Source organism: Shinella sp., assembly GCF_035998705.1.
GTDB lineage: Bacteria > Pseudomonadota > Alphaproteobacteria > Rhizobiales > Rhizobiaceae > Shinella.
In genome coordinates, this window is sequence record NZ_DASYHH010000030.1 from 1 (window position 1) to 44,331 (window position 44,331).

49 protein-coding genes, 1 tRNA gene, 2 pseudogenes and 1 riboswitch are annotated in these 44,331 nt (G+C 63.4%); of the genes and pseudogenes, 27 read left to right on the plus strand and 25 right to left on the minus strand.

All coding sequences use genetic code 11. The features are described 5' to 3' along the window. Positions 1–143 precede the first annotated feature (143 nt). Both VGN93_RS27705 and VGN93_RS27710 read right to left on the minus strand, forming a co-directional pair. Complete coding sequence (locus VGN93_RS27705) at positions 144–752, minus strand: flavin reductase family protein (protein WP_327510202.1); 609 nt, start codon at positions 750–752, stop codon at positions 144–146. Between the two features lie 4 nt (positions 753–756). Further along, the gene (locus tag VGN93_RS27710; RefSeq protein ID WP_327510172.1) at positions 757–1,341 is read right to left on the minus strand and encodes a nitroreductase; all 585 of its coding nucleotides are present in this window, start codon (positions 1,339–1,341) and stop codon (positions 757–759) included. A gap of 101 nt (positions 1,342–1,442) precedes the next feature. On the opposite strand from VGN93_RS27710, the gene VGN93_RS27715 reads away from it, so the two are divergent. Next, on the plus strand, positions 1,443–2,447 hold the full coding sequence (locus VGN93_RS27715) for a hypothetical protein (RefSeq protein WP_319324833.1): 1,005 nt from the start codon (positions 1,443–1,445) through the stop codon (positions 2,445–2,447). Here the strand turns inward: VGN93_RS27715 and VGN93_RS27720 are convergent. The 6 genes from VGN93_RS27720 to VGN93_RS27745 form a co-directional block, all read right to left on the minus strand. Then, complete coding sequence (locus VGN93_RS27720) at positions 2,444–3,280, minus strand: lysophospholipid acyltransferase family protein (RefSeq protein WP_327510173.1); 837 nt, start codon at positions 3,278–3,280, stop codon at positions 2,444–2,446. The genes VGN93_RS27715 and VGN93_RS27720 overlap by 4 nt on opposite strands. Before the next feature lie 185 nt (positions 3,281–3,465). Continuing rightward, positions 3,466–5,436, minus strand: a complete 1,971-nt coding sequence (gene thrS / locus VGN93_RS27725) for a threonine--tRNA ligase (RefSeq protein WP_327510174.1) — start codon at positions 5,434–5,436, stop codon at positions 3,466–3,468. 200 nt (positions 5,437–5,636) lie between these two features. Continuing rightward, positions 5,637–6,551, minus strand: a complete 915-nt coding sequence (locus VGN93_RS27730; protein ID WP_327510175.1) for a hypothetical protein — start codon at positions 6,549–6,551, stop codon at positions 5,637–5,639. Positions 6,552–6,932: 381 nt separating this feature from the next. Next, positions 6,933–7,460: a DUF1697 domain-containing protein gene (locus VGN93_RS27735; protein ID WP_327510176.1), complete on the minus strand. Its 528-nt coding sequence runs from the start codon at positions 7,458–7,460 to the stop codon at positions 6,933–6,935. A 3-nt stretch (positions 7,461–7,463) separates the two neighbouring features. Next, positions 7,464–7,832, minus strand: a complete 369-nt coding sequence (gene yidD / locus VGN93_RS27740) for a membrane protein insertion efficiency factor YidD (RefSeq protein WP_327510177.1) — start codon at positions 7,830–7,832, stop codon at positions 7,464–7,466. A gap of 6 nt (positions 7,833–7,838) precedes the next feature. Beyond that, positions 7,839–8,285 (minus strand): iron-sulfur cluster assembly scaffold protein, encoded by a 447-nt coding sequence (locus tag VGN93_RS27745; protein WP_256115819.1) that lies wholly within the window; start codon positions 8,283–8,285, stop codon positions 7,839–7,841. Positions 8,286–8,617: 332 nt separating this feature from the next. Between VGN93_RS27745 and folE the strand changes: the two genes are divergently transcribed. The 3 genes from folE (at position 8,618) to VGN93_RS27760 (ending at position 11,007) form a co-directional block, all read left to right on the plus strand. Then, complete coding sequence (gene folE / locus VGN93_RS27750; RefSeq protein ID WP_319321388.1) at positions 8,618–9,229, plus strand: GTP cyclohydrolase I FolE; 612 nt, start codon at positions 8,618–8,620, stop codon at positions 9,227–9,229. Between the two features lie 4 nt (positions 9,230–9,233). Then, positions 9,234–9,680 (plus strand): phosphoribosyl-AMP cyclohydrolase, encoded by a 447-nt coding sequence (gene hisI, locus VGN93_RS27755; RefSeq protein ID WP_327510203.1) that lies wholly within the window; start codon positions 9,234–9,236, stop codon positions 9,678–9,680. 364 nt (positions 9,681–10,044) lie between these two features. Further along, on the plus strand, positions 10,045–11,007 hold the full coding sequence (locus tag VGN93_RS27760) for a patatin-like phospholipase family protein (protein ID WP_319321389.1): 963 nt from the start codon (positions 10,045–10,047) through the stop codon (positions 11,005–11,007). Between the two features lie 71 nt (positions 11,008–11,078). On the opposite strand, the gene VGN93_RS27765 is transcribed toward VGN93_RS27760, so the two are convergent. Beyond that, a complete protein-coding gene (locus VGN93_RS27765; RefSeq protein ID WP_319321391.1) occupies positions 11,079–11,507 on the minus strand; it encodes a CBS domain-containing protein in 429 nt (142 codons plus the stop codon). A gap of 191 nt (positions 11,508–11,698) precedes the next feature. After that, positions 11,699–12,439 (minus strand): rhomboid family intramembrane serine protease, encoded by a 741-nt coding sequence (locus VGN93_RS27770; protein ID WP_327510178.1) that lies wholly within the window; start codon positions 12,437–12,439, stop codon positions 11,699–11,701. Between the two features lie 292 nt (positions 12,440–12,731). Here VGN93_RS27770 and VGN93_RS27775 point away from each other — a divergent pair, with 292 nt between their 5' ends. From VGN93_RS27775 to VGN93_RS27800, 6 genes are all read left to right on the plus strand, one after another. Continuing rightward, positions 12,732–13,367, plus strand: coding sequence for a PAS domain-containing protein (locus VGN93_RS27775; RefSeq protein WP_327510179.1), 636 nt, complete (start codon positions 12,732–12,734; stop codon positions 13,365–13,367). A 145-nt stretch (positions 13,368–13,512) separates the two neighbouring features. Beyond that, positions 13,513–14,124, plus strand: coding sequence for a PilZ domain-containing protein (locus VGN93_RS27780; RefSeq protein ID WP_319321401.1), 612 nt, complete (start codon positions 13,513–13,515; stop codon positions 14,122–14,124). Positions 14,125–14,610: 486 nt separating this feature from the next. Continuing rightward, positions 14,611–15,210: a transglutaminase-like cysteine peptidase gene (locus VGN93_RS27785; RefSeq protein ID WP_327510180.1), complete on the plus strand. Its 600-nt coding sequence runs from the start codon at positions 14,611–14,613 to the stop codon at positions 15,208–15,210. Between the two features lie 261 nt (positions 15,211–15,471). Then, positions 15,472–16,233: a hypothetical protein gene (locus tag VGN93_RS27790; RefSeq protein ID WP_327510181.1), complete on the plus strand. Its 762-nt coding sequence runs from the start codon at positions 15,472–15,474 to the stop codon at positions 16,231–16,233. 132 nt (positions 16,234–16,365) lie between these two features. Next, entirely contained in the window at positions 16,366–17,832 is a 1,467-nt protein-coding gene (locus tag VGN93_RS27795) for a D-alanyl-D-alanine carboxypeptidase (RefSeq protein ID WP_327510182.1), read from the plus strand. Positions 17,833–18,004: 172 nt separating this feature from the next. Next, complete coding sequence (locus tag VGN93_RS27800) at positions 18,005–18,277, plus strand: hypothetical protein (protein WP_319321412.1); 273 nt, start codon at positions 18,005–18,007, stop codon at positions 18,275–18,277. Positions 18,278–18,290: 13 nt separating this feature from the next. Here VGN93_RS27800 and VGN93_RS27805 read toward each other — a convergent pair whose 3' ends face one another. Next, positions 18,291–18,728 (minus strand): DUF1489 family protein, encoded by a 438-nt coding sequence (locus VGN93_RS27805; RefSeq protein ID WP_319321415.1) that lies wholly within the window; start codon positions 18,726–18,728, stop codon positions 18,291–18,293. A 76-nt stretch (positions 18,729–18,804) separates the two neighbouring features. Beyond that, complete coding sequence (locus VGN93_RS27810; protein ID WP_319321418.1) at positions 18,805–20,205, minus strand: L-serine ammonia-lyase; 1,401 nt, start codon at positions 20,203–20,205, stop codon at positions 18,805–18,807. A 553-nt stretch (positions 20,206–20,758) separates the two neighbouring features. On the opposite strand from VGN93_RS27810, the gene VGN93_RS27815 reads away from it, so the two are divergent. The 3 genes from VGN93_RS27815 (at position 20,759) to VGN93_RS27825 (ending at position 23,042) form a co-directional block, all read left to right on the plus strand. Continuing rightward, the gene (locus tag VGN93_RS27815) at positions 20,759–21,448 is read left to right on the plus strand and encodes a DUF599 domain-containing protein (protein ID WP_327510183.1); all 690 of its coding nucleotides are present in this window, start codon (positions 20,759–20,761) and stop codon (positions 21,446–21,448) included. Positions 21,449–21,526: 78 nt separating this feature from the next. Next, positions 21,527–22,564 carry a DUF1624 domain-containing protein gene (locus VGN93_RS27820; protein ID WP_414714197.1) on the plus strand — a complete coding sequence of 346 codons (1,038 nt, stop codon included), beginning with the start codon at positions 21,527–21,529 and terminating at the stop codon, positions 22,562–22,564. A gap of 4 nt (positions 22,565–22,568) precedes the next feature. Next, positions 22,569–23,042, plus strand: coding sequence for an isoprenylcysteine carboxylmethyltransferase family protein (locus VGN93_RS27825; RefSeq protein WP_319321424.1), 474 nt, complete (start codon positions 22,569–22,571; stop codon positions 23,040–23,042). A 7-nt stretch (positions 23,043–23,049) separates the two neighbouring features. Here VGN93_RS27825 and VGN93_RS27830 read toward each other — a convergent pair whose 3' ends face one another. Together VGN93_RS27830 and mgtE are read right to left on the minus strand one after the other, a co-directional pair. Further along, a complete protein-coding gene (locus tag VGN93_RS27830; RefSeq protein WP_256115801.1) occupies positions 23,050–23,436 on the minus strand; it encodes a MerR family transcriptional regulator in 387 nt (128 codons plus the stop codon). A gap of 63 nt (positions 23,437–23,499) precedes the next feature. Further along, complete coding sequence (gene mgtE / locus VGN93_RS27835; protein WP_327510184.1) at positions 23,500–24,930, minus strand: magnesium transporter; 1,431 nt, start codon at positions 24,928–24,930, stop codon at positions 23,500–23,502. Positions 24,931–25,231: 301 nt separating this feature from the next. On the opposite strand from mgtE, the gene VGN93_RS27840 reads away from it, so the two are divergent. Further along, entirely contained in the window at positions 25,232–25,726 is a 495-nt protein-coding gene (locus VGN93_RS27840) for a peptide deformylase (RefSeq protein ID WP_327510185.1), read from the plus strand. An 85-nt stretch (positions 25,727–25,811) separates the two neighbouring features. Here VGN93_RS27840 and VGN93_RS27845 read toward each other — a convergent pair. After that, positions 25,812–25,896: transfer RNA gene (locus tag VGN93_RS27845), tRNA-Leu, on the minus strand. 195 nt (positions 25,897–26,091) lie between these two features. On the opposite strand from VGN93_RS27845, the gene lipB reads away from it, so the two are divergent. Further along, positions 26,092–26,838, plus strand: coding sequence for a lipoyl(octanoyl) transferase LipB (gene lipB / locus VGN93_RS27850; RefSeq protein WP_327510186.1), 747 nt, complete (start codon positions 26,092–26,094; stop codon positions 26,836–26,838). A 1,298-nt stretch (positions 26,839–28,136) separates the two neighbouring features. On the opposite strand, the pseudogene VGN93_RS27855 reads toward lipB, so the two are convergent. From VGN93_RS27855 to VGN93_RS27860, 3 genes and pseudogenes are all read right to left on the minus strand, one after another. Then, positions 28,137–28,571 (minus strand): annotated as a pseudogene (locus VGN93_RS27855) (acetyl/propionyl-CoA carboxylase subunit alpha); the annotation flags it as partial. Further along, positions 28,541–28,738, minus strand: a complete 198-nt coding sequence (locus tag VGN93_RS31375; RefSeq protein ID WP_414714199.1) for a biotin carboxylase N-terminal domain-containing protein — start codon at positions 28,736–28,738, stop codon at positions 28,541–28,543. The pseudogene VGN93_RS27855 and the gene VGN93_RS31375, both read right to left, overlap by 31 nt. A 62-nt stretch (positions 28,739–28,800) precedes the next feature. After that, a complete protein-coding gene (locus tag VGN93_RS27860) occupies positions 28,801–29,751 on the minus strand; it encodes a DMT family transporter (RefSeq protein ID WP_327510187.1) in 951 nt (316 codons plus the stop codon). A gap of 267 nt (positions 29,752–30,018) precedes the next feature. On the opposite strand from VGN93_RS27860, the gene VGN93_RS27865 reads away from it, so the two are divergent. From VGN93_RS27865 to VGN93_RS27900, 8 genes are all read left to right on the plus strand, one after another. Continuing rightward, positions 30,019–30,423: a helix-turn-helix domain-containing protein gene (locus VGN93_RS27865; protein ID WP_327510188.1), complete on the plus strand. Its 405-nt coding sequence runs from the start codon at positions 30,019–30,021 to the stop codon at positions 30,421–30,423. Positions 30,424–30,507: 84 nt separating this feature from the next. Continuing rightward, positions 30,508–31,635, plus strand: a complete 1,128-nt coding sequence (locus VGN93_RS27870; RefSeq protein WP_327510189.1) for an S-(hydroxymethyl)glutathione dehydrogenase/class III alcohol dehydrogenase — start codon at positions 30,508–30,510, stop codon at positions 31,633–31,635. A gap of 75 nt (positions 31,636–31,710) precedes the next feature. Then, positions 31,711–31,965: a ribbon-helix-helix domain-containing protein gene (locus tag VGN93_RS27875; RefSeq protein ID WP_327510190.1), complete on the plus strand. Its 255-nt coding sequence runs from the start codon at positions 31,711–31,713 to the stop codon at positions 31,963–31,965. A gap of 6 nt (positions 31,966–31,971) precedes the next feature. After that, positions 31,972–32,271, plus strand: coding sequence for a type II toxin-antitoxin system RelE/ParE family toxin (locus tag VGN93_RS27880; RefSeq protein WP_327510191.1), 300 nt, complete (start codon positions 31,972–31,974; stop codon positions 32,269–32,271). Then, positions 32,264–32,743: a YaiI/YqxD family protein gene (locus VGN93_RS27885; protein ID WP_327510192.1), complete on the plus strand. Its 480-nt coding sequence runs from the start codon at positions 32,264–32,266 to the stop codon at positions 32,741–32,743. Before VGN93_RS27880 ends, VGN93_RS27885 begins: the two co-directional genes overlap by 8 nt. Continuing rightward, the gene (locus VGN93_RS27890; protein WP_327510193.1) at positions 32,740–33,396 is read left to right on the plus strand and encodes a DUF1345 domain-containing protein; all 657 of its coding nucleotides are present in this window, start codon (positions 32,740–32,742) and stop codon (positions 33,394–33,396) included. The genes VGN93_RS27885 and VGN93_RS27890 overlap by 4 nt, the downstream gene beginning before the upstream one ends. 18 nt (positions 33,397–33,414) lie before the next feature. Then, positions 33,415–34,248, plus strand: a complete 834-nt coding sequence (fghA, locus tag VGN93_RS27895) for an S-formylglutathione hydrolase (RefSeq protein WP_327510194.1) — start codon at positions 33,415–33,417, stop codon at positions 34,246–34,248. A 161-nt stretch (positions 34,249–34,409) separates the two neighbouring features. Next, positions 34,410–34,724, plus strand: a complete 315-nt coding sequence (locus tag VGN93_RS27900; RefSeq protein ID WP_327510195.1) for a multidrug efflux SMR transporter — start codon at positions 34,410–34,412, stop codon at positions 34,722–34,724. Here VGN93_RS27900 and VGN93_RS27905 read toward each other — a convergent pair. The 7 genes and pseudogenes from VGN93_RS27905 to VGN93_RS27935 all read right to left on the minus strand — a co-directional run bounded on the left by VGN93_RS27905 (position 34,721) and on the right by VGN93_RS27935 (position 38,740). Continuing rightward, on the minus strand, positions 34,721–35,104 hold the full coding sequence (locus tag VGN93_RS27905; RefSeq protein ID WP_319321468.1) for a DoxX family protein: 384 nt from the start codon (positions 35,102–35,104) through the stop codon (positions 34,721–34,723). The two genes, VGN93_RS27900 and VGN93_RS27905, sit on opposite strands and share 4 nt — an antisense overlap. Before the next feature lie 24 nt (positions 35,105–35,128). Further along, positions 35,129–35,287 (minus strand): annotated as a pseudogene (locus VGN93_RS27910) (carboxyl transferase domain-containing protein); the annotation flags it as partial. After that, a complete protein-coding gene (locus VGN93_RS27915) occupies positions 35,286–35,933 on the minus strand; it encodes a hypothetical protein (protein ID WP_327510196.1) in 648 nt (215 codons plus the stop codon). The pseudogene VGN93_RS27910 and the gene VGN93_RS27915, both read right to left, overlap by 2 nt. Positions 35,934–36,008: 75 nt before the next feature. Beyond that, on the minus strand, positions 36,009–36,794 hold the full coding sequence (locus VGN93_RS27920; RefSeq protein WP_327510197.1) for an ATP12 family chaperone protein: 786 nt from the start codon (positions 36,792–36,794) through the stop codon (positions 36,009–36,011). Beyond that, positions 36,787–37,452, minus strand: coding sequence for an HAD-IA family hydrolase (locus VGN93_RS27925; protein ID WP_327510198.1), 666 nt, complete (start codon positions 37,450–37,452; stop codon positions 36,787–36,789). Before VGN93_RS27925 ends, VGN93_RS27920 begins: the two co-directional genes overlap by 8 nt. Further along, positions 37,452–38,447: an RluA family pseudouridine synthase gene (locus VGN93_RS27930; RefSeq protein WP_319321479.1), complete on the minus strand. Its 996-nt coding sequence runs from the start codon at positions 38,445–38,447 to the stop codon at positions 37,452–37,454. The genes VGN93_RS27925 and VGN93_RS27930 overlap by 1 nt, the downstream gene beginning before the upstream one ends. A gap of 56 nt (positions 38,448–38,503) precedes the next feature. Further along, positions 38,504–38,740 (minus strand): Lrp/AsnC ligand binding domain-containing protein, encoded by a 237-nt coding sequence (locus tag VGN93_RS27935; RefSeq protein ID WP_024271053.1) that lies wholly within the window; start codon positions 38,738–38,740, stop codon positions 38,504–38,506. A gap of 267 nt (positions 38,741–39,007) precedes the next feature. Between VGN93_RS27935 and VGN93_RS27940 the strand changes: the two genes are divergently transcribed. The 4 genes from VGN93_RS27940 (at position 39,008) to gcvP (ending at position 44,156) form a co-directional block, all read left to right on the plus strand. Beyond that, positions 39,008–39,295 carry a hypothetical protein gene (locus tag VGN93_RS27940; RefSeq protein WP_319321494.1) on the plus strand — a complete coding sequence of 96 codons (288 nt, stop codon included), beginning with the start codon at positions 39,008–39,010 and terminating at the stop codon, positions 39,293–39,295. A 146-nt stretch (positions 39,296–39,441) separates the two neighbouring features. Next, positions 39,442–39,543: riboswitch (glycine riboswitch) on the plus strand. Positions 39,544–39,699: 156 nt separating this feature from the next. Next, positions 39,700–40,839, plus strand: coding sequence for a glycine cleavage system aminomethyltransferase GcvT (gcvT, locus tag VGN93_RS27945; protein WP_327510200.1), 1,140 nt, complete (start codon positions 39,700–39,702; stop codon positions 40,837–40,839). Between the two features lie 84 nt (positions 40,840–40,923). Beyond that, a complete protein-coding gene (gene gcvH / locus VGN93_RS27950) occupies positions 40,924–41,286 on the plus strand; it encodes a glycine cleavage system protein GcvH (protein ID WP_327510201.1) in 363 nt (120 codons plus the stop codon). Then, positions 41,286–44,156, plus strand: coding sequence for an aminomethyl-transferring glycine dehydrogenase (gene gcvP, locus VGN93_RS27955; RefSeq protein ID WP_319321505.1), 2,871 nt, complete (start codon positions 41,286–41,288; stop codon positions 44,154–44,156). Before gcvH ends, gcvP begins: the two co-directional genes overlap by 1 nt. The last annotated feature ends 175 nt before the right edge of the window (positions 44,157–44,331 follow it).

A 44,331-nucleotide genomic window follows, 5' to 3' on the forward strand; every position in this document is an offset into this window, starting at 1 on the left:
AAGGGCAAACCAGCCAAGCTCGTCATCATCGCCATCGCAAGACGCCTCCTCGTCGCCCTCAATGCAGCCGTGAGGGACAACAGAGCGTTCCTGTCTTGACATCTCACAACACAGTTGCTCGGGCTTGACCCGAGGATCCACCCTCACCCGACCTTCGGCCGCCCCATGGCGAAGACATCCGTCCCGCCATCGCAATAGTCCATATAGCCCATGCGGCCGAGCGGACGGGCGACCGCCATGTCGATCCTGCCGTCGCGCAGGACTTCCGGGCTGATGTGGATGCCGACCACCTGGCCGAACACCACCCAGTTGTCCGATTCCCGGCCGTCGAGATCGACCGGCCGCAGGGTCTGCGTCGCGCGGCATTCGAGCGCGGCGTAGGCCTCGCCGACATAGGGCGCATCGACGAGGCGGCCGGTGACCGGCGTAAGCTTGGCGATGTCGAATTCATCGACGCCATAAGGAACGGCGACCGAACTCGCATTCATCTCCTCGGCCAGATGCCGGCTTGCCAGCGAGCAGGTGAAGACGCCGGTCTCCTCGATATTCGTCACGCTGTCCTTGTGGCCGCTCGACGAGAACATCACGAGCTTCGGCCGGTCGCTCACCGCGTTGAAGAACGAATAGGGCGAGAGGTTCAGCCGCCCGTCCGCCGCCTTGGTGCCGATCCAGCCGATCGGCCGCGGCGCGACGATCGCCTTGAAGGGATCGTGCTTCAGGCCGTGGGCGTTGTCCGTCGTGTCGTAGAACAGCGCGTCAAGTCTCATCGCCCACCCATGTGACGATCTCGGCCAGTTCCGGCCGTGGCCGCTCGGTCGGCGGCACGGTGGGCGTGCCGATATGGATGAAGCCGGCGATCTTCTCGCCCTCGTTGACACCGAGGATCGCATAGGCGCGCGGGTCGTAGGCATACCACTCTGTCAGCCAGTTCGACGAGAAACCATGCGCATTGGCCGCCATCACCAGGTTGAGGCAGACGGCGCCGGCCGACATGAGCTGCTCCCATTCCGGGATCTTGACATGCGGCGCGACGCGGCTGACGACGGCAACGACGACCGGCGCGCGGGTGAGCCGCGTGTTTTCCACCTTCACCATCTCGTCGGAAAGCTCCGGCTTGTCGCCGATCGCGATTTTCGCAAGTGCCTCGCTGATGCGGCGGCGCTCCTCGCCGCGATAGACGATGAAGCGCCAGGGCGCGAGCTTGCCGTGGTCCGGCACGCGCGAGGCGAGTGTCAGCATTGCCTCGACTTCGCCCTTCGAGGGACCGGGTTCGCCCATCTGGAAGGCAGGGATCGACCGGCGGGTCGAAAGATAATCGATCAGCTTGATTTCGGTTTTCATCGGGGAGGAGTTCCAATAACTTGGCCCGCGGACGCGGCCTTGAAAATGCCATTAGCCGGGTCTTCAAGTGGAGCCTTACAGTCAGGAAGTCAACCGTCCCCATGCGCATGCCGCCCCGTCCCGCCCCCCATTTCGGCATTGCCGTGAGCGTCGCGATCGTGACCCTCGTCTCGTCCTTCGTACCGGCGCGCGCGCAGGAATCGCTGGACAGTTTCTCCCAGATCGGCACGCCGCTGAAGAGCGGCAAGCTCACCTCGTTCAACCCGATCGTCACCGGCGAGGCAACGCCGGCAAACCTGCGCGACGTGACCTGCGAGGCGCTGCTGACGAAGGACGGCAGCCCCATGCAGCACGGCCTCACCTGGCGCGTCTTCTCGCCGATCCCGGGTGCCGACGGCAAGCTGCCGCTGCTCGCCACCTCCGAGGGCGGCTCGGCCGCCTTCCAGCTCGTGCCCGGCGAATATTTCGTCAACGTCGCCTTCGGCCGCGCCGGCGCCACGAAGAAGCTGCTGGTGCCCGCGGATGGCGATGTCGACAAGCAGGTCATGGTGCTCGATGCCGGCGGCATCATGCTGAACGCCGTTTCCGGCTCCGACGTGCGCATTCCGCCGAAGGAACTGAGCTTTTCGATCTTCGCCGCCGAAGTGCGTGAGGATGGCGAGCGCAACCTCGTCGTGCCCGAGGTGAAGCCGAATTCCGTGGTACGGCTGAACGCCGGCACCTACCACGTCGTCTCCGACTACGGCACGGTCAACGCCGTCATCCGCGCCGACATCCAGGTCGAGGCGGGAAAACTGACGCGCGCGACCATCCAGCATCGCGCAGCGAAACTGACGCTGAAACTCGTCTCCGAAGCCGGCGGCGAGGCGATCGCCGACACGGCCTGGTCGATCCTCACCTCGTCTGGCGACACGGTCAGCGAAAGCGTGGGGGCCTTCCCGACGCTGGTTCTGGCCGAAGGCAGCTACATCGCCGTCGCCCGCAACAAGAACCGCATCTACCAGCGCGATTTCGCGGTGAAGGCCGGCGTCAATACCGATGTCGAAGTGCTGCTCGACGAAAACGCCAACGAGCAGAAGGCCGCCGCCGAGGACGTCGTCGACTAACCGGCCCGCCGCAAAAACGGCTTCGGCCGCGGCGCCATGGCGAAGACGGCCTCGTAGAGCCGCGCCATGACGGTCTTGCGGTCGCCCGCATCGAGCTCCGCCCAGGGAATGACGCCGCCGATGCGCGCGGCGATCGTCGAACCGGAAAGTTTCTGGAACTCGCGGATCAGGAGCGACAGCCTGAGCGTCATCGAGACCTTGCTCGCCAGATGGAAGAGCCGGCCGTTCTGCCCCTCGAAGAAGACGGGAATGACGTTGGCCTGCGCCGACTGGATGAGCTTTGCCGGAAACATCTTCCACGGCAGGTCTTCCGCGCGCCCGAACACCTTCTTCGCCGTCGCAACGCCGCCCGCCGGAAACACGATCACCGTCGTGCCCTCCTTGAGCAGCCGCACGGCTTCCGCCCGCGTCTTCATGTTGAGCGCAAGCGCCTCCTTGGTGTCCTCGAAGGAGACCGGCAGCGCATAGGGCTGCATTTCCGGCACTTTCAACAGATCGTTGTGGATCATCACCTTGAACGGCCGGCCGAGCTGTTCGGCGAGCGCCAGCACCGCGATGCCGTCGCCGATGCCGAACGGGTGGTTGGCGACGATGACGACCGGCCCCTCAGGCAGCTCCAGCGGCGGCCAGGAGCCCTGCACGCGCAGCCGCACATTGATGAGGTCCAGCATGTCGCCGAAGACCCGCGTGCTGCTGCCGACGATGGATTGGCGCCATATGTCGTAGAGTCGGGCGTAGCGGTTACGACCGGCGAGACCTTCCATGGAGCGGATGAACCATCGTTTGAGGCGCGGATCGTTTTCGTTGGCGTAGGAGAGTTCCTTGAACCGCACGGTGTTCCCCAAAAACCCCGTCCTCTCCTCCGTCATGCTCGGGCTTGACCCGAGCATCCATGCCTCTCGGCCGCTTGTGGATCCTCGGGTCAAGCCCGAGGATGACGTGGGTGGGTGGGCAAAAAGATAATCCCGCACTGGCTAGCACGGGATCATGACAGTTTTCCGACACTCGGCGTGGAGGCTCACGCCTTGCCGAGCTTGCGCTTCAGGTCCGGGGCCATGGCTTCCAGCGTCAGCGCGGCGATCGCCTCGTCCAGCGACATCGCCGTCTGGTTCTGCGAACCGAGGCGGCGGATGTTGACGGAGCGTTCCTCCGCCTCCCGTTTGCCGCAGACGACGATGACCGGAACCTTGGTCACCGAATGTTCGCGGACCTTGTAGTTGATCTTCTCGTTGCGGAAGTCGGTCTCGACGACCAGGCCGGCATCGCGCAGCTTCTCCGCCACCTCGCGGCCATAGTCGTCCGCCTCCGAGGTGATGGTCGCCACCACCACCTGCATCGGCGCGATCCACAGCGGCATGTGGCCGGCAAAGTTCTCGATGAGAATGCCGAGGAAACGCTCCATCGAGCCGCAGATGGCGCGGTGGATCATCACCGGCTGCTTCTTGTCGGAGTTCTGGTCGATGTAGAAGGCGCCGAACCGTTCCGGCAGGTTGAAGTCGACCTGCGTCGTGCCGCACTGCCATTCGCGGCCGATGGCGTCCTTCAGCGTATATTCGAACTTCGGCCCGTAGAACGCGCCCTCGCCCGGCAGGATGCCGGTCTTGATGTTGTTCGACTGCTGCTGGATCGTCTCCAGCACCTGCATCATCACGCCCTCGGCCCGATCCCACAATTCGTCGGAGCCGACGCGCTTTTCCGGACGCGTGGAGAGCTTGATGGTGACCTCGTCGAACCCGAAATCCTTGTAGACCGAGAGGATGAGGTCGTTGATGCGCAGGCACTCCGCCGCCATCTGCTCGTCGGTGCAGAAGACATGCGCATCGTCCTGCGTGAAGCCGCGCACGCGCATAAGCCCGTGCAGCGCGCCGGAAGGCTCGTAGCGATGCACATTGCCGAATTCCGCAAGGCGAACAGGCAGTTCTCGATAGGACTTCAAGCCATGCTTGAAGATCTGCACATGCCCCGGGCAGTTCATCGGCTTCAGCGCGAAGACGCGCTCGTCGTCGGTCTCGTCGCCGGCAACGGTCACCTTGAACATGTTGTCGCGATACCAGCCCCAGTGGCCGGAGGTTTCCCACAGCGACTTGTCGAGCACCTGCGGCGCATTCACCTCCTCATAAGTGCCGGCGAGACGACGGCGCATGTAGGCGACGAGCGTCTGGAACATGCGCCAGCCCTTGCCGTGCCAGAAAACGACGCCCGGCCCTTCCTCCTGGAAGTGGAACAGGTCCATTTCGCGGCCGAGCTTGCGATGGTCGCGCTTCTCGGCTTCTGCGAGGATGTGCAGATAGCTGTCGAGCTCCTCCTGCGTGCGCCAGGCGGTGCCGTAGATGCGCGTCAGCATCGGGTTGTTGCTGTCGCCGCGCCAATAGGCGCCCGCGACCTTCATCAGCTTGAAGGCCGTGCCGATCTGGCCGGTCGCGGCCATGTGCGGACCGCGACACAGGTCGAACCAGTCGCCCTGGTAATAAATCTTCAGGTCCTGCCCCTCGGGGATCGCATCGACCAGTTCGACCTTGTACTTCTCGCCCTTGGCGGCAAAGACGTCCTTGGCCTTGTCGCGCGACCACACTTCCCGGGTGAACGGCTTGTTGCGCTGGATGATCTCCTTCATGCGCTTTTCGATCTTCGGCAGATCGTCCGGCGTGAAGGGCTCGTCCTTGGCAAAGTCGTAATAGAAGCCGTTGTCGATGACCGGACCGATGGTCACCTGCGTGCCCGGCCAAAGCTCCTGCACCGCCTCGGCCATCACATGGGCGGCGTCGTGCCGGATCAGCTCCAGCGCACGATCGTCCTCGCGGGTGACGATCTCGATCCGGCCGTTCGAAACGGTCTCGGAGAGATCGCGCAGCTCGCCATCGAGCGCAATCGCAATCGCCTTCTTGGCGAGCGACTTGGAAATCGCCTCGGCAACATCACGCCCGGTCGAGCCCGCGGGATAGTCGCGGACGGAGCCATCGGGAAAAATGAGGGAAACGGGTGCAGACATGAAAAAATCTCCTATCCAGTCCCGCCAACGAATGCGGGTGGTATGCGAGGGTAAAGCCGGAATGCCGGCCCGTGCGTCGCGCGGTATAAGGGGAAAATGGGGGGATTGGAAGGGGTGACAAGAGAGTAATTCGGCGCAGCATCAAAGCTGCAAATACGGCATGCGTCGCAAATCTGCACCGCATAAGTAACTCGAACTTTTTAGCGCATTAAAAGCTCGTTGAGCAGATCATCTGCGGATGGAAGAGCTTCACGTTGCAAGATTGCCTGACATGTGATGCGTAGGAGACCCCATGCACGCATCCATTGGACCGTGTCCACGGATAAATTTGACCCATGGGCAATTTTACTACGGTCGCCGTAGCTCTTCTTTGCAATGGCGTAGGTTGAAGCCCGAGGCACAATCGGCGCGCACAACTCCGCCAACAAGATCGACGTGCGATATGTAATTTCGGACTCGATCCGGAAGAGGCTCTCAAGCGCCTGCCAAATGTGCAGAATTGAAGAAGACAGGTCGGGCATTAAAGGTGCTTTTGCGAGTGCTGAACATATATTCCGCACGGCAGGGTATTTATCTTCGATACTTTGCCAGATAGGCACGGCGCTTGCCGCCTCCACGAACGCATCACATGTCAAGTTGTTGGTTAAGTGCTCCAAATCGCCGCGAAGACACATTAGAGAAAGCTCGTTTGGCCATCCCTCAATCTTTGCCTCAGTGATGGTTATCCCGTGACGTAAACCTTCATGTAGCCTATCCACACTTGAGCCGGATGACCGTGCATTTATTCCAGCATATGAGTTTAAAGAATAATTCGTAGCAAACGGGGCGAGGGTTGGAGAAATCCCTTGGCTATAGAGGATGGCGCGCAGCACATTTAACTTCCTGCATGCCTTTTCATAATCGTCGGCGTCCACCAAGATTTCGAGATTAACTTGGGCTAAAAAAATCTGCATCAACTCGACAGGCAGTCTAATAGGGTGCTTTTCAGCCACTAATGAGTATAGGTCAAAAATTGATACGCCCCATTTTCGGCAAACTAAAGAAAAATCACCACGATTAGCGTCCTCAACAGCTGATGGCGTCCAAAACAATATGGGAAAATAATACGGCGCCATGTTCACACCCTGCAAGAATAACTGTCGATAACAATCGGATATACAAAATCTACCGATTAGCAGTGGAGAATATCAAATCCCAGTTTCCTCTCTATCAAATTCTATGATGGCGGAAAACGACAGATGCCGTAAGAGCGAATCTTTACAGTTTTCCCCACCCCCAAAACCTCGCATATCCTAAAAATCCTTCCACCGCCGGACGGATCGCGTGACGTGTCGATGCGGGTGGGAGGAGGCGCTTTCGTTTTCTGCCGGGACGTGCGGCAGGGGCGGAAGAGGTGCGAAACGCTGCGGGAATGTGAATTTCCGTTGTGACAGGCTTCCCGCTTCCCCGCGTACGCGAGGTCGGTTTAGAGCCGCCATGCAAGCCGCTCTGCCCCGTCAGCCGAGCATCGCCGCGAGGCCGTTGACGGTGTTGGCGTTGCGCAGCGTGCCGATGCCGAGCTTTTTGGTCGTCAGGTGCGAGAGCAGTTTCGTCTCGCTCGGCTTGCCGCGAAAGTCGATCCAGAGATCGCCGTCGACGAAGGCGAGGCGCAGTTCCGGCGCGGCGAGTGTTTCGAGTTTTTCGAGCGCCGCGGGGCCGAGCGGTTCGCGCATCACGCGCACGCAGACATTGGCGCCGTCATCGCCGGGAAAGGGATTGCCCGCGGCGAGCCGTTTCCAGGCGTCGGCGCGGCGCAGGATGATATCGACAGGCTTGCCGAATGTCTGGCGGAACGCCGCTTCCAGCCGGTTTTCGAGCGTCGAGAGGGCCGCCTCCTCCGCATCGAAGACGAGGTTGCCGGTCGCGACCAGCGTGCGGGCATTGGCAAAACCGAGCCTCTCGGCCATAGCCTTCAGCTCCGTCATCACGACGCGGCGGCCGGGACCGAGCACGATCGAGTGCAGGAGGGCGACATGGGTGCCCATGAACTAGTCCTTGCCCCTTTTTGCAACGCGCCACAGCCGCCACGGCGCCCACCAGCGAAAGCGGTTCTCCAGCGCCTCCGGCACGGGATCGAAGCCATGCGTGCCGCCGGGGCCGCAGCGGGCGACGCGGAACAGCGCCAGAAACCCGCCCTGCCACACGCCGTGGCGGGCGATCGCCTCGTAACCGTATTCCGAGCAGGTCGGCAGATGCCGGCAGCCATGGCCGATGAAGCCGGAGAGCGTCAGCTGGTAGAGCCGGATGAAGCCCATGCCGGCAAGGCGGCCCGGCGTGCGGCGGAACGGACCCGGCCAGTTGCGGCCCCTATAGGCGAGCCGTGCCTCGGCGTGCCGGCAATCCGGGGCGTCGCACACCGCGCCTCACCCCGCCTTTTCCAGCCGCTTCGCCTCGATCTGGCCGATGGCATCCACCACGGCATCGAAGGTCAGCATGGTGGAGGCATGGCGGGCCTTGTAGTCCTTGACGGGCTTCAGGAAGCGCATGTCCTCGAAGCGGCCGTCCGGCCCCTCGCCGTCCGCCTTCAGCATGGCGAGCATTTTTTCGCGCGCGTCGCGGATTTCGGCGGTCGTCGCGCCGATGACGTGGCGCGCCATGATCGAGGAGGAGGCCTGGCCGAGCGCGCAGGCCTTCACCTCATGGGCGAAATCGGTGACGCGGTCGCCGTCGAGCTTCAGGTAGATTTTCACCCGCGAGCCGCACAGCTTGGAATGCGCGCCGGCCTCGGCATCCGCATCGGCGAGCGTGCCGATGCGCGGGATATTGCCGGCGAATTCCAGGATGCGGCTGTTATAGATATCGTCCATCATGGCCCTGTTTTTCGCATTTTTTGCGGAATCTTCAATGATCCGAGGAGATTATTCCGATGTCGTCGGTAAAAAAGCATACCGCGTCGCATCACGCCTCTTTCGCAGTCATCGTTCGATACTATATGATAACTCGTATTGGGGTGAGCGTTTTGCAAGGAGCAAAACATCACCTGTTGATTGGGAAACCGTGCCGGACGGTCTAGTGCACTGAGAAGCCGAGACCCGAAAGCCCCGGAGCCCGCCGACGGAACCCAAGCCTGCAGGGTTAGGCGAATGGCCAGTGGCGAGTCCGATATACAGGTCAGGTAGCCTGCAGAAAGGTCGATGGGTCCATGGACGCCATAGTCACCAATTTTCCGCGTGTCGACGATCCGTCGGGCCGCCCTTCGCAGAAAGAGGCGGAGGATGCCGTTCGCGTCCTGCTTCGCTGGGCGGGCGACGATCCGGAGCGTGAGGGGCTGCTCGACACGCCCAAGCGTGTTGCGAAAGCCTATCGCGAGCTTTTTTCCGGTTATGACCTCGCCGCCGAGGACGTGCTGGGCCGCACCTTCGAAGAGGTCGCCGGCTATGACGACATGGTGCTGGTGAAGGACATTCCGTTCTTCTCGCATTGTGAACACCATATGGTGCCGATCATCGGCAAGGCGCATGTCGCCTACCTGCCGAACGGCCGTGTGCTGGGCCTGTCGAAAATCGCCCGCGTCGTGGAAATCTTCGGCCGCCGTTTGCAGACGCAGGAAACCATGACGGCGCAGATCGCGCGCTCGATCGACGAGACGCTGAACCCGCGTGGCGTCGCGGTGATGATCGAGGCCGAGCATATGTGCATGGCGATGCGTGGCGTCCAGAAACAGGGCTCGACAACGCTCACCACCACCTTTACCGGTGCCTTCAAGACCGAACCGACCGAGCAGGTGCGGTTCATGACGATGATCCGGAGCTAGTCCTATCACCTTCAAATCCCCCTCCAACGACAAGGCCGAGCTCGAAACCGGCCCGGCCTTCACGCCCCGTTTCGACGAACACGGCCTGGTGACGGCCGTGGTGACGGACGTCAAGGACGGCGAGTTGCTGATGGTCGCCCACATGAACGCGCAATCGCTGGCGCTGACCATCGAGACCGGCGTCGCGCATTACTGGAGCCGCTCGCGCAAGTCGCTCTGGAAGAAGGGGGAAACCTCCGGCAACCTCCAGACGGTCGTGGAACTGCGCACCGATTGCGACCAGGATGCCGTATGGCTGAAGGTCTCCGTCGCCGGCCACGACGCGACCTGCCACACCGGGCGCCGTTCGTGTTTCTATCGCACGGTCGCCAACGGCCCGGATGGCGCTGTGCTGACGATCACCGGCGGCGAACCGCAGTTCGATCCGGCGGCGATCTACGGTAAAAATTAAGCATCTGCGCGGATTCCGTGCGGTTTCGGCACGGATTCACCAATTGGCAACCGGTCGGGACGCCTAATGCACGCATGGCGGCTTCTAACCCCGCCATGCGGATCAGGACCATGGAACCCAATCGCTGTCGTGCGTCACAACCGGTTTCCAACGCCGCCCCGAAGGGGACGACGATCCGACGGGCAAGCGCCCGCCTTCCGTTTCGACAGGACGCTCGCGGGAAGCCCCACAGACAGATTTTTCTCGCAAAAGTTCCCCGCGTCACAGTCTGCATCTATCCTGTCATCTATTGTGTAGCGGATAGGCCCGCGGCCCTGGAACTGATCGCCTCGGCGCGAATTCCTCTTCGTAACGGAGGTCCGGAATGCTGAACTGGAGTTTCAATCGTAGTCTCGTAACGGCGGATGCATCAGATCCGGGCGGCCCTTCCATGAACGACATGTCTCACATTCCCGCGCCGGCTCCGCCGCGCAAACCCAAGATCGCGCTGGCGCTGGGCGGCGGTGCGGCCCGCGGCTGGGCCCATATCGGCGTGCTGCGGGCACTCGACGAGGAAGGCATCCCCGTCGGCATGATCGCCGGCACCTCGATCGGTGCGCTCGTCGGCGGCTGCTACCTCGCCGGCAAGCTCGATGAGCTCGAGGCCTTCGCCCGCTCGCTCACCATGCGGCGCATCGCGAGCCTGCTCGATTTCACCATTCGCGGTTCCGGCCTGTTCGGCGGCATGCGGCTGACGAAGCGCATGCAGGAGCATCTGGAGAACCTGTCGATCGAGGATCTCGACCGGCCCTTCGTGGCGGTCGCGACCGAAGTCAACAGCGGCCACGAGGTCTGGATCAACAGCGGCTCGCTGATCACCGCGATCCGCGCCTCCTACGCCCTGCCCGGCATTTTCGAGCCGATCAAGTGCAACAACCGCACGCTGGTCGATGGCGCGCTGGTCAATCCCGTGCCGGTTTCGGTCTGTCGGGCGCATGAGGAGCCGCTGGTCGTCGCCGTCAACCTCAACTACGACCTCTACGGCCGCTCGGCTGTCATCAAGCACAGCGCCAGCCAGCAGAAGATCGACGATCACAAGCAGGAAGACAGTGCTGCGCGCCTCGGGCTGACGAGCGTCATGGTGCAGTCCTTCAACATCATCCAGGACCGCATTTCACGCGCACGGCTTGCCGGCGACCCGCCGGATCTGTCGCTGCATCCCAAACTGTCGGATATCGGCCTTTCGGAATTCCACCGCGCCGGCGAAGCGATCGACCGCGGCTATCTGGAAGCCAAGGCGCGGATTTTCGAGATCAAGCGCATGCAGGAAGCCGTGCTGATGCGCTGAGCGCTTTCAGCAGGCAAAGACACGTGCGGGCGGAGCGATTGATCGGTCCGCCCGGGTTCCGGGTCTTGCAATCAGCCTGAGATATAGGCCTTGATGGCGTCCGCTTCGTGCTTGATCGCCCTGATATGGGACTTCACCACGTCGCCGATCGAGATGATGCCGACAAGCCGCCCTTCCTTTTCCACCGGGATATGGCGGGCGCGCAGCTTGCTCATCATTTCCATGAGACCTTCGACGGTCTGGGTCTCGTCGCAGCGATGGACATTGCCCCACATGATGGAGGAAATGGGTTTGTCCAGGCATTCCGCGCCGTTGCGGGCGACGGCGGCAACGATGTCGCGCTCGGTCACAATGCCGGCAATGCGGTCGTTGCGATCGACGATGACGATGGCGCCGATGTGGTTTTCATGCAGATAGACGGCAGCCTGCTTGACTGTGAGCTGCGGGCCGCCGGTTACGACGTTGCGGCCTTTTTCGTCCAGTATCGTCTTTACATACATGCGTACCTCCCGTGTGCATCATAACGCAGAGAGGCGGGACACCCGCGCAGGGATGCCCTGCCAGCAACCGGCGCGACATCCGCGTTCCTCCCGCGCTATGTCGCTCCCGTCCCGGTGTGCATGTGCGAACCGGAACGACGTCCATGGTGCGCCACGATAGAGGCGATTGCAAGACCGCTAATGGACTATCGTTAATCGCGACGGCTTTCGGCGATCGCGACGTCGAACAGCGGGAAACACAGGAAGCCGAACAGGAAGCCGCCGATATGCGCCTCCCAGGCGATCGCGCCGCTGGCGACCGAGCCGAAAATCTGGCCGAAGCCGATCAAGAAGTTCGTCAGGAACCAGATGCCGGAAAAGACCAGCACGGAGCGGTTGGAAAGCGCTTCGGGGATGGTCAGGCGGCGGTTGAGATGGGCGAACTGCCGGCTGATGCGACCGCTCGGCGAGAAGACGAAGCGGGCCGCCGCCCCCATCAGGCCGGAGACCACGCCGGACGCGCCGACGACGAGGATCATCGTGCCCCAATGCAGCGCCGCGTGAAAGGCGACGGCGGCAATGGCGGAGAGGCACCAGAAGAGAAAGAAGCGCCGAAGGCCGATGCGCCGCACGACCGGAGCGCCGAAGGCGACCATCCAGAAGGCGTTGAAGATCAGGTGTTCCCAGCTGCCATGCAGCAGCGAATAGGTGACCGGGCTCCACAACCAGCCAAGATCCTGCTCGGACAAGGGGATGGAGTAGCGGGCGGGAATGAAGGCGAAGTGCAGGAGCACGGATTCGTCGGCTTGAGCGGAGAGGACATAGGTGCGCACGACATGGATGAGCGTCAGCAGCGCCAAAATTGCGACGAGACTGCCCGGCAGGTTGAATGCCGGTTCTCGCCTTTGGACATGCGTCCCGCCGCCCTGCTCTTCAATGCCGTCATGACTCATGGCCGTTCCACCAAATTCATAAAATACGAGTCGCGCTTATACAGAGAAAAGAAAGGCCGTGCAGCTTTCGCTGACGGCCGGTGCCCCCAATCCCCGGGGCTGAATTGATGTGCAGTAAACCATTCCCTCGTGGAGGGATGACCGGATGTTCCTCCAGGCCGGCCGGCGATGCAATCGAAAGCATTCGTTAACCTTAACGGCGCTGTGGCACGAAACTCGCTCCTCTGTTCGAAAAACCACCGTACGCACGGCCTTTCGTGCCGGAACGGAACAGAATCGATTGGAAGCGCGCATGCAGACGAAGGCCGTCACGGCACTTTATGACTACTGGACACGGCAGCGCGGCGACCGCGCCGTGCCGCTGCGCAGCGCCATAGAGCCTGCCGACATTGCGCCCATTCTGCCCGACGTCTTCATTCTGGAACACAACAGGCTCGACGATCCGCGCTTCCGCCTCGCCGGCACGCGGCTCTGCGCGCAGTTCGGGCGCGAGCTCAAGGGCGCCGGCTTCGACAAGCTTTTCGCGCCGGACCTGCGCCTGCGCGTCGCCCGGATCACGGAAAACGTGATGGCGCATGCGGCGCCCGCCGTCATGCAGATCGCGCTGGTCGACGGCAGTCTCGATACGACGGAGGCGGAAATCGTGCTTCTGCCGCTCGCCACCAAGGGAAAGGCGGCAGACCGCATCATCGGCGCCTTCGCGCCCCTGCCCGGCCAGCGGCAGCCGCTTTCCGCCTTTCGCTATGCGACGCTGGGCGCGCTCTCGGTCATCGATCCGAGCCGTGCCAACAGCTTTGGCGGCAACCGGCCGGCCGTGCCCATGCCCACCTCGATCATGGCGGTCCGACCGGCCGGTCTCGGGCAGACGATGAGCCGCGTGCTGCATCTGAGAATCTTCGAGGGCGGCCGCCAGGGTGACGATAGGTGAGGCTGAAGACCGAAACACAACCAGAAACGCCTCTAAGTTGTCGGAATACACGCCGGTGGCGATTTTTCAACGTGGCGGAAAACCTTCTGTTAACCCCGAAAGATTAAGAGTTGGAAAGAGATAAGATCATCAGGCACGCGCGCACATGTATTCTTTCCAGCAAGCATCGCCCGCCGTCCGGAAACCGCAGCCCGACCAGCGCAGCTTCCAGCGCGTCTCGGTGAACCTGCCCGGCCGCCTGATGCTGGCCAATCACGATGAATATGAATGCACGGTGCTCGACATGTCGCCGGGCGATGCGAGTTTCATCTGCCTGGGGCGTCCGCGCATAGGCGAACGGATCATCTCCTATGTCGATCATCTCGGCCGGATCGAGGGGACGGTCGCCACGCTCAGCGACGCCGGCTTCGCCATCCTCCTCAACGCGACGGACCGCAAGCGCGAGAAGCTCGCAGCACAGCTCACCTGGATCGCCAACAAACACGAACTGGGCCTGCCGGAAGACCGCCGCCACAACCGCCTGACGCCGCGCAACACCAGCACCGACCTGACGCTCGATGACGGCCGACGCTATCCCTGCCGCATCATCGACCTTTCGATGTCCGGCGCGGCCGTCGATATCGACGTGCGGCCGGCGCTCGGCACGCCCGTGCAGCTCGGCCATATGAAGGGCCGCGTCGTGCGCCATTTCCAGGAAGGCGTCGCCATCGAGTTTTCGTCCGTGCAGTCGAAGGACGCGCTGACCGCATTCCTGTAGCATTTCGGGACGACCGAAGGTCGTATTGTACCATGAGGGCCCTGCGGGGCCCTTTGCTGTTTCAAGGCGGGACAGCGCGCCCTTGTCAAAAATAATCGCAAAAATATTTTTGTCCGCCAAAAGGCCCTTCGGCTCCCTCCGCACGACGCAAGCGCCATCGCGGCCCCGTTGCCGGTAGCGACGCCGGACGTCGTTAGACGCTTCCCATAGGCTTCGCTCCTTGGCCTTGCTACCAAATGCTCCGCCGATACCGGAGGAAAATTTCTTTGGAATCAAACGATTGAGCGAAATCCGCCCGCATCGACCCGGGGGAAAATCCATTCAAATTTTAATCAAATACGCATCAAGTACAATTCAAATTCGTCTCCAATTTTATTCTTGTTTTATTCTTATACCGTCTTGATTTGAGCTAAGTTATACTTCCGTTTTTCGCGCAAGCTCAAAACATCCCTGTCATTGTGATCTCATCGAACGGGGACAGACACAATGAAAAAAACGATCAGGACAGGGACGTTTGCTTTTCTCTTCTCGCTGGCTGCCGCAGGTGCCGCAATGGCGCTGCCGGCCAACATTCCGCTGGCGGGCGGCACCAACCAGCCCATCGGCCACTACGAATTCTGCAAGCAGTACAGCGACGAATGCGGCTCGACCGGCAAGGACAAGGGACCTTTGGCGCTGACGCAGGAAAACTGGAAGACGATCCTCAACGTCAACTACACGATCAACACGGACGTGCAGCCGTTGACCGACATGGAGATTTACGGCGTCGAGGAACGCTGGGCCTATCCCGACGCCGTCGGCGACTGCGAAGACTATGTGCTCCTGAAGCGCAAGCGCCTGATCGAGGCCGGCATCTCGCCGTCGAACCTCTTGATCACCGTCGTGCTCCAGCCGAACGGCGAAGGCCATGCGGTGCTCACCGTGCGCACCGATCGCGGCGACTTCGTGCTCGACAACATGCGCAACAAGGTCCTGCTCTGGTCGCAGACCGAATACCGCTTCCTGAAGCGCCAGTCCTCGGCGAATGCCGGCAAGTGGGTGAAACTGCAAGACGGTCGTGCCGACGCCGTCGGTAGCGTCAAGTAGTCCCGGTCGCCAGAACGGCGCCGCATGAAGAGATTGCCCGGCGGGAATGCCGCCGGGCGCGAAAAAGGGCCCGGTCAGTCCCCCAATCCCCGTCCCGACCATGGCCCTGCGGCCGGTTCTGCTGTCCCGGAACCGGCCGCTTTCTTTTGAGCACCCACCCATGCCCGATCTCAACCGAAAATTAACCCTGTTGGCAGACGCTCCGGCAAAGGTCGCCGTCCCTTGAAACCGGTCCCGACCAGGCACAGCGAGGGATGTGAGATGACAGCGGCAGCGACCGGCAATGAAGACCATGCCCCCCTCTTCTCCAATCGCCTGCTGACACGCCTGACCGTCTCCGTCACGGTTCTCGCCGGCCTGACCGTCGCCATCAGCCTTGCCGGCCGCATGCTTGGCGAACGCATCGCGCTTGCCGGCCACACGGAAAGTGCGCAGCCGGTGGATGTCGTCATCGGCCAGGACCAGATCCGGCTTCCCGCCAACACGATCCGCTTCGAGGAACAGCGCCAGACCGGCCGCGCCGAACGGGTCGATCTCTACCTGACCTGGCCCGAGATGAAGGGTTATTCCAACGCCGAGCGTGGCCGTTTCAACGATGCCAGCCGTCCTGAGAGCCTGATTTTCCTCAATCTTTCGCAAAGCACCATGTCGAAGGACATGTCCGGTCGGCTGGGGCCGATCTACAGCCATCTCTTCGATGACCGGCCCGAACCCGGCCCGGCCGGCCTCACCTTGCAGCCGCTGAAGGAAACCTCCGGCTATGGCGGCGAGGTCTTCTTCACCGGGGAACTGCCGGACGGCTCCGATTATGCGGTGCGCTGCATGATGCCCGCCGACCCTTCGCAATCGACGAGCGCGGATTGCCAGCGCGATATCCACATCGGCCGCGATCTTTCTGTGCTTTATCGTTTTTCGAGCAGACTTTTGCCGCAGTGGCAGGCCATGGAGGCGCGCGTTCGCGACTATCTCGGCCAGTCCTTCGTCGAGGACGGCCATCCCTCGTCCGCCCGCCAGAACCGATAACCCCGTCGATAAAACCCGGCCAATCTCAGAAACCAATGATTCATCATAAACCGATTGGTAACGCTATCCCGCTACTGTGCTGGGAACGGTCGTTTCGGGAGCTCCCACCCGGATCACATGTGCAATCCAAGCATGAAGAGTAGCCTAGTGTCCCGTTCCGCATTCCTCGATTTTCTCCCCCGCTCTTGTCAGGCAATTGCCACTGCGGCGAAAGGTCTGGTGATCGTGGGGATGGTCGCCACCGTAGCCGTCGCGACCCCGGCCGAGGCCAATCCGAAATATTCCGGCATCGTCATCGACGCGAAAACCGGCAAGGTACTCTACAGCGAAGACGCCGATGCGCTGCGTTATCCCGCTTCGCTGACCAAGATGATGACGCTGTACCTCACCTTCGAGGCGCTGGAGGCCGGAAAGATCCGCCTCAACACCCGCGTCCCCTTCTCGAAGAATGCCTCCAGCGAACCGCCGACCAAGCTCGGCGTGGGGGCCGGCAATTCCATCACGGTCGAGCAGGCCATGCTCGGTCTCATCACCCGTTCGGCGAATGACGCCTCCACGGCGCTTGCCGAATTCCTCGGCGGCTCGGAAGAGCGGTTTGCCCGCATCATGACGCAGAAGGCGCGCGCGCTCGGCATGACGCGCACCGTCTATCGCAACGCGAACGGCCTGCCCAATACGGCACAGGTGACGACCGCACGCGACCAGGCCCGTCTCGGCATCGCGCTGCGCCAGCACTTTCCGCAGTATTACGACTACTTTTCGGTGCGCAGCTTCCGCTTCGGCAAGCAGACCATCAACGGCCATAACCGCCTGCTCGGCAGCGTGCGCGGCGTGGACGGCATCAAGACCGGTTACACCCGCGCCTCCGGCTACAATCTCGTGACCTCGGCCGTCGCCGATGGCCGCAGCGTCGTCGGCGTCGTCATCGGCGGCCGTTCGGGTGCCGCCCGCGACCAGCAGATGCGCAAGCTTATCGCCACCTATATGCCGAAGGCCTCGCGCCGCGGCGGCGGCGACCTGATCGCCGAAACCAAGGATGCGCCGACGCTGACCGCGGAAGCCGTGACGAAGAAAACCGCGACCGCGTCGCTTGCCGGCGGCCTCGACCTGCCGGAAAACGGCCCGATCCCGACCTATCGCTACAACGAAGCCCGCATCGAGACGGCCTATGCCGCAACGGCGGACGAAGGCTCGGAAGTCGTCGGCAAGCGGGCGCTCGCCGCCACGCTGAAGATCCAGCGCGACAGCGCCGTTCCGCCGGAAGAGCTGACGGAACAGGGTGACACCGGGGGCGACGTCGACAAGCTGACCACCTCCTCCACCATTGCCGCCGTCGCATCGGAATCCCTGCCTTCGGGCTGGGTGATCCAGATCGGCGCGACGCCGGACCGCGGCCAGGCGCAGGACCTGCTTTCCAAGGCGAAAGACCAGGGCGGCAAGGCGCTTTCCAGCGCGCAGCCCTTCACGGTCGCCGTCAACAGCGGCAGCCAGCAGCTCTACCGCGCCCGTTTCGGTGGCTTCGATGGCCAGGATCGCGCTGCCGCAGCCTGCAAGGTGCTGAAGCGCAAGGGTTTCGCCTGCTGGGCCAGCCAGCAGTAAAAACGACCGGGGCGCGCCCGCTTGTTCGGCGCGTTTCCAAAGACGACCGCCCTTGCATCCGCAACGGCCACCGGACAGGTTTTGCGTACCGGAGGCAGCGGGGCAAAGGCAGGCGGACCACCGTGAAAACGGTTCTGCCATCCTCGATTTGGTATTGCGTACGAGGCTGATCATGGCGATGAACGAAAACCTGTTCGATGTCCCTCCGGAAGCGCGCGACGAAAAGCGCAAGTCGCTGAAGGGAACGCTCCATCCGCTGCACGAGGCGGCGATGCGGATTGCGGATATCGGGCTCGGCCGTTCCCGCAACAAGACGAAGGACCTCGTCGGCATGCTGCTCGCGCACGGCGCCCGCGCCTGGCGCTCCGGGCAGCCCGCCGCCGGGATCCATCTCCATGTCGGCGTCAGCGAACGCCGGCATGCGGTGCGCCTGCGCATCCGCTGAGCGCTGAAAATCTCTAGAGAAGTCCGAGTTCGGCCAGTTCGCGCCGAAGCTCCAGCGGCAGGTCGGCCGTGCCGTCGCCCATGTTCTTCAGGTCACGCGGCGCATCGTCGTCGGTGAGATAGCGCCAGCCCTGGAAGGCGCGGCGCGGCTGGTATTCGGTCTCGACGACTTCGGGTCCCAGCACCAGTTCGCAGCGCGAAATGCCGTCGACATCGGTAAAACTCTTCAGGCCGAGCAAGGGCTGGCGCGCCTGCACCTGCCCCTTGATCACCCAATAGAGCGAGCCGCCGTCGAGCAGTTCCTGGTCGCGCTTCGGGATCATGCGGGTGATATGGCTGGAATGCGGCTCCATGCCAGCGGCAATCGCGATCAGCGCGCGTTCGGACACCCATTCGCGCAGGTCATCGATCGAGTCCGCGCCAACACAGAGTTTGATGAGATGTAGGGCCATGGCTCTTTGAACGCTCTTGCGGCGACCGGGTCAAGGGGCGGCCGCGTCGCACTCCACAGGGAACAGAGGCCAAGCCTCAGCACTCCACCACGTTGACGGCGAGGCCGCCGGTGGAGGTTTCCTTGTACTTCTCGTTCATGTCGACGCCGGTCTGGCGCATCGTCTCGATACAGGCGTCGAGCGGCACGAAATGCACGCCGTCGCCCTTCAGCGCCAGCGAGGCCGCCGTCACCGCCTTCACGGCGCCGAGCGCATTGCGTTCGATGCAGGGCACCTGGACGAGGCCGGCGATCGGGTCGCAGGTCATCCCGAGATGATGTTCCAGCGCGATCTCCGCGGCATTCTCCACCTGTTCCGGCGTGCCGCCCATGACGGCGGCGAGGCCGGCGGCGGCCATGGCGGAAGCGGAGCCCACCTCCCCCTGACAGCCGACTTCGGCGCCCGAGATCGAGGCATTGTGCTTGATGATGCCGCCGACGGCCGCCGCCGTCAGCAGGTAGTCACGAATGCCGTCCTGGTCGGCATCCTCGTGGAAATGCAGGTAGTAGCGGATCGTGGCCGGCACGACGCCGGCCGCGCCATTGGTCGGCGAGGTGACGACGCGGCCACCGGCGGCGTTCTCCTCGTTGACCGCCATGGCGTAGACCGAAAGCCAGTCGTTGGCGAGCAGCGGGTTCGCCTTGTTGGAACGCCACTCCTCCTGCAGCTTGTCGTGGATCGAGCGGGCGCGGCGGCGCACCTTCAGCCCGCCCGGCATGATGCCTTCGTTCTTCAGGCCGCGGTCGATACAGCTCTTCATCGCGCCCCAGATGCGGTCGAGGCCGTCATCCAGCTCGATGCGCGACATGGTCGCTTCCTCGTTCGCGCGCTTCATCTGCGCGATTGTCAGGCCGGAACGCCCGGCCATCTCCAGCATCTGCTTGGCGGAGGCGAAGGGGAACGGCACTTTCTTGTCGCCGGCGCGTGCCTTGCTGGCGCGCATCTGTTCGAGCTCGGTATCGGTGACGACGAAACCGCCGCCGACGGAATAGTAGATGCGCTTCAGGAGCAGCCGGTCGTCGCGGTCGTAGGCGGAGAAGGTCATGCCGTTGGCGTGGCCCGGCAGCGGGTTCTTCTTGTCGAAGATCAGGTCGGTCTTCGGCTGGAAGGCATAGCCGGGATGGCCGGGCGGCGTGATGCGGCCGGTGCGCTCCACCTCGCCGATGATCGCGTCCATGCGGTCCGGATCGACCGAATCCGGCCGCTCGCCCATCAGGCCGAGCACGACGGCCCGGTCTGAGCCATGGCCGACGCCGGTATAGGCGAGCGAGCCGTGCAGGCTCATGCGGATGGTCGCGACCTGGGCGCCCGCAGGGCGCGGCCAGTCGGACGACAGGATGAGGTCGAGGAAGCGGTTCGCCGCCGACATCGGCCCCATCGTGTGGGAGCTCGAAGGCCCGATACCAATCTTGAAGACATCAAATACCGAAAGAAACATTCCCGGACTTCTCCTTGCCGCGGCAGGCGCACGCTTTGACCCGTGAAGCTACGTTATCATGCGCCGCACATAAGGCGATCTCCCGACATCGGGTTTTACCTGCGCGACATATACGGCCAAAAACAAAAACAGCGCGCCTGGGAGAGCGCGCTGTTTATGTAAGGATGATGGCCTGGTGTTTTCAGATGCCGCCGAAGAGATAGGCAATAACCAGAACTGCGCCAAAACCAAGAACTGCACGGGCGGTGACACCCCAGCAGGATTTCTGAACAGTGCTTTCCATGATTTCCCCGATTGGAAGACTATCGCGACGGCGTGTTCGGCCCCGCATGGCGCCCTGTTTAATGAAGATTTCATGAAACCGCAATCGCGAAAAATGGCAAAACCAAGGCTCGCAGGACATAGGAGCCCGGCGTAAAATGCATGACCTGTCGCAAAATCAGACAGTTATCGTTTCGTGCCGGCTTTTGAGGCTGCCGTCATTCCGCCCAAGGTCTAAACAGGCTTGCAGCGGCGCTTGCAAAATGTGCGATCCATGGCAAAACGCTGAGCCATGAGCACACTCGACCTCGTCGCCCTCGCCATTTTCCTCGTCCTGTGGACGGGATATTCCTGGATCACCGAGCGCGCAAAGCTGTTCGACCGCGTCAGCCTGACAAGGGCGATGAGTTCGCAGCGCGCGGTCTGGATCCGCAATGCCATGCACCGCGATCTGCGGATGATCGACACGCAGATCATGGCCGGCCTGCAGAACGGCACGGCCTTCTTCGCCTCCACCTCGATTTTCGCGCTCGGCGGCTGTTTTGCGCTGCTTGGCGCCACCGAGCAGGTCTTTGCCATTTTCAGCGACCTGCCGCTGGTCTTTCAGGGCAGTCGCGCCGGTTTCGAACTGAAGGTCGGCGGCCTCGCAGGGATCTTCGGCTACGCCTTCTTCAAGTTCGGCTGGTCCTACCGGCTGTTCAACTATTGCACGATCCTGCTCGGCGCCATCCCGATGAGCGGCGACGTGCACAAGGACCCGGCCGGCGCCGACCTCGCCGCCGACAAGGTCATCCGCATGAACATCCTTGCGGCGAAACATTTCAACATGGGCCTGCGCGCCATCTTCCTGTCGATCGGCTATCTCGGCTGGTTCATCAGCCCCTATCTGTTCATCGCGACGACCATCGGCATCATCATCGTGCTTGTGCGCCGGCAGTTCTATTCGGAAGCGCGCCTCGCCGTGCTGGAACGCCTGGACTGACAAGGACCTCCCACCGGCCACCTTTCGGCCATCCGCCCGGCGCAAGCTTGGCGTGACATTCTCCCATGGACCAAAGCAATGCAGCGACCCCGACCCATGACGACGACGGTGATTGACGGCAATTTGGCAGAGGGCAGCGCCGCGACGCGCCGTAGCCCGCGCATTCCGTTGATCGACCAGCTCCGCGCTATCGCGCTGATCGCCATGGCGATCTACCATTTCACCTGGGATCTCGGCTTTTTCGGCTATATCGCGCCGGAGACCGCCACGACCGGCGGCTGGAAAATTTTCGCACGCGTGATCGCCGGCAGTTTCCTGTTCCTCGCCGGCTTCAGCCTCGTGCTCGGCCATGCACAGGGTTTTCAGCCGCGGGCGTTTTTCATCCGGCTCGGCAAGATCGGGCTGGCGGCAGCGGCGATCAGCATCGCCACCTGGTTCGCCTTCCCCGACACGTTCATCTTCTTCGGCATCCTGCACGCCATCGCGGCCGCGAGCCTCATCGGCCTCATCTTCGTGCGCCTGCCGGTCGTCGTGACGCTCGCGGCCGCCGCGGCCGCCGTCGCCGCGCCTTTCTACCTGCGCGCACCGCTATTCGATCACCCGGCGCTCTGGTGGGTCGGGCTCTCGGTCAACGTGCCGCGCTCAAACGACTATGTGCCTTTGCTGCCGTGGCTGGCGCCCGTGCTGCTCGGCATCGCTATCGCCCGGCTCTTCGTCGCCAGTTCGCTGCCGGAGCGGCTCGCCGGCTACGGCGCTACAACAAAAATCTGGTGGAAAAGCCTGCTGGAAAAAGCCGGCCGCCACAGTCTCGCCATCTACCTTATCCATCAGCCCGTGCTGATCGCGCTCGTCTACGGCTTTTCCCTCGTGGTGCCGGCGCCTGCGGCCGACCCCGTCGAGAGCTACACCAAGAGCTGCGTCAGCGCCTGCGAAAGCGAGCGCGGCGCCGGTTTCTGCCAGAGTTTTTGCGGCTGCACGCTCACCCGGCTGATGGAGCAGAACCTCTTCGCCGACCTCAACCGCGGCGCGATCGACGTGACGAAGGATGAGCGCATCGGTGCGATCTCGTCGCAATGCACGGCAAATGCCGAAACGGAAACCGAGCTGAAGGAATAGGATCATGAACGCCTATCGCATGAAGCCTCTCGCCTTTCCCTGGCCGCCGCTGATCTACGGCGCGGCCATAGCGGCGGCCTTCCTGCTGCAGGCGTGGTTTCCGCTGGCGGTGTCCGACACGAATATCTGGATTGCGCGCGCGGCCGGCGGCGTGCTGATCGTCACCGCGATCGTGCTGGATGTCTGGGCGATGCGCACGCTGCTCGACAATCACACGACGATCATGCCGAACCGCTGTTCGACCCATCTGGTGACCTCCGGCCCATACCGCTTCACCCGCAATCCGATCTATCTCGGCTATACGCTGGCGACGGCCGGCATGGGCCTTGCCATGCTCAATCCCTGGTGCCTCGTGACGGCAACCGTCGCCGCAGCCGTCACCAGCATCATCGCGATCAAGCGCGAGGAGCTGCATCTGCTCTCCCGCTTCGGCATCGATTTCGAACGCTATTGCACCGGCACGTCGCGCTGGATCTGAAGGAGGATCAAGTACCGACGCCGATTTCGGCCAGGCGCGTCAGGCACGCTTCCTCGACATTGTCGAGCTCGGTCAGCGTCTCCTCGATGTCACGCCGCTTCTGGCGCAGTTCCTCGCGCTTTTCGCTGACCTTGGCCATCAGCAATTCGAGCTGCCCGACTTCACCCGGTGGATCCTTGTAGACGCGGATGATGTCGCGGATTTCCGCAATGGTGAAGCCGATGCGGCGCCCGCGCAGGATTTCCTGGATCAGGCGGCGATCGGCCGGGCGGAACAGACGCGTGCGGCCGCGGCGCTCGGGATGGATCAGCCCCTCGTCCTCGTAGAAGCGCAGGGTACGGGTGGAAACCCCGAATTCGCGCGTCAGCTCGGTTATGGTATAAAACTTGTCCACGCCTGCTCCGATCTCGTCTGAGCGGGCATTTTATTGACTTTTACGTATAAGTCAATTTTCGGCTTATCTTATAGCAAACCACCACGTCGCAAGCCCTAGGAACGCAAAGAACCCGACGATATCGGTGACCGCCGTGACGAAGACGCTGGAGGAGACCGCGGGGTCGGCGCCGGCCCGGTCGAGCAGCATGGGAATGGTGATGCCGGCGAGCGCTGCGGCGCACATGTTGATCAGCATGGCGACCGCGATGACGCCGCCGATATTGATATCGTGGAACCACAGAGCCGCGACGCAGCCGATCACGACACCGAAGGCGACGCCATGCAGCAGGCCGACGCCGGCCTCGCGGCGCACGACGCGCCAGGCATTGTGGATGTCGAGGTCGCGGGTCGCGAGCGCGCGCACCGTCACGGTCATCGTCTGCGAGCCCGCATTGCCGCCCATGCCGGCAACGATCGGCATCAGCACGGCAAGCGCCACGATTTCCTCGATCGTCGCCTCGAACAGCGAAATGACGGAGGCCGCGAGGAAGGCGGTCAGCAGGTTGACCAGCAGCCACGGCGCGCGCGAGCGCACGGTCTCGATGGTCTTGTCCGACAGTTCTTCGTCGCCGACGCCGCCGAGGCGCATCAGGTCTTCCTCGGCCTCTTCCTGGATGACGTCGACCACGTCGTCGATGGTGAGCACGCCGACGAGGCGGTCGTTCTCGTCGACGACGGCGGCCGAGAGAAGGTCGTACTGCTCGAAGAGCTGGGCGGCCTCTTCCTGGTCCATCTCGGCCGGGATCGGGTGGTTCGTCTCGCGCATGATCGCTTCGATCTTCGTGTTGCGCGACGTGCGCAGCACGCGGTCGAGATCGATGGCGCCGAGCAGGCGGAAGGTCGGGTCGATGACGAAAATCTGCGAAAAACTCTCCGGCAGGTCGGCATCCTCGCGCAGGTAGTCGATCGTCTGGCCGATCGTCCAGAACGGCGGCACAGCGACGAACTCGGTCTGCATGCGCCGGCCGGCCGTGCTTTCCGGATAGTCGAGCGAACGACGCAGGCGAATCCGTTCGGTGAACGGGAGTTTGGAAAGGATTTCCTCCTGGTCCTCCTGGTCGAGGTCTTCCAGGATGTAGACGGCGTCGTCCGAATCCATCTCGCCGAGCGCCGCGGCGATCTGGTCGTTCGGCATGTGCTCGACGATGTCGAGGCGGATCGCCTCGTCGACCTCGGTCAGCGCCGCAAGGTCGAAATCGTCGCCGAGCAGCGAGACGAGCTGGCGGCGCTGCTCCGGCTGGATCGCCTCCAAGAGGTCGCCCATTTCCGATTCATGCAGCCTTGCCACGTGGCGGCGCAGGAAGATCAGGTCGCGATCGGCAATCGCCGCGCCGACATACATCAGGAAATCCGAGCGGATCGAACCGTCCTCGGCGTAGATGTCCTCGCCGTCGAAGGTACTGTGTTCTGCCTGTCCCTTGTGGATGCGGTGGTCGTCGCCGGTGTTTTCCATCGGGCCGCTCCTTGCGTCGGGATCGTCCCACCTGGCGCGCCGGCCGAGCAGAAACGACAGGGATTACGTGCAGGGTTTCCTCGAAGCGCCCTCGCCGGGCGCGCCGCTCAACATCGTGCTAAAGCAAAGCGCGCGGCCGGTCCATCACCGAAAGCGGCAAAAGCCGGCGCGAGACAAAAAATTCGCAACCTGTTGCAATTTCATGAAAATCGCACGATTCGCGACGCCCGGAAGCGGCCCGGGATTTCCCGCCTGCCGCAAACAGGCTAGGGATGACGGCCTTGAGACAGCCGGAGAAACCATGGCGATCCTTCCCATCCTGCGCTACCCCGATCCGCGTCTTCGTTCGCCCTGCCGCAAGGTGGAGGTGTTCGATGCACGGCTGGCGACGCTCGCCGACGATCTCGCCGCCACGATGCGCGCAGCACCCGGCATCGGCATCACCGCCGCCCATGTCGGCGTGCTCGAACGGCTGACGGTCATCGAACTCGACGGGCTGGGCTCGCTGCGCGTCTACGTGAACCCGGAAATCGAATGGTTTTCACCGGAGCTGCAACGCCATACGGAGGGCAGCGTTTCCATGCCCGGCATGACGGACGAGGTGGAGCGCCCTGCCCGCATCCGCCTCAGCTATCAGGACCTTTCGGGCGTCACGCACAGCGAGGAAGCCGACGGCCTGCTCTCCATCTGCCTGCAACACGAAATCGACCAGCTCGACGGCATTTTCTGGATCGACCGCCTCTCCCGCCTGAAGCGCGAACGCCTCGTCAAGAAGTACAGCAAGGCCAAGGCCTGACGCGTCCAAGCCATTCTGTACAAAGCAGATCACGGGGGTGAAAAAGCCCGAAACAAAAAAGACCCGCCGAAGCGGGTCTCTTTTTTGGTGCGGTCGAGAAGACTCGAACTTCCACGGGTTGCCCCACAGCGACCTCAACGCTGCGCGTCTACCAATTCCGCCACGACCGCATCGTGGTAGGCGTCGTCTTGCGGCGACGGAGGTGCATGTAGCAAAAGCATTTGGGGTGCACAAGGCTGTGCGACAAGAAAAATGACGGAAAGCGAAACAATTTCAACAGGTCCTTCACAAGACCCCGGAAACCCCTGAAATCCTTGCATGATCGCCCCTATATCTGGCAGAACGGAACGAAAAGGACGGGCCTCATGCAGCGGCAGGACATCTCCATTTCCCTTCTCGCGGTTCCCGGCTCGCCGCCGGTGCGCTGGCGCATCGCGCCGGATCTCGTTCCCTATGACGTGGCCGTCGAAACCATGGAAAAAGAGGCCGCCGCGATCGCCGATGGCGAGGCCGACGAACTCGTCTGGCTGGTCGAACACCCGCCCCTCTACACCGCCGGCACGAGCGCCAACGCCGCCGACCTGATGGCGCCGGATCGCTTCCCGGTGTTTTCCACAGGCCGCGGCGGCGAATATACCTATCATGGACCCGGCCAGCGGGTCGTCTATGTCATGCTCGACCTGAAACGCCGTCGGCAGGACGTGCGCGCCTTCGTGGCGGCGCTGGAGGCGGTGGTGATCGACGCGCTCGATTCGATGAACGTGCGCGGCGAGCGGCGCGAAGACCGCGTCGGCGTCTGGGTGCGCCGGCCGGAGCGCCCGGCCTTGGCCGATGGTTCGCCGGCCGAGGACAAGATCGCGGCGATCGGCATCCGGCTGCGCCGCTGGGTGAGCTTCCACGGCTTCTCGCTCAACGTCGATCCCGAGCTCGAGCATTTCTCCGGCATCGTGCCCTGCGGCATCCGCGGCTATGGCGTGACGAGCCTCGTCGATCTCGGCCTGCCGGTCATGATGAGCGACGTCGACATGCGCATCCGCGATTCGTTCGAGCGGGTGTTCGGCGACACCGTTTCAGAAGCGGACTGTCAGCCCAAAAGCCTTTCGCAGGCATAGATGATCGCATAGCCGTGCAGCACGATGGCCGCATAGAGGCCGAAACCTGACAGCAGGCGCTGCGGCGCCGTCATCGGATCGAGCGCCCGGCGCGGCTTTACGCCGCCCGCACCGATCAGGCTCAGCACGGTGAAGACCGCTAGGCCGGCGGTCAGGAGCTGGAGCGGCAGTCCGATCCGCCAGCCCACCCAGAGGATGGCCAATGTCACGAGGAAACTCACGACAAGAAGGCTGGGGCGCGTCGAGCAGACCTGCCTGAGCAGTTGCCCGCCGTCGAACCGGTGCATCGGCAGCAGGTTCAGCAGGTTGAAAGCACCGAGGATCAGGAGGAAGACGAGCAGCACGCCGCTCGTCGCGGGACCTGCCGCATCGTGCAGCGCCACCAGCGGCGGTATCAGGAAAGCCGACATGCCGGCGCCCATCAGGGCGCAGACCGCGACCTCGAAATGGGAATTGTACGGCCGCCCCCCGACCGCGATGCCGCCGAGCAGCGGCACGAAGATCATGCGCACCCGCTGGTGCCCGAAGGCCCTATAGGCCGCCATGTGGCCAAGCTCGTGCAGCACGATCACCACGGTCAGCATGGTGGACAGCAGCAGACCGCGCGGGCCAAGCCCGAAGAACGGCCAGAGCAGCAGCGTCGAGAGAATGGCAAGGCCAACCTGCGTCAGCGGGTGTTCCAGAACGCCGTGCACCTCGCCCTTGCCGGTCGCCAGCCAGCGGTCGAGCGCCTTCATGTCCCGGCGCAGCTGGATGTAGCGGAACAGCAGGAAGGCGATGCCGCGATAGCGATCGGTCTGCTCGACGGTAAGCGCCGTGCCGCCCGGGACCGCGCGCAGAAAACGGCGCTCCACATAGTTCCGCCAGAACGAGGCATCGAGCGCGCTGTCCTCGACCACCCGTGTCTCGCAGGCGATGCCGTCGGCATCCGTCGCCTCGCTGACCGAGAGCGTGCGGGTGATGGGATCGCCGAGGCGGTCGGGATAGGAAAAGGTCTGCTTCACGCGGCCGCCGGCCAGCCGCTCGCTGGACACGACCGAGGGATGCCAGTCCGCTTCCGCGCCGAGCGGACTGACGAGGGCGGCGATGCGGCCCGGCGGCGCGCGGAAGACGCGGGTGAGATGGAGGGTACGCCTGCCGACCGGCGCTGCGATCAACAGCCAGATCAGCCCGAGATTGATCGTCAGAAGCAGGATCACCGAAAACGATGTCGACATACCGTCCTCCCCGACCGTCATGGCAGGCAGAAAGGAGGCTAACGGCAAAGTCCTAACAAATGTTAAGACAAGGCCTCGCGCGAGATGGGCCGACAGCGCGACGCGGGCGAGGATGGCGGCCTGCTCTTCCGTCGGCGCCATGGGCGCAAAACCGTCCGGATATTCCTCGGCGATGAAGCCGGTGGAAAGCCGGCCCTCCCGCCAGCGCGGATGGCGCATCAGGGCGGCGAGGAAGGGCACGTTGTGCTCGATGCCGTCGACCGTAAAACCATCCAGCGCATCGCTCATCGCGTCGATCGCCTGAAGCCGCGTCGGCGCCCAGGTGCAGAGCTTGGCGACCATCGCTTTCCACCGCCCAGCCGTTCAGCTCGATGTCGGCCTGCGCCAGCGCCAGCCTTTCACCGGCGGCGATGCGGATCATCTGCTCGACGAGATCGATGCCGGTGACGAGTTCCGTCACCGGGTGCTCGACCTGCAGCGGGTGTTCATCTCGAGGAAGTAGAAATTGCGCTCGCGGCCGGCGCCGGGCCGATATGCACCGCCTCGTCCGCCATCTCGACATGCAGCGCGTCGCGGTCGGCATCGGAATAGACCGCGACGCTGGCGATGCCCATCCTGCGTGCCGTCTTGATCACGCGGCAGGCGATCTCGCCGCGATTGGCAATCAGGATTTTCTTGAACATGTTTTCCTCCGGCAGTCTCGACAGGCAGTCTTAGCCACTCAACAGGAAGCGCTCAAGGCACCTCAGTCGAAGGCGATCTCCGCGGTGCCCCTGCGGGTCCGGTGCTCGCGCCAGATGATGAAGAGGCCGGAGGCGACGATGACCGCGATGCCGAGCCATTTCGACGGCGTCGGGAAATCGCCGAAAATCGCATAGCCGAGCACCGTCGCCGAAATGATCTCGAAATACTGGAAGGGGGCCAGCAGCGAGAGCGGCGCCATGCGGAAGGCGCGCACGACCAGCATATGCGCATAACCCGACAGCGCGCCCAGGATGACGAGCAGCGCGAGCGCAAAGGCGGATGCCGGCAGCGACAGCGCAAAATCGGCGATACCGGCCGAATGACCGGCGAACAGCGCCACGCCCATGAAGATCGTGCCGCCGAAGCCGGCGATCGTCTGCATGGTGAGCGGTGAATCGGCCTCGCCGATGGCGCGGTTCATGAAGAGGTAGATCGAGTAGAGGAAGGCGCAGGCGACCGGCAGCAGCGCGGTCCAGCCGAAGAGCACGAAGCTCGGCTGGATGACGATGAGCGCGCCGCCGAAGCCGACGACGATGGCCAGCCAGCGCCGCCAGCCGACCTTGTCGCCCAGGAAGGCCGCGGACATGGCGGTGAGGATGAAGGGTTCGACGAAATAGATCGCGAACACGTCGGCAAGCGGCATGTATTTGACCGCCGCGAAGAACAGCAGGCTCGCCGCGCCGTGGATGGCGCCGCGCAGCAGGTTCAGCCACGGGCGTTTCGGCCGAAGCGTGGCGCTGCCGGCAGCCGTGAAGATCAGCGGGATCGTGCAGACGACCTGGAAGAAGAAGCGATAGAAGGTCACCTGCCCCGGCGACATGTCGGCAAAGGTCGCCATGTATTTGGCGATCGCATCCATGCAGGGAAGCAGCAGCATGGCGAACGCCATCAGCGCCACGCCCTGCATGGTGCCTCCGCCCGCCTGCTCGTTGGTGCCGGTTGCAGCCTTCATGATGCGTCTCCTCGTTCCCCCCTGCATAGCCCTTTTCCGCCGGCAGGCAATGCCCGAAATCCGGCCCTGAAGGTCGGCGTGCGGGCGGCGCGAAGCGGCGCATTTGAGGTAGAAGGCGATCCCGCATTGCCTGTAAGCTCGCTAGAGCATTTCCACCCGAAGCGACATCGCTTCGGTGTCGGACAATGCGGAAAAACAAAAAACTAGAGCATTTCCAGTGAACCAGAGTTCACTGGAAATGCTCTAGATTAAGAAATGGAGGCCGTGATGACCTTTCCCGGCGAAAACAACACCATCCCCTTCCCTTCGGGTCGCGCCGACGGCGATACGCTCGGCGGGCGCATCTGGCGGGCACGCGATGCGCTGGCTTTGTCGCTCGAGGGTCTCGCCTCCCGGCTCGGCCTGCCGGAAGACACGGTCAGCGGCTGGGAACGCGACCACGCCGAACCCGATACCAAGGCGATGTTCATGCTGGCCGGCGTGCTCTCCGTCTCGCCCTCCTGGCTGATTGCGGGCATCGGCGAGGCGCCGGCGGATCCTTCCGGCGACGAGCACCTGCATCCGCTGCTGCGCCAGCTCAACGAGGTCCACCGGCTTCACGACCAGACCGGCAAGGCCATCGCCGCGCTCGAAGCCGAGATCGCCAATCTGATCAAAACAAATCAGGGCTGAGTTTTTTCCATTTGCCGCACTTGAGGCCTCGGGCCGGCTCTGCAATGGTCCGCCCGAACAGAATCCGCATGAGGAGAGATGAAGATGGACGTACGCGCCGCCGTTGCCGTTCAGGCAGGAAAGCCGCTTGAAATCATGACCGTACAGCTCGACGGCCCCCGCGCCGGCGAAGTGCTGGTCGAGGTGAAGGCCACCGGCATCTGCCACACGGACGAATTCACCCTGTCGGGCGCCGACCCGGAAGGCCTCTTTCCGGCGATCCTCGGCCATGAGGGCGCCGGCATCGTCGTCGATGTCGGCCCGGGCGTCACGTCGCTCAAGAAGGGCGACCACGTCATTCCGCTCTACACGCCGGAATGCCGCGAATGTTACTCCTGCCTGTCGCGCAAGACGAACCTGTGCACCTCGATCCGCGCCACCCAGGGCCAGGGCCTGATGCCGGACGGCACGAGCCGCTTCTCGATCGGCAAGGACAAGATCTTTCACTACATGGGCTGCTCGACCTTTGCGAACTATACGGTGCTGCCGGAGATCGCGCTCGCCAAGGTCAACCCGGACGCGCCCTTCGACAAGATCTGCTATATCGGCTGCGGCGTGACCACCGGCATCGGCGCCGTCATCAATACGGCAAAGGTCGAGGTCGGATCGACGGCGATCGTCTTCGGCCTCGGCGGCATCGGCCTCAACGTGCTGCAGGGCCTGCGCCTTGCCGGTGCCGACATGATCATCGGCGTCGACATCAACAACGACCGCAAGGCCTGGGGCGAAAAGTTCGGCATGACGCATTTCGTCAACCCGAAGGAAGTCGGTGACGACATCGTGCCCTATCTCGTCAACCTGACGAAGCGGGGCGGCGACACGATCGGCGGCGCGGACTACACGTTCGACTGCACCGGCAACACCAAGGTGATGCGCCAGGCGCTGGAATCCTCGCACCGCGGCTGGGGCAAGTCGGTGATCATCGGCGTTGCGGGTGCGGGACAGGAAATCTCGACGCGCCCGTTCCAGCTCGTCACCGGCCGCAACTGGATGGGCACCGCGTTTGGCGGCGCGCGTGGCCGCACGGACGTGCCGAAGATCGTCGAATGGTACATGGAAGGCAAGATCCAGATCGACCCGATGATCACCCACACCATGCCGCTCGACGAGATCAACAAGGGTTTCGACCTCATGCACGAGGGCAAGTCGATCCGCAGCGTTGTCCTCTACTGACAAGAACGCCGCTTTTGCTGTTCTTGCCTGCCGGGAGTTGCTAGACTTCCGGCAGCATCGTTTCAGGAAACCACCATGTCGCAGGGCATTGCCGTATCGCTGACCAAGGAGCAACAGGCGCTTGTCGAGCGTCTGGTACGCTCCGGCCGTTTCGACGGCACGAACGATGTCGTGGCGACCGGCCTGAAACTGCTCGAAGAGCGCGAACGGCAGGCGGCAGAATTCGTGTCCGGCCTGGAAGCGCAGATCGGACAGGGCCTCGCCAGCGGCGATGCCACGCCAATGGAGACGGCCGAAACGCTGGTTGCGACCTTCCGGCAGCGGAGATAGGCCGCTTTGGCACGCATTCTCCGTCGCCCGCAATTTGTCGAGGACCTCTATGCCGTCTGGGAGTTCATCGCCAGGGACAGCGAAGAGCGCGCGGATGCCTTCATTCGCGAACTGGAGCAGCGTTATCACATGCTCTCGGACAATCCGCATCTGGGACCGCAGCGCTTTCCGAAATATCCTGATATGCGCATGTTTCCGTTCCGCCGCTACATCATCATCTATTCGGGGCTTGCGGATGGCTCCGGCATAGAGCTCGTGCGTCTTTTGAATGCCGCGCGGGATTATGACCGGTATTTTGATGACTGACGCCATGCCCACCATCTATGTCGACGCCGACGCATGCCCGGTGAAGCCGGAAATCCTCAAGGTTGCCGAACGCCATGGCATGCCGGTGACCTTCGTCGCCAATTCCGGCCTGCGGCCATCGCGTGACCCGATGGTGAAGAACGTCATCGTCTCGGGCGCCTTCGATGCCGCCGACAACTGGATTGCGGACAATGTCGGCGCCGACGACATCGTGGTGACGGCCGATGTGCCGCTGGCCGTGCGTTGCGTCGAAAAGGGCGCGCATGTGACCGGGCCGACCGGCCGGCTCTTCGACAAGGCGAATATCGGCATGGCCAGCGCCATGCGCGACCTTGGCGCGCATCTGCGCGAGACCGGCGAAAGCAAGGGCTACAACGCTGCTTTTTCGCCGCGCGACCGGTCTGCCTTCCTCGAAACGCTCGACCGTCTCTGCCGCCGGGCAAAAAATGCCAGGCCGGGGCCTTCGCCATGAAGGAGGCGCCCGGACCACGGATCTACGGCCGGCACCTGCCGTTCTATGTCGGCATCGGCGCGGCCGCGATCGGCCTTGCCGTCGCGCTCCGGCTGATGCCGGATTTCGCCATCGATATCGGGGCCGTCGCCTTCTTCCTTTGCTACCTGCTGCTGACGGCCTGGCGTGTGCCGCGCCTGACGGCAGCCCATCTCGAACATTACGCGACGGACAGCGACGAGCCGGTGGCGATCATCTTCGCCGTGACCTTCGCGGCCGTTGCCGTCTCGATGGGCTCGCTCTTCGTGGTGCTGAACCGGCCGGCCGCCTCGGGCGCCGAATTCCTCCTCGCCTTCGCCTCTGTCGCGCTCGGCTGGCTCACCATCCACACGATGGCGGCCATGCACTATGCCCATCTGTACTGGCGGCCGGGCAGCACCGAAACCAGCCCGGACGTCGGAAAAAGCCTGGATTTCCCGGGCGATGCCGCGCCTGGCGCCTATGATTTCCTCTATTTCGCCTTCGTGATCGGCATGACGGCGCAGACCTCCGACGTCGCGATCACCTCCACGCCGATGCGCAAGGTCAACCTGCTGCACGCGATCGTCTCCTTCTTCTTCAACACCGTGCTGGTCGCCGCCGCCGTCAACGCGGCCGTGGCGCTCGCCTCCTGACACAACCGGAGTTTCCTGATGAAAGTGCTTTCCCAGAACACCGCCTTCGGCGGCATGCAGGGCGTGTTCGCCCACGATTCCGAAGCCTGCAATTGCGAAATGACCTTCGCCGTCTTCGTGCCGCCGCAGGCGATCCGCGAGCCGCGCCCGGTGCTCTGGTATCTCTCCGGCCTCACCTGCAGCCATGCCAACGTCATGGAAAAAGGCGAATACCGCCGCATGGCCGCCGAACTCGGCCTCATCATCGTCTGCCCGGATACCAGCCCCCGCGGCAACGACGTGCCCGACGAGATGACCAACTGGCAGATGGGCAAGGGCGCCGGCTTCTACCTCGACGCCACGGAAGCGCCGTGGGCAGAACACTACCAGATGTACAGCTATATCACGGAGGAACTGCCGAACTTCGCAAGCCAGCACTTCCGCATGGACATGTCGCGGCAGGGCATTTTCGGCCATTCCATGGGCGGCCACGGCGCCATGACGATCGCGCTCAAGAACCCCGAGCGCTTCAAGAGCTGCTCGGCCTTCGCGCCGATCGTCGGACCGTCGACCGCCGACTGGTCGGCCCCCGCCTTCGAAAAATACCTTGGCGCCGACAAGGCGACCTGGCGCGAATACGACGCCTGCGCGCTCGTCGAGGACGGCGCCCGTTTCCCGGAATTCCTGATCGACCAGGGCAAGGCGGACGGTTTCCTGGAAAACGGCCTGCGTCCCTGGCTCTTCGAAGAGGCGATCAAGGGTACCGATATCGGCCTGACGCTGCGAATGCAGGAGCGTTACGACCACTCCTACTACTTCATCTCGACCTTCATGGACGATCACCTGAAGTGGCATGCCGAACGCCTCGGCTAAAATATGCGGTATGGCGGGGGTGCATGGCTGACATGCCGCCCCTGCCCTTGCCCTTGCCGTGCGGATCGGCAATATTCCGCCCGGTAGACGGCTACCGCCGGATGTTTCGTCCGGTCACGATCGCGGGGACGGCCTCGCTCCTTTGAAACGGAGTAGGCATCATGCCCTGGATTCTTCTCACGCTCGCCGGCCTTTTTGAAATCGGCTGGGCGATCGGCCTCAAATATACCGACGGCTTCACCAAACCGCTTCCGACCGCGCTCACCGCCGGCTCGATGGTCATTTCCATCGTGCTGCTCGGCCTCGCCGTGAAGACGCTGCCGATCGGCACAGCTTACGCGATCTGGACCGGCATCGGCACGGTCGGCACGGTGATGCTCGGCATCTTCCTGTTTGCCGAACCGGTGACGGCGATCCGCATGGGCTGCATCGCGCTGATCGTCACCGGCATTCTCGGCCTGAAGTACGCCTCTTAACGCCTGTTATCGAGCGCGAAAGCCCCCGGCCCTGCGGCCGTCAGATACAGGAAGATGAAGCAGAACAGCACCGCCGCATCGCCGCGGTTGTTGACCGGGAAAAAGCTCTGCGGCGCATGCGCCATGAAATAGGCGACAGCCATGAAGCCGCAGAGCACGAAGGCCACCGGCCGCGTGAAAAGCCCGACGAGGATCAACAGACCGCCGACGACCTCCAGCAGGCCCGCAACGCCGATCAGGTTCATCAGATCGCCGAAGGGCTGCTCTGCCGGCGGGAAATTGAAGAATTTCTGCGTGCCGTGCTCGATGAGCAGCAGCGCCGTCATGATCCTGAGCGCTGCGAGCGCCTGCGGCCGATAGGCGGAAAACTGGTTGAACATGCGACTCACTCCGTTTCGATTCGCTCACAGAGGAATGTTATCGTGTTTCTTCCAGGGATTTTCCAAATCCTTGTTGCGCAGCAAACGCAGGCCGCGCGCGATGCGCTTGCGCGTCGAATGCGGCATGATCACCTCGTCGATATAACCGCGCTCGGCCGCCACGAAGGGTGACAGGATCAGATCAATCGCAGCTGATCGACTGGGTCACGACGCATGGCGCGACCTTCTTCGTCGAGCCTTCGGCCAGCGCGCGTGACCGCACCGTCAGCGCCGCTTCGGACGGGATGACGAGCGCACGCTTCGTGCCGGAGTAGGCCTGGACGGAGCGCACCGTCGCCGTGCGGCGCTTGCCGCCGGCATATTTGCGGCCCTTGCCCGGGCGTTTGCCGTGAGCGACCTTGCCCTTGGCGACCGGCGCCAGATGGTAGGCAAGCGCCACGCGCCTGGCGATCGCGTCGCCGAGCGCCGCCTCGCGTCCCTTGCGGGCGGGCATGAAGCTGTTGACCGTCAGCGTCTTGCGCGACGAGGCGCCGCCGCCGAGATCGGCGAGCGTCACCGTGACCTTTGCCGAACTGTGGCCGTCGCCCGCCTGCTTCACGCCGGAAACGCGGATATCCATGGCGGCACGGTCGATCTGCACCGGACGGCGGGTCGCCTTGGCGGCGCGCTTCAGGTGCTCGCCGGTGCGCTTCAGCACCGTGTTTGGCACGCTATCGTCGCCGCTGACGACGACCTTGCGGATATCGCGGACGGGATAGTCGTCATCGGCATGGGCGGTGGTGGAGACGAGGAGGCAGGCGGAGAAGAGAGCGCGGAGAAGGAAATGCATGAGACTTGGTACCGGTATGCGATGTCGGATTTCAGCCGCGTGCCAAAATGGTGCGGATGTCTTAACAAAGTCTTTTCAGCGCGGGATTTCCACAAGCACGGAGGCGGCCACGTCCATCTCCGCGCGGCGCAGTTCGCGACGGCGGAAGGCCTCCTCGTCCGTGCCCCAATGCTCGATCTGCCAGTCTTCGTCGACATGGGCGAGCGACCAGGCCTTGTCGGCGTCGATGAAACCTTCGGCGAGCGCCAGCGCCAGAAGCGCCGAGCCGGTGAGCGTGGTGACGGTGTGCAGGCAGGCCAGCGCCAGCGGGTGGCGATAGGCGCTAAGTGCCGCGGCAAAGGCGGCGATCGCCGGTGCCGGCTGTTCCTGGTGGATCACGCCTTCGACGAGGATGAAACGGGCGCCCTTGGCATCGGCCGCCCAGCGGATGACCGGATCCCAGCCGTCGCGCTGACGCTCGACGAGGCCTTCGGGCGAATCGGCGCGGTAGCAGATCATGTCCGTGCCGGCGAAGCGCACGATCTCCTCGAGGACGGCGTCGAAATTGTCGGCAACGCCGTCGACGGCCGTGTTGACGAGCCGCGTCACCGGCATCTTTGCCGGATCGATCTCCTCGCTTTGTCCATCCCACTCCGCCTTCAGGCGATCGGCGATCGGCTGCGTCGGCACGGCGAGCAGCTTCTTGGCCGGCGTGCGCACGGGACGGCCGTCGAGCAGGATGCGAAAGCCTTCGTCAGCCAAATCGGTGGAGACGTCCTTGTAAAAGCGCTTCGGCAGCGGACGTTTCATCTGGATCTGCGCGCGACGCACCGGATCGGGGTCGCTCATCGCGTCGGAAAGGTCGCTCAGGATGTCACGCATCGGAAATCTCCAGCCAGTCGAGGAGGTCGGCAGGCGTGCGCAGGATATGGTCCGCGCCGGCCTCCACCAGTTCGGGCACGCTGGCATACCCCCAGGCGACGCCCACGGCCTTGGCGCCCGCCGCCTTGGCCATCTGCATATCGTAGATCGCGTCACCCACGACAATGGTCGCCGCCGCATCGATGCCCGCTTCGCTGCAGCATTCCGTCACCATGCCCGGATGCGGCTTGGACGGGCAATCGTCCGCCGTGCGCGAGACGAAGAAGGTCTTTTCGAAGCCATGCGAGGCGCGGATGAGATCGAGGCCGCGGCGGGATTTACCGGTGACGGCGCCGAGGATCAGGTTCTCGTCCCGCTCCAGCCGCGCCATCAGGTCGGCGATGCCGGGGAAAAGCGGCTCCTGGAAGCCGGCCTCGGCACGCACGCCGCCGTAGATCGCCTTGTAATGCGCCGTCATCGCCAGCGCCTCGTCATCGACATGCGGCTTGCCCTGCATGCGGGCAATCGCGATGTCGAGCGTCAGCCCGATGATCGCCTTGGTCTCGGTTACATCCGGTCGGGCATGGCCGAAATCGACGAAGGTGCGCGCCATCACCTCATGGATCAGCCCGACGCTGTCGACCAGCGTGCCGTCGCAATCGAAAAGAACGAGCCGCATCAGTCGTCGTCCTCTTCCGCCGCAGTCAGGTCGAAGCCGAAGAGGTTCCAGGTCTGCACCATGTGCGGCGGCAACGGCGCGGTTATGCGCAGCCGCCCGCCGGAGGGATGGGGAATGTCGATGCGGCGGGCATGGAGATGCAGCTTGTTCTGCACGCCGCCCGGAAAGGCCCAGTTGAGGTCGGCTTCGAAATATTTCGGATCGCCGATAATCGGATGGCCGATATGAGCGGCGTGCACGCGAAGCTGGTGCGTGCGACCGGTATAGGGTTCCATCTCCAGCCACGAATAATTCTGCGCGGCCTGCTCGATGATGCGGTAGAAGGACACCGCGTGGTCGGCGCCATCCTCGCCATGCTTGGCGATGCGCATGCGGTCGCCGTCCGGCGTCTGCTCCTTGACGAGCCAGGTCGAGATCTTGTCCTCGCGCTTCTTCGGCACGCCCATCACCAGCGACCAATAGGTCTTCTTGGTGTCGCGCTCGCGGAAGGCGGCGGTCAGCTTCTGCGCGGCGCCGCGCGTGCGGGCGACGACGAGCACGCCGGAGGTGTCGCGGTCGAGGCGGTGCACGAGGCGCGGCTTCTCGCCCTTCTGGCTCGTCCAGGCCTCCAGCATCTGGTCGATATGCCGGTTGATGCCCGAGCCGCCCTGCACGGCGATGCCGGCCGGCTTGTTCAGCACGATGACCTTGTCGTCCTCATGCAGCAGCATGCGGGACAGCAGTTCGTGATCCGATGAATGCTTGAGATCCCGCCCGGCGATCGGCCCGGACTTCACCGCCTTGGCATCGACGTCCATCGGCGGGATGCGCACCATCTGCCCCGGCTGGATGCGGGTGTCGCTCTTGACGCGCCCGCCATCGACGCGCACCTGGCCGGAGCGCAGGAGTTTCTGGAGCTGGCCGAAGCCGAGGCCCGGATAGTGGACCTTGAACCAGCGGTCGAGGCGCATGCCCGCCTCGTCGTTCTCCACCTGTCTTTGTTCGATGCCTGCCATCTTCGCCTTCTTTCGTTGCGCGTGCTTTAGCGCAAGAACGGGCGCAGGGGAACAGCTTAGAAAGCGCGGAAAGTCAGCGTGGTCAGCGAGCGCACGATGCCGGGAATGGAGGCGACGTGGTCGTTGATGAACTTGCCGATGTCTTCCTCGCTGTCGACATAGATCTTCAGCAGCAGGTCGTAATCGCCGCTGGTGGAATAAAGCTCCGAGATGAGTTCCGTAGCGTAAAGCGCGTCCGCGACTTCATAGGTCTTGCCCGGAGCGCATTGCAATTGCACGAAAATCGGCTTCATCGGTCCTCCCGCGCCATTGGCGGCATGATTTTGGCTTGACGCAGTTCCGGACGCAAAACCGCTTCACACTTTTGCTGGACCTGCCTTGTCCGCCCGATTCCGGCGGCATCTCGCATCTGTTATGGCGGAATTGCCCCGCCGATGGCAAGGCCGACCGAAAATCGCACAGACTGTTAAAATTCGATGAAAATGCAACCATGGAGTTTTACATGCGCGAAAGGCGCAACTGATAAATTGCTCCAACCCAAACCAAACCCGTTGAACGCCATGACTCAGATCGTGACAGTCTCGCCCGCCACCGCCGCCTATGCCTCGCAGGGAATGCGACAGCAGGTGCGCGCGAACACGCTGTTCGAGGAGCGCATCCACCACTGGAGCGAGGACGCCAAGATCCGCGGCGATGCCCGTGTGCTCGCCGTGCTCAATGTCGTTCATCCGCCGGCGCTGGCGCTGGCGCTCATCACTGCGCCCGGCAGCACGCCGCAGGTGACCGTCGCCGAGGCGCAGCGCCTCTACGGCGAAAACGCATCGCCCCCACCGCCGGAAACCGTCTGATCCTCCCCTAAAAATCAGCCGTCCTCCAATCTCTTGAAGGTCCCCGCCCCGGGGCCTTTTCTTTGTCCGTTTCCCTCTACGACAAAAAATTGTTCGGCAGCGACGCAGCACTCTTGCCAAAGCGCAGGCAAGGTCGTTATCTGGGGCCGACCTCGCTGGGAGAAACCGGTCGCCTTTCAACAGGCAAGACCGGTGCCGAAGGAGCAACCGCCCCGGAAACTCTCAGGCAAAAGGACCAGCAAGGTGCCGTCGGAACTCTGGAGAGAAGCGTGAAAACGCTCGCCGAAGGGATAACAATCTCAGGCGAAGGGACAGAGGGGGCTCAGGAGAACGGCGCAGGTGCGCCTGGATTGTGAGCCGGCGCCCGGAAAAATCATGGGCGCCCAAAGACTGGAGGGCGCCTTTTGGACGTATCGTCAGACCTCAAGAAAACCCCGCTTCATGCGTTGAACCTGTCGCTCGGCGCCCGCATGGTGCCGTTCGCCGGCTATGAAATGCCGGTGCAATATGCGGCGGGCGTGATGAAGGAACATCTGCACACCCGCGCGGCCGCCGGCCTGTTCGACGTGTCCCATATGGGTCAGGTCACCGTGCGCGCCCGCTCCGGCGACAATGCGGATGCCGCGCGCGCGCTCGAAACGGTGGTGCCGGTCGATGTGCTCGGGCTCGGCGAAGGACGCCAGCGCTATGCGCTCTTCACCAATGACGACGGCGGCATTCTCGACGACCTGATGATCGCCAACCGCGGCGACCACTTTTACGTCGTCGTCAACGCGGCCTGCAAGGACGCGGATTTCGCCCATATGCAGGCGAAGATCGGCGATGTCTGCGAGCTGACGCTGCATGACGACCGCGCGCTGGTCGCCCTTCAGGGGCCGCATGCGGAATCGGTGCTTGCCGAACTCTGGGCCGATATCTCCTCCATGCGCTTCATGGACGTGCGCGCCTGCGACCTGCACGACGCCGACTGCATCGTCTCGCGTTCCGGCTATACCGGCGAGGACGGGTTCGAGATCTCCATTCCGGCACACCTTGCCGAAGCCGTCTGTCGCCGTCTGCTCGACCATCCGGACGTGCTGCCGATCGGTCTTGGCGCGCGCGATTCGCTGCGCCTCGAAGCCGGCCTCTGCCTTTATGGCAACGACATCGACACCGGCACGACGCCGGTGGAAGGCGCGCTCGAATGGGCGATCCAGAAAGTCCGCCGCAAGGGCGGCGAGCGCGCCGGTGGATTCCCCGGCGCCGATATCATTCTCGACCAGCTCGAAAACGGCGCAGACCGCCGTCGCGTCGGCCTCAAGCCGGAAGGCCGCGCCCCCGTGCGCGGCGGCGCCGTGCTCGCCACCGATGCGGAGGGCGAGGACGTCGTCGGCACGGTCACCTCGGGCGGTTTCGGCCCAAATGTCGACGGCCCCGTGGCCATGGGCTACGTGAGCAAGGCGGCCATCGCCCCCGGCACCCAGCTCTATGCCGGCGTGCGCGGCAAATTCCTGCCCGTCACCGTCGCCGCCATGCCCTTCGTCAAGAACACCTTCAAACGCTGACTCATGACCCCGCTGCGCGCCCCTCATCCGCCTGCCGCAGCGGGACCACACGACCGATACCCCTTCCCAAAGAGAGGAACAAACATGCTGAAATTTACCGAAGAACACGAGTGGCTGAAGATCGAAGGCGGCGTGGCGACGGTGGGCATCACCACGCACGCGGCCGAGCAACTCGGCGACCTCGTCTTCGTCGAACTGCCCGCGGTCGGCTCCACCTTCGAAAAGGGCGGCGATGCGGCCACCGTCGAGAGCGTCAAGGCGGCCTCCGACGTCTATTGCCCGCTTGACGGCGAAATCGTCGAAGTCAACGAGGCGATCGTCGCCGATCCCTCCCTCGTCAACAGCGACCCGCAGGGCGCCGGCTGGTTCTTCAAGCTGAAGCTCGCCAATGCGGCCGATGCCGACGGCTTGCTGGACGAAGCCGCCTACAAGGAGCTTGTCGGCTGATGTCTCTTCCCAAGGATTTCGCCTTTACCGATTACCAGCCCTACGACTTCGCCAACCGTCGCCATATCGGCCCCTCGCCGAAGGAGATGGAAGCGATGCTGGCGGTGATCGGCTATGACAGCCTCGACGCGCTGATCGACGACACCGTGCCGAAATCGATTCGCCAGGAAAAGCCGCTCGAATGGGGCGCGGCGATGACCGAGCGCGAGGCGCTCGACAAGCTGCGCGAGACCGCCAACCGCAACAGGAAGCTCGTCTCGCTGATCGGCCAGGGTTACTACGGCACGATCACGCCGCCGGTCATCCAGCGCAACATCCTGGAAAACCCCGCCTGGTACACGGCCTATACGCCCTACCAGCCGGAAATCAGCCAGGGGCGGCTGGAAGCGCTGATCAACTACCAGACCATGGTCTGCGACCTGACCGGCCTCGACGTGGCGAACGCCTCGCTGCTCGACGAGGCAACGGCCGCCGCCGAAGCCATGGCGATGGCGCAGCGCGTGGCGAAGTCGAAGGCGAACGCCTTCTTCGTCGACGAGAACTGCCACCCGCAGACGATCGCACTCTTGAAGACCCGCGCCGAGCCCTTCGGCTGGGACGTCGTTATCGGCAATCCCTTCGAGGATCTCGATCCGGCCGCCGTCTTCGGCGCGATCTTCCAGTATCCCGGCACCTATGGCCATGTGCATGACTTCACCGATGTGATCGCGCAATTGCACGCCGCAAACGCCATTGCCGTCATGGCGGCCGATCCGCTCGCGCTGGCGCTGCTGAAGTCGCCGGGCGACATGGATGCCGACATCGCCATCGGCTGCACCCAGCGTTTCGGCGTGCCGGTCGGTTATGGCGGGCCGCATGCCGCCTACATGGCGGTCAAGGACGCCTACAAGCGCTCCATGCCGGGCCGCCTCGTCGGTGTCTCCATCGATGCGCGCGGCAACCGCGCCTATCGCCTGTCGCTCCAGACCCGCGAGCAGCACATCCGTCGCGAAAAGGCGACGTCGAACATCTGCACCGCGCAGGTGCTGCTCGCCGTCATGGCGTCGATGTATGCGGTCTTCCACGGCCCCCAGGGCCTGAAGGCGATCTCGCAGAGCGTGCACCAGAAGACCGTGCGTCTCGCCATGGGCCTGGAAGAACTCGGCTACACCGTCGAGCCGGAAGTCTTCTTCGACACGATCACCGTGCATGTCGGCAAGTTGCAGGGCATCATCCTGAAGACGGCCGTCGCTGAAGAGGTCAATCTGCGCAAGATCGGCGACGACCGCATCGGCATCAGCCTCGACGAGCGTTCGCGCCCCGTCACGCTCGAAGCCGTCTGGCGCGCCTTCGGCGGCGATTTCGAGGTGGCGGAGTTCGAGCCGGGCTACCGCCTGCCGGAAAACCTGCTGCGCACCAGCGAATACCTGACGCACCCGATCTTCCACATGAACCGGGCGGAAAGCGAGATGACCCGCTACATCCGCCGGCTTTCCGACCGAGACCTGGCGCTCGACCGCTCGATGATCCCGCTCGGCTCCTGCACGATGAAGCTCAATGCGACGGCGGAGATGCTGCCGATCACCTGGCCGGAATTTGCGGAAATTCACCCCTTCGTGCCGGCCGACCAGGCACAGGGCTACCGCTACCTGATCGAGGACCTGTCGCAGAAACTCTGCGACATTACCGGCTACGACGCCGTTTCCATGCAGCCGAATTCCGGCGCGCAGGGTGAATATGCCGGTCTGCTGACGATCCGCGCCTATCACCTCGCCAACGGCAACACGCATCGCGACGTCTGCCTCATCCCCACCTCCGCGCACGGCACCAACCCGGCCTCGGCCCAGATGGCCGGCATGAAGGTCGTCGTGGTCAAGGTCTCGGACAACGGCGACATCGACATGGACGATTTTCGCGCGAAGGCCGAGGCCCATGCGGAAAACCTCTCCTGCTGCATGATCACCTATCCCTCCACGCACGGCGTCTTCGAGGAGAACGTGCGCGAGGTCTGCGAGATCGTGCACAAGCACGGCGGCCAGGTCTACATGGACGGCGCCAACATGAACGCCATGGTCGGCCTTGCGCGGCCGGGCGACATCGGTTCCGACGTGTCGCACCTCAACCTGCACAAGACCTTCTGCATCCCGCATGGCGGCGGCGGTCCCGGCATGGGGCCGATCGGCGTCAAGGCGCATCTCGCCCCCCACCTGCCGAGCCACCCGGAAGTGCCGGGCCTCGGCGGCACCGGCGCGGTCTCGGCGGCGCCCTTCGGTTCGGCCTCCATCCTGCCGATTTCCTGGAGCTACTGCCTGATGATGGGCGGTGCGGGCCTGACGCAGGCGACGAAGGTGGCGATCCTCAACGCCAACTACATCGCCGCCCGCCTCAAGGGCGCTTATGACGTGCTCTACAAGTCCGCCAAGGGCCGCGTGGCGCATGAATGCATCATCGACACGCGCCCGCTGGTCGACAGCGCGGGCGTCACGGTCGACGACGTCGCCAAGCGCCTGATCGACAGCGGCTTCCACGCGCCGACCATGAGCTGGCCGGTCGCCGGCACGCTGATGATCGAGCCGACCGAATCGGAGACCAAGGCCGAGATCGACCGGTTCTGCGATGCGATGCTGGCGATCCGCGAGGAAGCCCGCGCCATCGAGGAAGGCCGCATGGACAAGGTCAACAACCCGCTGAAGAACGCCCCGCACACGGTGGAAGACCTCGTCGGCGACTGGGACCGCCCCTATACGCGCGAACAGGCCTGCTACCCGCCGGGCGCTTTCCGCGTCGACAAATACTGGTCGCCGGTCAACCGGGTCGACAATGTCTACGGCGACCGCAACCTCGTCTGCTCCTGCCCGCCGCTGGAGGACTACGCGCAGGCGGCCGAGTAAATCGACCAACCTCCCCTCCGTCATCCTCGGGCTCGACCCACTGGTGTCCGGTTTAAATTCAATGGACAAGGTGCACGGTGTTGATTCTACTCGTATTCGAGCGTTTGGCGACGATCTCGGACACGATAGAGGAGCAACCCCGTGCGGCATCACAATAGCGTCTTTCATGATCTTT

Coding starts and splice junctions, on each gene's coding strand:
- VGN93_RS27890 (WP_327510193.1), top strand. CDS start 32,740: ATGAAGGAGGCGCCCGGACCACGGATCTACGGCCGGCACCTGCCGTTC.
- VGN93_RS27805 (WP_319321415.1), bottom strand. CDS start 18,728: ATGGCCCTACATCTCATCAAACTCTGTGTTGGCGCGGACTCGATCGAT.
- VGN93_RS27940 (WP_319321494.1), top strand. CDS start 39,008: ATGACTCAGATCGTGACAGTCTCGCCCGCCACCGCCGCCTATGCCTCG.
- VGN93_RS27875 (WP_327510190.1), top strand. CDS start 31,711: ATGTCGCAGGGCATTGCCGTATCGCTGACCAAGGAGCAACAGGCGCTT.
- VGN93_RS27935 (WP_024271053.1), bottom strand. CDS start 38,740: ATGAAGCCGATTTTCGTGCAATTGCAATGCGCTCCGGGCAAGACCTAT.
- folE (WP_319321388.1), top strand. CDS start 8,618: ATGGACGCCATAGTCACCAATTTTCCGCGTGTCGACGATCCGTCGGGC.
- VGN93_RS27800 (WP_319321412.1), top strand. CDS start 18,005: ATGGCGATGAACGAAAACCTGTTCGATGTCCCTCCGGAAGCGCGCGAC.
- VGN93_RS27905 (WP_319321468.1), bottom strand. CDS start 35,104: ATGTTCAACCAGTTTTCCGCCTATCGGCCGCAGGCGCTCGCAGCGCTC.
- VGN93_RS27930 (WP_319321479.1), bottom strand. CDS start 38,447: ATGGCAGGCATCGAACAAAGACAGGTGGAGAACGACGAGGCGGGCATG.
- VGN93_RS27925 (WP_327510198.1), bottom strand. CDS start 37,452: ATGCGGCTCGTTCTTTTCGATTGCGACGGCACGCTGGTCGACAGCGTC.
- VGN93_RS27860 (WP_327510187.1), bottom strand. CDS start 29,751: ATGAAGGCTGCAACCGGCACCAACGAGCAGGCGGGCGGAGGCACCATG.
- VGN93_RS27865 (WP_327510188.1), top strand. CDS start 30,019: ATGACCTTTCCCGGCGAAAACAACACCATCCCCTTCCCTTCGGGTCGC.
- VGN93_RS27870 (WP_327510189.1), top strand. CDS start 30,508: ATGGACGTACGCGCCGCCGTTGCCGTTCAGGCAGGAAAGCCGCTTGAA.
- VGN93_RS27735 (WP_327510176.1), bottom strand. CDS start 7,460: ATGGGCACCCATGTCGCCCTCCTGCACTCGATCGTGCTCGGTCCCGGC.
- VGN93_RS27790 (WP_327510181.1), top strand. CDS start 15,472: ATGACAGCGGCAGCGACCGGCAATGAAGACCATGCCCCCCTCTTCTCC.
- gcvP (WP_319321505.1), top strand. CDS start 41,286: ATGTCTCTTCCCAAGGATTTCGCCTTTACCGATTACCAGCCCTACGAC.
- VGN93_RS27810 (WP_319321418.1), bottom strand. CDS start 20,205: ATGTTTCTTTCGGTATTTGATGTCTTCAAGATTGGTATCGGGCCTTCG.
- VGN93_RS27780 (WP_319321401.1), top strand. CDS start 13,513: ATGTATTCTTTCCAGCAAGCATCGCCCGCCGTCCGGAAACCGCAGCCC.
- VGN93_RS27765 (WP_319321391.1), bottom strand. CDS start 11,507: ATGTATGTAAAGACGATACTGGACGAAAAAGGCCGCAACGTCGTAACC.
- VGN93_RS27795 (WP_327510182.1), top strand. CDS start 16,366: ATGAAGAGTAGCCTAGTGTCCCGTTCCGCATTCCTCGATTTTCTCCCC.
- VGN93_RS27885 (WP_327510192.1), top strand. CDS start 32,264: ATGACTGACGCCATGCCCACCATCTATGTCGACGCCGACGCATGCCCG.
- VGN93_RS27900 (WP_327510195.1), top strand. CDS start 34,410: ATGCCCTGGATTCTTCTCACGCTCGCCGGCCTTTTTGAAATCGGCTGG.
- VGN93_RS27820 (WP_414714197.1), top strand. CDS start 21,527: ATGCAGCGACCCCGACCCATGACGACGACGGTGATTGACGGCAATTTG.
- VGN93_RS27710 (WP_327510172.1), bottom strand. CDS start 1,341: ATGAAAACCGAAATCAAGCTGATCGATTATCTTTCGACCCGCCGGTCG.
- VGN93_RS27760 (WP_319321389.1), top strand. CDS start 10,045: ATGCTGAACTGGAGTTTCAATCGTAGTCTCGTAACGGCGGATGCATCA.
- VGN93_RS27840 (WP_327510185.1), top strand. CDS start 25,232: ATGGCGATCCTTCCCATCCTGCGCTACCCCGATCCGCGTCTTCGTTCG.
- VGN93_RS27825 (WP_319321424.1), top strand. CDS start 22,569: ATGAACGCCTATCGCATGAAGCCTCTCGCCTTTCCCTGGCCGCCGCTG.
- VGN93_RS27745 (WP_256115819.1), bottom strand. CDS start 8,285: ATGATGGACGATATCTATAACAGCCGCATCCTGGAATTCGCCGGCAAT.
- VGN93_RS27730 (WP_327510175.1), bottom strand. CDS start 6,551: ATGGCGCCGTATTATTTTCCCATATTGTTTTGGACGCCATCAGCTGTT.
- lipB (WP_327510186.1), top strand. CDS start 26,092: ATGCAGCGGCAGGACATCTCCATTTCCCTTCTCGCGGTTCCCGGCTCG.
- fghA (WP_327510194.1), top strand. CDS start 33,415: ATGAAAGTGCTTTCCCAGAACACCGCCTTCGGCGGCATGCAGGGCGTG.
- VGN93_RS27920 (WP_327510197.1), bottom strand. CDS start 36,794: ATGCGTGACATCCTGAGCGACCTTTCCGACGCGATGAGCGACCCCGAT.
- VGN93_RS27770 (WP_327510178.1), bottom strand. CDS start 12,439: ATGAGTCATGACGGCATTGAAGAGCAGGGCGGCGGGACGCATGTCCAA.
- VGN93_RS27785 (WP_327510180.1), top strand. CDS start 14,611: ATGAAAAAAACGATCAGGACAGGGACGTTTGCTTTTCTCTTCTCGCTG.
- VGN93_RS31375 (WP_414714199.1), bottom strand. CDS start 28,738: ATGTTCAAGAAAATCCTGATTGCCAATCGCGGCGAGATCGCCTGCCGC.
- VGN93_RS27915 (WP_327510196.1), bottom strand. CDS start 35,933: ATGCATTTCCTTCTCCGCGCTCTCTTCTCCGCCTGCCTCCTCGTCTCC.
- VGN93_RS27715 (WP_319324833.1), top strand. CDS start 1,443: ATGCGCATGCCGCCCCGTCCCGCCCCCCATTTCGGCATTGCCGTGAGC.
- VGN93_RS27775 (WP_327510179.1), top strand. CDS start 12,732: ATGCAGACGAAGGCCGTCACGGCACTTTATGACTACTGGACACGGCAG.
- gcvH (WP_327510201.1), top strand. CDS start 40,924: ATGCTGAAATTTACCGAAGAACACGAGTGGCTGAAGATCGAAGGCGGC.
- thrS (WP_327510174.1), bottom strand. CDS start 5,436: ATGTCTGCACCCGTTTCCCTCATTTTTCCCGATGGCTCCGTCCGCGAC.
- mgtE (WP_327510184.1), bottom strand. CDS start 24,930: ATGGAAAACACCGGCGACGACCACCGCATCCACAAGGGACAGGCAGAA.
- VGN93_RS27815 (WP_327510183.1), top strand. CDS start 20,759: ATGAGCACACTCGACCTCGTCGCCCTCGCCATTTTCCTCGTCCTGTGG.